This is a genomic window from Agrobacterium sp. OT33 (assembly GCF_017313365.1).
GTDB classification, from domain to species: domain Bacteria; phylum Pseudomonadota; class Alphaproteobacteria; order Rhizobiales; family Rhizobiaceae; genus Agrobacterium; species Agrobacterium rhizogenes_A.
This window is the reverse complement of record NZ_JAFLMZ010000003.1, coordinates 111071-168396: the sequence shown is the minus strand read 5'-3', so window position 1 is coordinate 168396 and position 57326 is coordinate 111071. Positions and strand designations below refer to the sequence as shown.

Below are 57326 nucleotides of genomic sequence, written 5' to 3'. Positions count from 1 at the left end.
GTCCAGTGCCGGCGTGATGATGAGGATCATCAGGGGAATCTGGAAGAACAGATAGGTGACCGTCAGGCCCCAGAAGGACAGGATGTTGAAGCCGAGGAGCCGAAGATCGATGCCAACCTGCGTCTTCAGGAAGACGGTGAGCAGGCCGACAGGGCCGAGCGTGGCGATGAAGGCGAAGGCCAGCGGCACGCCGGCAAATTGCGAGGCGACGCCCGAAAAGGTCAGAAGCGGTCCGCGAATGCGCTGCGGCAGGCCGCCCAGCACAACGGCGGCGGCCACGGCGAAACCGATCAGGCAGCCCAGAGCCGCCGAGGCAAGGCTGATCTTGATGGAAATCCAGTAGGCCGCGAGGATGGAGGAGGTGAAGAGCCCGGCGATGTTTTCCAGCGTGAAGCTGCCATCAGGACGCTGGAAAGCGCCGATCACGATCTTCATCGTCGGCATGATCAGAAACAGCAGAACAAAGACGGCGAAAGGTACGACGCCTATCCAGTGCAACGGCAACTTTCTGCCCGCGTCGGATGGTCCGCCGGTGTTGGTTGATGGCATGCCTTGTCCCCAAACGCCGTTTTTAAAACGGTCTGTGTCTTAAGGTTTAATTATAAAAGAAGCACCCCGGCTTTTTGATCGGCCGGGGTGCGTTTTCAACAGTTTACTTCACGTTTGCGCCAACGACGCTGTCCCAGCCGGCCGTGACGGCGGCCTTGTTGGCGTCAACTTCCTCGAGTGTCGGGAAGATCGCCTTTTCATAGGCTGCTGCCGGCGGCAGGCTGTCGATCAGTTCCTGCGGAACCTTGCCGGCCTTGACCATGGCGTTGAAGCGGATCGGGTGGCAATAGCCCTTCAGCCAGCCGAGCTGACCGTCGTCGGAATAGAGATGTTCCATCCACAGCTTGGCGGCGTTCGGGTGCGGCGCGTAAGCGGAGATGCCCTGAACGTAAACGCCAGCCAGAACGCCCTTCTCAGGGACGACGACTTCTGTCGGCGGGTTGTCGTTCAGCGTCTTCTTCCAGGACAGGGCGTTATAGTCCCAGGCGATGATGATCGGGGTTGCGCCCTGTGCCAGCGTGCCGGCCTTGCCGATAACCGGCAGGAAGTTACCGGCCTTGTTGAGGTCGGCGAAGTACTTCAGGCCAGCTTCACCGGCTTCCTTGCCGGATTTCGCACCGGTGGAAAGGCCAGCGGCGAGAACGCCGAGGATCGCCTGGTTGGAAGCGCGCGGATCGCCTGCGAGTGCCACCTGACCGGAATATTCCGGCTTCAGCAGGTCGGCCCAGTCCTTGGGAGCGTTGGTGACGAGGTCCTTGTTCACGAACATCGACATGACGCCGTAATAGTCGCCGTACCAGTAACCGTCGGCATCCTTGACGTTGTCAGGAATTTCGTCCCAGGTGGAAACCTTGTAGGGCTGCAGCAGGCCTTCGGCCTTCATCTGCGGGCCGAAAGCAAGGCCGACGTCGACGACGTCAGGAGCCTGCGGGCCCTTGTTGTCCTTGTTTGCCTTGATTGCTTCCACTTCGTCGGCGGAGCCGGCGTCGGGGTTCAGTTCGTTGACGGTGATTTCCGGGTACTTCGCCTTGAAGGCGGCGATGACGTCGCCGTAACCGCACCAGTCATGCGGCAGCGCAACGGTGGTCAGCATGCCTTCCTTCTTGGCGGCAGCGATCAGTTCGGCGCTCGGCTCGGCGGCAGCGATCGCGGTGGAGGCAATGACCATTGCGGTGGTCGTAGCAAGCAGTCGGCGGCAGTGAGAGATCACTTTTTTCTCCTCTTCGTGTTCTCATATTGCGGACGCTGATACGGATTCTAGATGAAGCTAATGTGACGGCTGGATTGCAATTTATTTATCCGGATTCCGCCACTTTACGCCCATTTTCCGCCATTATCAGGCTTTTGCGCCTGCAATCGCGGGATAATCCCCTCATCATCCTTGTTGGCCAGATCTGTTCCCCAGCTTGGTTACTTATCCTGTTTTATCGTGCTGGTAGCGATCACAGGTATCCAATCAGCGCGCGACATCCGCGTCAAGCAAGTTGCCGGCTATGCAATTTCATGTTCTGTCCGGCCTGCGGAACAGACGCGTCTGTTCGAACAGGCCTTCCAGCGCGTTCATGCGTTCCTTGGTTTCATCCCAGGTGCCGCTCTGAACGGCCTCAATCAGCGCCTCGACGACGAATAATGTCACGACGGAGGAATCCCACGCCGAGGGCGCCTCTATTTTTACCCGGAAGGTGTGCAGGGCGTGGCGGGCCACCGGTGATGTCCACTGATCCGTGAAGAGGATGATTTCAACACCGTTTGCCCTCGCCACTTCGGCAAGCGTCGTCATGTCATGTTCGTAACGGCGGATGTCGAAGATCACCAGCACGTCACCGGCGTTCATGTTCAGCATATATTGCGGCCAGGCGCTGGAATTCGATGACATCAGCGTCGTTTTCGGGCGGATCACCTGCATATGGGTGAAGAAATATTCGGCGATCGCCCCGGTGATGCGTCCGCCGACGAAATAGATGCTGCGCTTGCGGTCGGAAAGCAGCGCTGCGGCATTGTCGAAGACGGCGGTGTCGAGATCGCTCAGCGTATCGCGCAGATTGCCGGTAATGGCATCGGCGAAGCGGTTGAGAATGTGCAGGCCGGGCGCATTGGTCGCCCAGCGGTCGTGCTTGGCGACCGGGCCGGAGATCGTCGCCTCCAGTTCCTGATGCAGATGCGCCTGGAATTCCGGGTAGCCCTTGTAACCGAGCTTCTGCACCATGCGCGCCACCGTCGGCGTCGAAACGCCGGCATTTTCAGCGATGGTGGTGATGCTGCCGAGACCGGATACGGGGTAGTTGCCAAGCAGGCTCTCCGCCAGCCGTCTTTCCGAACGGGTCAGCGCGTCGTAATGGGCATGGATGACATCCGACACGGTCGCCGTCGTGCTGCGCAAATCTTTCCCCTTCCGGTCTTTATGCCGGTCTATCGGCTAAAATAAACATCTGCGCTAGCTATCGAGTCAATGGGAAAAATGAAGAGAAAATTTCAAAATTCCATTTGACACTCGCAATAATGTGAAGAATTCTTTTCGTCATTGGCGGGGAGCGGGGTTCCCCGGCGGGGTGCTTTCATGACGGTGCGTTCAGATTTTTTCACGCAGGCGGAAGGGCAGGCGGTCGGTGTCGAGAACGCCGCGGCGAAGGGCGACGTCCTTCTCGTCTGTGAGCATGCCTCCGCCACCATTCCGGAAAAATTCGGTACGCTCGGTCTTTCGCCCGATGTGCTTTCCAGCCATGCGGCCTGGGACCCGGGTGCCCTTGCCGTTGCGCGGCTGCTGTCGAAAAGCCTTGACGCCACGCTCGTTTACCAGCGGTTCTCGCGGCTCGTCTATGATTGCAACCGGCCGCCCGAATCGCCGTCCGCCATGCCGGTGAAAAGCGAAATCTACAATATTCCCGGCAATCTCGACCTTTCCGAAGCGGAGCGTTTTGCCCGTACTTCGGCGCTTTACGTGCCGTTTCATGATCGGGTGAGCGAAATCATCGCCGGGCGTCAGGCTGCGGGCCGCAGGGTGGTGGTGGTGACGATCCACAGTTTCACGCCGGTCTATCACGGGCAGTTCCGGCAGGTTCAGATCGGCATCCTGCATGACAGCGACAGCCGCCTGGCCGATGTGATGCTGGCGGGCGCCGAAGGGTCGGCGCTCACGGTCAAACGCAACGATCCCTATGGTCCGGAAGACGGCGTGACGCATACGCTGAGGCTGCATGCGCTGCCGGACGGGCTTTTGAACGTAATGATCGAGATCCGCAACGATCTGATCACCAATGAAGGAGAGCAGGCGGCCATCGCCGGTTTCCTCCACGAACTTATGGGGAAGGCACTCTCATCGATAGATGAGTGAGGGAGCTATGGCCGGCCGATGGTGAAAACACCGGGGCCGGCCACCAAACGAGACTGCCGACATTCAGGGAAAGCCGGAAAGGCATGAAGCGGCAAGGGAACAGCAAGTGCGTGCGGCACAGCGCGGAAACCTTCCGCAGGTGCTGAAAACTGGGGCACAATCGGCCAATAACGGCTGACTGGCTTGTTTTTTTCTTATTCAGGAGAGAAGGGCATGGACAGTTCATCGTCAGGCGTCAGCTATAAGAAGGCTGATGCATCCTATTTCGAAAAACGCGGACTTTCCCGTTATGCGGGGGTGTGGTCCCTCTGGTCGCTCGGCGTCGGTGCGGTCATATCAGGGCATTTTTCCGGATGGAATTTCGGCTTTTCCACCGGCGGCTGGGGCGGCATGCTGGTGGCGGGCATCATCATCGCCATCATGTATCTCGGGCTGACATTTTCGATCGCGGAAATGAGCCCGGCGCTTCCGCACACCGGTGCTGCCTATTCCTTCGCCCGCACGGCCATGGGCCCGTGGGGCGGCTTCGTCACCGGACTTTGCGAGAATGTCGAATATGTGTTGACGCCGGCGGTCGTCGTCACCTTCATCACCGCCTACGTGAATTCCATCCTCGGACTTGATCCCGCCTATTCACCCTTCGTGTGGATAGCCTTCTATGCGATCTTCCTTGCCCTCAACGTCTTCGGGCTGGAGCTTTCCTTCAAGGTCACCCTGATCATCACGCTGATTTCGCTCGGCGTTCTGGTGTTCTTCTGGATCAGCGCCATCCCAAATATCGATTTTTCGCGTTACGCGCTGAATATCGGCGTTGGCCCTGATGGCAAGGCGGTGGAGCTGCCGGAAGGCGGCGGTTCCTTCTTCCCCTTCGGCTTTTCAGGTGTTCTCGCCACGCTGCCTTTCGCGGTCTGGCTGTTCCTCGCCATCGAGCAATTGCCACTGGCCGCCGAAGAATCGGTCGATCCGAAACGCGACATGCCGAAGGGCATCATCCTCGGCGTCATCACGCTGATGGTATCCGCCTTCATGATCGTGCTGCTCAACCCGTCGCTGCCGGGTGTCGGCGCCTTCCATCTCGGTTCCTCGCTTGAACCGCTGCTGGATGGTTTCAAGGCTATCTATGGCGATGGCGGTGTCGTGCTGCTTGGCCTTGTCGCATTGACCGGCCTGATCGCCAGCTTCCATACGATCCTTTATGCGCAGGGCCGGCAGATCTATTCGCTGTCGCGTGCGGGGTATTTCCCGACCGTGCTGTCGATCACCCACTCGAAATACCGCACACCCTTCGTTGCCAATATCGCCGGCGCTGTCGTCGGCCTCGCGGTCATGCTCGTCATCTGGTTCTCGCTGGGTGCGGAAGAGGGCGGCAGCATCATCGGCAGCGTGCTTTTGAACATGGCCGTGTTCGGCGCCATGTTCTCCTACATCATGCAGGCGGTTTCCTTCATCCTGCTCCGCAAGAACCTGCCGCATATCGAGCGGCCGTTCCGTTCGCCCTTCGGCATTCCGGGTGCGGTGCTGACGATCATCATCGCCATCGTCACGCTGCTTTACCAGATCCAGGATCCGAACTTCACCAAGGGCGTTCTCTGGGTCGCCGTTTGGTTTGCCGTGGCGATCGCCTATTTCGCCTTTGTCGGACGCCACCGCCTCATCCTGTCGCCGGAAGAGGAATTCGCGCTGGAGCACAAGCAGGCTGCAATGGCAGCGGCGGCTGCAAAGGCCTGATGTTCAAACGAAACGGGCGGCCGTCTGCCGGCCGCCCGATCGCCACACAAAAAGGGAACGGACAAAATGACGAGCTACACATTCGACGCGCTCAAGATGGATGTCGCCGAAGGGCGCATCGACACGGTTCTGGCCTGCCTTGTCGACATGCAGGGGCGTCTGATGGGCAAGCGATTCCAGGCCGAGTTCTTCGTCGAAAGCGCCTATGAGGAAACCCATAGCTGTAATTACGTGCTTGCCACCGACATGGAGATGGAAACCGTTCCCGGCTACAAATCGTCCAGCTGGGAAAAGGGCTATGGCGACTATGTGCTGAAACCCGACCTTTCGACGCTGCGACGGGTGCCGTGGCTGGAAGGCACGGCGCTGGTGCTGTGCGATGTACTCGATCATCACACCCACGAAGAGGTGCCGCATTCGCCCCGCGCGTTGTTGAAAAAGCAGGTGGCGCGGCTGGAGGCCATGGGGCTCAAGGCCTATATGGCGACCGAACTGGAATTTTTCCTGTTCGACCAGACCTTCGATGCGGCGCGCGCCAGCGGGTACAAGGGGCTGAACCTCGCCAGCGGTTACAATGAGGATTACCATATCTTTCAGACGACCAAGGAAGAGGATGTCATGCGGGCGCTGCGCAAGGGCCTGCAGGGTGCCGGCATTCCGGTCGAAAACTCCAAGGGCGAAGCGTCCGCCGGTCAGGCGGAGATCAACGTGCGTTATGCCGATGCGCTGACCATGGCCGACCGGCACGCCATCATCAAGAACGCCACCAAGGAGATCGCCTGGTCGAAAGGCAAGGCGGTGACGTTCCTTGCCAAGTGGAACTACAATGCCGCCGGCAGTTCCTCGCATATTCACCAGTCGCTGTGGAGCCTCGATGGCAAGACACCGGCCTTCCTCGACAAGGATGCCAAGCATGGCATGTCGGAGCTGATGCGGCATTATGTTGCCGGGCTTCTGGCCCATGCCAGCGAGATCACCTATTTCCTGGCGCCCTATATCAATTCCTACAAGCGGTTCATGGCCGGCACGTTTGCGCCCACCAAGGCGATCTGGAGCCTCGACAACCGCACGGCCGGATATCGCCTGTGTGGCGAAGGCACCAAGGGCATCCGCATCGAATGCCGCGTCGGCGGCTCTGATCTCAATCCCTATCTCGCCATGGCGGCTTTGCTTGCGGCAGGCATTGACGGCATCGAAAATAAACTTGAACTTGAGCCCGCTTTTGTCGGTGACGCCTATGGCGGCAAGGATGTGCGCGAGATACCCAAGACCCTGCGTGACGCCACTGCCTTTCTGGACGGATCGAAAATGCTGCGCAACGCTTTCGGCGACGATGTGATCGATCATTACGTCCATGCCGGACGGTGGGAACAGGAAGAATACGACCGCCGTGTGACCGACTGGGAAGTGGCGCGCGGTTTCGAACGAGCCTAATCATTACGGGAAAACATCATGACCATGATCCAGAATATCTCGCCCATCGACGGCTCGGTTTATGCCGAGCGGGAGGCGATGTCGCTGGAGGCGGCGCGGGCCGCCGTTTCGAAAGCGCGCAAGGCGCAGAAAGACTGGGCTCGACGTCCACTTGAGGATCGCGTTCAGCTGGTTCTGAAGGGTGTGGCGCGCCTCAACGAAATGGTGGCGGACGTTGTGCCGGAACTGGCGCATATGATGGGCCGTCCGGTGCGTTACGGCGGCGAGTTCAAGGGCTTCAACGAGCGCTCCAATTATGTCGCGTCGATTGCGGCTGATGCGCTGGCGCCGCTCGTCATCGAGGAAAGCGGCAATTTCGAACGTCGCATCGAGCGCGAGGCGCATGGCGTGGTCTTCGTCATCGCGCCGTGGAACTATCCTTACATGACGGCGATCAACACCGTCGCGCCCGCTTTGATGGCCGGCAATACGGTGGTCATCAAACATGCGGCGCAGACGTTGCTGGTCGGCGAACGCATGGTGCGGGCTTTCGTCGAGGCTGGCGTGCCTGACGATGTCTTCATCAATGTCTTCCTCGACCATGGCACGACCTCGGCGTTGATTTCAGAGGGCCTGTTCAACTTCGTCAATTTCACCGGTTCGGTGGAAGGCGGCCGTGCCATCGAACGCGCCGCTGCCGGCACCTTCACCGGCCTCGGGCTTGAACTCGGCGGCAAGGACCCCGGTTATGTGATGGAGGATGCCGATCTCGACGCCGCCGTCGATACGCTGATGGATGGCGGCACCTATAATTCCGGGCAATGCTGCTGCGGTATCGAGCGCATCTACGTCAATGAAAACCACTATGACGAATTCGTCGAGAAGTCGGTGGCGTGGGTTTCGAACTACAAGCTCGGCAATCCGCTCGAGCAGGAAACCACGCTCGGGCCGATGGCCAACAAGCGGTTTGCCAAGGTGGTGCGGGCGCAGATTGCCGACGCCGTTGCCAAGGGCGCCAAGGCGCTGGTCGATCAGACGCTTTTCCCGGCCGATGATGGCGAGAGTGCTTATGTTGCGCCGCAGATCCTCGTCAATGTCGATCATTCCATGGAATTCATGACCGAAGAGACTTTCGGTCCCGCCATCGGCATCATGAAGGTCAAGAACGACGATGAAGCCATCGCGCTGATGAATGACAGCAAATACGGCCTCACCGCTTCGCTCTGGACGCAGGATGCGACACGGGCCGCGAGGATCGGCCGCGAAATCGAGACCGGAACCGTGTTCATGAACCGCGCCGATTATCTGGATCCGGCGCTTTGCTGGACCGGCGTGAAGGAAACCGGCCGTGGCGGTTCACTTTCTGTCCTCGGTTTCCAGAACCTGACCCGCCCGAAATCCTACCATCTGAAGAAAGTCACGAAATGAATATCGTCGCCAACTGGAGCTACCCCACCGCCGTCAAGCTTGGCCGTGGCCGGATCAAGGAACTGGCGGAAGCCTGCAAGACGCTCGGCATCAGGAAGCCGCTGCTCGTGACGGATCGCGGCCTTGCCAATATGGCGATCACCGCGCATGCGCTCGACGTGCTGGAAGAGGCAGGCCTCGGCCGGGCGATCTTCGCCGAGGTCGATCCGAACCCCAACGAGATCAACATGGAAGCCGGCGTGAAAGCCTATCGCGATGGCGGCCATGATGGCGTCGTCGCCTTCGGCGGCGGCTCTGGCCTTGATCTGGGCAAAACCATCGCCTTCATGGCCGGGCAGACCCGCCCGGTCTGGGATTTCGAGGATATCGGCGACTGGTGGACACGGGCGGACGCTTCCAAGATCGCGCCGATCGTCGCTGTGCCGACGACGGCCGGCACCGGCTCCGAAGTCGGCCGCGCCAGCGTCATCACCAATTCGCAGACCCATGTGAAGAAGATCATCTTCCATCCGAAGCTCTTGCCGGGTGTCGTCATCTGCGATCCGGAGCTGACGGTCGGCATGCCGAAGGTCATCACGGCCGGCACGGGCATGGATGCTTTCGCCCATTGCCTTGAAGCCTATTCCTCGCCCTTCTATCACCCGATGAGCGCCGGCGTGGCGCTGGAGGGCCTGCGTCTCGTCAAGGAATTCCTGCCGCGCGCCTATAGGGACGGCACGGATATCGAAGCGCGCACCAATATGATGGCGGCGGCAGCGATGGGGGCGGTGGCGTTCCAGAAGGGTCTCGGCGCCATTCACTCGCTGTCGCATCCGATCGGCGCGGTTTACAACACCCATCACGGCATGACCAATGCCGTCGTCATGCCGGCGGTGTTGCGCTTCAACCGCCCTGCCATCGAAGACAAGATTGCCCGCGCGGCCGCCTATCTCGGTATCTCCGGCGGTTTCAACGGTTTTTATGATTACGTGCTGGAACTTCGCAAGGAACTCGGCGTACCGGAAAACCTGACCGCCATGGGCATCAAGCCGGATCGTATCGACGAACTGGCGGCGGAAGCGATCAAGGATCCGAGCTGCGGTGGTAATCCAGTGCCGATGACGCTGGAAAATACCAAGGCGCTTTTTGAGGCTTGCTTTTAAGGAGCTACCTTTATTCATCAGGTTTGTGAGAGGTTGAGAGGGTGCTGCTTGTTTCTTCTCCCCGAGGGGGGGAAGAAAATAGCGGCAACGTCGTGCCCTGTATCAGAACCGAGCTACGACATGACCTCTAATCCATGAAGCCCGCGACGACCCGGTCGCGGGCTTTTCGTTGCCCTGCATAACCGTTCTTAGCCTTTTATTAACCCTGTTCGTTAAGATTATGGAAAGCACCATGAATTGCTTCGGTGCGTGAATGAGCATGAAACGGCTCTGACCAACAGGGGGTGTCATGTCAGTCATCACTTTCGCCAACACCAAGGGCGGTGCCGGAAAAACCACGGCCGTGCTGCTTCTGGCAACCGAACTGGCCCGCAGCGGTCACCGCGTGACGGTTCTGGATGCCGATCCGCAATTGTGGATTTCCCGCTGGTACGAATTATCAGGCGATATCGAAAATCTTTCGGTGATTTCGCATGTGACGATGGCATCGCTTGAGGGCCATATTCGCGAGAATAAAACCAGCACCGACTGTTTCATCATCGATCTGCCGGGAGCGAAGACCCCGCTTCTGACCATGGCTCTCGGCATTTCCGATCATGTGCTGATCCCGGTTCAGGGCTGCGCCATGGATGCGCGCGGGGCTGCCGAGGTTCTGGACCATATCGAATTTCTGAACCGCAAGATGGGCAAGGAGATTGCCCATTCCATCGTGCTGACGCGGGTCAACGCCATGGTGGCGACGCGTTCGCTGCTGCTGGTCAAGATGCTGCTGGCCGAGAAAAAGGTCTCGGTTCTCAGCACCCCGATCGTCGAGAGAGCCGCCTATCGCGATATTTTCGACCTTGGCGGCACGCTTCTCTGTCTCGATAAGACCAAGGTGAGCAATATCGACAAGGCGGTCGAGAATGCCAGAGCATTCGCGGACGAAGTGCTTGGCCTGCTGCCGAAACGCCTGTTGCGGCTCGGTACGCCACCCGCGCGCCTTTTCACCCGTAAAGCCGCCTGAAATATTGCTTTCAATTTTCGATCCGTCTGCGGCGGTCATAACCGCGGACGGATGATGCTGGCTTGGACCATTGGCGGCCGTCAGGCTTGCCGGCGTGTCAGTCGTCGCTTTTCAGCGATGGCTTCATTATTTGCTTGATTTGGAAATGATCGTTTCCTATATTCCGGCCATGAGCAATATCAGCCACAACCAGTCCGAGGAACAGCGCCATCGCGGCAGGCCGCGCGAGTTCGATATCGACCGCGCGCTCGATGGTGCGATCCGGGTTTTTTCCAGACGCGGTTATCACGCCACTTCCGTGGGTGACCTTACCGATGCGATGGAGCTGGCGCAGGGCAGTCTTTACAAGGCCTTCAAGGACAAGAAGGCCATCTTTATCGCCACGATGGAGCGCTACAGGATTGTGCAGACCGAGCGTTTCGAGGCCGCGGTGGCCGGTTACGATACCGGGAACGAGCGCCTGCGGGCAGGGCTGATGTTTTACGCGGAACGGTCGCATGGCGGTGCCGGGTCTGATGGATGTCTGGTTGTCGGTGCCGCTGCCGATCTGGCGGCGCTGGATGATGACATTGCCGTTGTGGTCGAGCGGGCCGTGAAGGCGAGGGAGCGGATCGTCGCCCGCCTCGTTGCCGAGGGGCAGAAGGATGGTTCTGTGCATTCCAAGGTTGATCCCGATGATCTTTCCCGGGCGATGCTGTGCATGATGTACGGCATGCGAGTGGTGGGAAAGACAGGGCGCAGCCTCAAGGACATGGTGGCCGTGGTGGATATCGCCATGAAGCTTGCCGAGTGATTTTATGTCTATTTAGGAAACGTTCGTTTCCATATTGGAGAAAATGATGACGACGCGTGTAATTGAAGGGGAGGATGTTGATGCAACATCCCTTTCCCTGGCTTTGACTTTTCTGCTGGCGACAGCCTGTGGGTTGATTGCCGCCAATCTTTATTATGCCCAGCCGCTTGCCGGCATCATCGGGGCGGAACTTGGTCTCTCCGCCGGCGCCACCGGGCTGATCGTGACCCTGACGCAGATCGGTTACGGTGTCGGCCTGCTGTTCGTCGTGCCGCTTGGCGATCTCGTTGAAAACCGCAAGCTGGTGGTCGGTTCCGTCTCGATGGCGGTGCTTTCCCTTGTGGCAGCGGCATTCGCGCCGCAGGCGGCCCCGTTCCTGATCGCGGCCTTTCTGGTCGGCGTCAGTTCCGTGGCGGTGCAGGTCATCGTTCCCTATGCCGCGCACATGGCGCCGCATGCCGTTCGCGGCCGGGTGGTCGGCAATGTCATGAGCGGGCTGATGGCCGGCATCATGCTGGCGCGGCCGGTCTCCAGCCTGTTGTCGGAAGTGGTTTCATGGCGCGGCGTCTTTCTGACGTCGGCGGCAGTCATGGCGCTTCTTGCCGTCGTGCTCTTCCGGCTTTTGCCGCCGCGCATGCCGGAGGCAAGGCTGGGTTACGGCTCGCTGATGGCCTCGATGGGCAGACTTGCCCTCCACACGCCGATCCTGCGGCGGCGGGCAATTTACCATGCCTTCCTGTTCGCAGCCTTCAGCCTGTTCTGGACCACGACGCCGCTTTATCTGAGCGGGCCGCATTTCAATCTGAGCCAGGGTGAGATCGCGCTGTTTGCGCTTGCCGGTGCTGCGGGCACAGTGGCTGCGCCAATTGCCGGGCGGATGGCCGATCGCGGCTGGACCCGTGCGGCGACTTTCCTCGCATTGGTGGCGGTAGCGCTCTCCTTCGTCGTCACACATCTCGCGCCCGAAGGCTCGCATCTGGCGCTCGCCATTCTGGTGGTCGCTGCCATCGTTCTGGATTTTGGCGTCACCACCAATCTGGTGCTTGGCCAGCGCGCCATCTTCACGCTCGGGGCGGAATTTCGCAGCCGTCTGAACGGCATCTATATGGCGACGTTTTTCATGGGCGGCGCAATCGGTTCCGCCGTGGGTGGCTGGGCTTATGCTGTCGGCGAATGGCAAGCCGCCTCGTGGATCGGTTTCGCCTTGCCGGTGGCCGCCCTGCTGTATTTCCTGACGGAAAAGCGCGACTGAAACGCCGCCAAATGAAAAAAGCCCGACGGACCAAACCGCCGGGCTTTTTCTCTTTTACTCCGGTCGATCTTATTCCGCGAATTCGACCACAACGCCGGGACGGACCATTTTCGCCAGTTCGGTCGCATCCCAGTTGGTCAGGCGGATACAGCCGTGGCTGTTTGTCTTGCCGATCTTCGAAGGTTCCGGCGTGCCGTGAATGCCGTAGGTCGGCTTCGACAGGGCAATCCAGACTGTGCCGACCGGGCCGTTCGGACCCGGCGGGATTTGCAGGATCTTGTCGTTCTGGCCCTGCTTGAAGTTGATCTTCGGATTATAGGTGTAGCCGGGATTGAGCGCGATGCGCTCGACCGTGTGCGTGCCGCTCGGCGAGGGCGTATCCGTGGAACCGATGGTGGCGGGATAAGCGGCGATCAGATTGCCGTCCTGGCCATAGGCGAAGACCTGCTTGATGCCCTTATGCGCGACGATGCGGGCCACCTGTCCCTTTTTCGTCTCGCCCGGATTGACCACCTTGATGATGGTGCCGGGCACCGTGAAGTCGATGCCGGGGTTCAGTTCCTTCAGATAGTTCTCATCCATATGGAAGCGCTCGGCGAGCGCCTCGGACGTGGAGGTGAAGGACAGAGCGGGCAGCTGCGACTTCTCGGCATAGTCGTCCGGAATGGAGGCGACATAGGGGCCGGCGGCATCGGCGGCGGTGATGGTGTAGTCGACGATCGGCATGCCGCCGGAAGAGCGCAGGCGTTCCAGAATGTCGTCGGAATTGTTCGGGTCCAGCTTTTCGCCGGTCATGTCCTGCCAGGCGGCAATGGCCTTGTTGACGTTGTCACCCATCTTGCCGTCGATAACGCCGGGCGAGATGCCTTCACGGTCGAGGAAAGTCTGCAGTGCGACGATCTCCTGACGGGAGCGATTGACCGGTGTCGTCACCGGTGTGTGGCGTTCGATCAGGTGATCCGGCTGCGGAACGGCGGCGGTGGTGCTTTCGCCGGGCATGGGCTGGCCGAGCGGCCCGCTTTCCACTGCGCCGGGTGCGGGAACGGAGCCGGTATAGACATTGTCGTCGGTGCCATCGCCACGATATTCGCGATAATCACGCACGCTGCCATTGTCCTGATAGCCGTAGTCGCGCTGTGGCTCACGGTACTGGCCGCCGGGGGCGGGCGGATAATAGGTGGTGTCGCGCTGCTGGCGCGCCTGCTGCCGTTGCTGCTGGTAACCGGAGGGCATTTCGGTGGCCAGCAGATTGCCGTACTGATCGTAAAACACCGTGCGACCCATGGCATCGCGGCTGATGACGATATCGCCGCGCTCCGGCATGAAGTCGAGCACGCGGCCATCCGGGGTCACCAGCATCGTCTGCTGGTCGCCATAACGCTGCTGCGCGCCAGCCTGTAGCGGGGCGAAAACCGACGCCAGCGCGACCGTCAGACCCAGAGCTGCGTTAAGAAACTGTTTCACGATTCTGCTATCCCTTGCTTGTTCACCGATAAACACACCGCAATCTTGACCCTATTGTGAAAAAGGTGAATTCGCGGTTAATGCAATCTTAATTTCCGTCACGACTAGTAGCGTTTCCGTGATTCATGCGTTTTTACCGTCACAGGGAGGTTGTCTTGCGTTCGTTTCAGGCCGGCAAATCGCCACGCATTTTCCTCGATGAAACCTCCGTTTTCGATATCGGCGCCTGCGTCGTCGATGGCATCGACATCGCGCCCGGCCGCGCCATTCCCGATGATGGCGATGCGCGCATCGACCATTCGCTGGAAGGCTTTCTCTTCACCTGCGGTCCCGATCATATCCGCCATCCCGAACCGATCGAAGGTGACGGCGAGGGGCGTCGATATCCGTTGCACGGGTCCTTTTCCTCGCATCCGGCAAAGATAGTCGCCTTCGATGTTCATGAGACCAATGCACTGACGCGCGTCGAGGTTCCCGTAAAGCTTGCCGATGACGGCACTGCGTTGCTGGAGCGGACATGGCGCATCGATGGCGAAAGCGGCGAAGTCAGCCTCGACGACCGGATCGTCAATACGTCAGACCGGCCGATGCCGGTGTTCCTGATGTATCACATGAATGTCGGTGCCCGTCTGTTTGACGATGCGGTGCGGCTGGAAGGCGCAATGCTGGATGGCGGCGGCCATGGCTGGCGTTTCGGCGAGGAGCCGGGCAATGTTTTCTGCGTTCCCGCCGGCAATGATGATTGGGCGGAATTGAAGCTCGGTCCCGTCGCGGCCATTGGCGGGAAGACGCTGACCGTGCGTTTTCGCACGGAGACGCTGCCCTATCTGCAGATGTGGCGCAACCAGCAGGAGCCGGCCAATGTGCTCGGCATCGAGCCGGTTTCGCATCGCTGGGTGGGGCGGAGCGAGCTTGAAGCTGCCGGTGAGTTCAATATTCTCCAGCCGGGTGAAAGCCGTTCCTTCGGCTTGCGTTTTTCCATCCTCTGAATGCCGTACCGAATGAGGACACCGCATCATTGACGCATGGGTTTTGAGCCCTTACATCGGATGCGGATTTCTAAGGGTGGCGAGAGCGTGCCAGCGGCGCGGATGCCGATTTCAGCGGAGGCATAAGATGGATATCAGGCGCATAGACGACGAATATTCGGTAACGGGACAGATCAGCGTCGCCGATCTGGATGAGGTCAAGGCACTCGGCTTCAAGTCGATCGTCTGCCACCGCCCGGACGGCGAAGAAGACGGCCAGCCGCTTTTCGCCGATATTGCCGAGCGCGCAGAGCAGCTCGGTATTACCATCATGCATGTGCCTGTCGGCCGTTATGGCGTCGACGCCGATGCCGTTGCCGGCATGGTGGACGCGCTGGACGAATTGCAGCGCCCGATGCTCGGCTATTGCCGTTCCGGCGCGCGCTCGACGGCAATCTACGAAAAAACCCATCACCTGCGCGGCTGATTTTTCGCGCATCATTTTGTTTTCAAATGCCAATCAACAGGAGTTCTCCATGACCATCAAGCGTATCGAGCCGGGCAAGCGCATGAGCGGCGCCGTCGTTCACGGCAACACCGTTTATCTGGCCGGCCAGGTTGGCGAAGGCACCAGCGTGACGGAACAGAGCAAGTCTGCGCTGGCTGAAGTCGACCGCCTGCTGGCCGCTGCCGGCTCCGACAAGTCGAAAATCCTGCAGACCATCATCTACCTCTCCGACATGTCCACCTTCGGCGAAATGAACGCCGTCTGGGAAGGCTGGATCGACCCGGCAAACCCGCCGGCCCGCGCCACCAGCCAAGCAGCACTGGCGACGCCGGACTACAAGGTTGAATTCATCGTCACTGCTGCTCTCTGAGCAATCATTTGATGTGTCATTAAAAAGGCCGGGTTGCGACTTGCAGCCCGGCCTTTTTGCTGCCGGAGTGTAAGTTGACCCCTGTAAGGCAAGGGCGTTAGTCTAACGTGGTCCGGATGGGCTGAATTGTGCCGCAAGGGCCGTTTCGCAGCCGTGCTGCTTGATTGCCGCGCCAAGTGCGTGTTCGTAAACTTGGCGAGCGCTCTCGATACGCGCGCGTCCGTTATCTGTCAGCACCGTGTAGACACCGCGTTTATCGTCGGGACAAAGGTCGCGAACGGTAAGTCCTGTCCGTTCCAGACGTTCGACCAATCTTGAAACAGAACTCTGGTTCAGACAAAGATGCGCAGCAAGATCCTGCATCCGCAATTCGCCGTCCGGTGAGATGAACAGCGCTTCCAGCGCACGATATTCCGAAAGCCCAAGTCCGCAAGCGGTTTGCATCGCTTTTCCGAGGTCGGATTCAACGTTGCCAACGGCCTGAGCAAGTTTCAGCCATGCATCGTGTTTCGGGGGCATATGGGCTCCGTGCTCCTGGAGGAAAGCTATCTTAGCCCATATGTATGTTCATACAATCATGTCTTCAAGTCGATGGAATTTGATCCGGCGATTGCTTTGTACTGTCAGCCAGCTTCAGCCACACGACACCGAAGATGATGATTGAAAGCCAGAATGTCTGGATGAGGTTTAAAGGCTGATCCAGCAAAAGACTGCCGCAAACCGCAGCGCCAACCGCGCCGATTCCGGCCCACACGGCGTAGCCAAGCCCGACGTCGATGGTCTTCAAGGCAACGCTCAGGAAATAAAGTGTCAGTAGAAAGAAAATCGCGGCAGCGATCGACCAACTAGGTATGGTGAAAGCCTTGCTCCCACCGACGCTTAGCGCGTAACCGATTTCGAAGCCGCCAGCAAGCAGCAGCATCAACCATGCGCGCCCGGCATTCGCTTTATCTTTCATGTCTTTATCCTTTCAGGCTTAAGTACTTGTCTTGATTGCCATGCTCGCTCTTCACGCTGCGCCGCTCAGTCGGAGGCCTATGACGCCGCCGATCACCAGAAAGATGCCGGTGATCTTCTTCCAATGCAGTCGTTGTCCGAAAAAAATCGCCCCCAGAACCACGATGCCGACGCCGGCAGCGGAGGTCCAGATGGCATAGCCGACCCCAACGCTGAAGGTGAGAAGCGCAAAACTGAGAAAAACCGTTGCGATTGCGCCGCTGATGAGAGTGGCCACGGTCCACCACGGGTGGGTGAAACCCCTGGCGTTTCCTGCTGATATGGCGACCGCGATTTCAAAGATCACTGCGGCCGCAAGATACATCCAATGCATTGTCATTCTCCGTTAGGATGGTTGTGTGCGTTGTTGGTCTAATCTCCCTCTCACCGTTATGTGGCCGATGGAGCATGCATTGCCCTCGCGCATGATCGCTCAGATCACACGTCATCTATTTAATTGCATGTACATGCATATAATTTGCGACAGCAGAGGTCAATATGTCTATGCTGAATTGGTAACGCCTGTTGTTGTGCGGGGCGGGGGAGGTGACTGCCACGCGACGGCGCGCTCCAGTGGCTGCATGGCGCCGGTTGATTGTAGGAACTCTGGAGGGAATACCGGTCGAGCCTGTTTGTCTGAGGCCCTTGGCGGGTTCACTCTGCAATCGGGGCTATGCGTTGCTCAAGTTCGTTCAATGCCGTCACCCTCTCCGCAAACCACAGCCGTGCCAGATCGCTGGCCGAGGCGAGATCGATACCATCCGGGTCGATGGAGGTGATCGTCCAGCGGCCGGCCTTTGCGCCGGCGAGAACTGCCAACCGCGACGCTTCGCCCTTGATGGCGTTGAGGCGGGTAGTTTCGCTTTCCACCACCGCCATCAGTTCCGCCGCGCCTGAGAGATCGGTGCGCAGGTCGGCCGGGGTGATGTTGCTGGCATTGCGGGCCGGGCCGCCATTGATCTGCACACCTTCCGTCCGCAGCCGGTAAAGCCTCGTGTCGGGAAGGGAGAGATAAAGTTTCGCTTTGGGGTAACGGGCAATGTAGCGCCTGATGGCGAGTTGTGTCTCATCCGGGCCGAGCTGTTCCACTTTGCCCACCAGTGTCAGCCGCCGCAGCGTCAGCGCATCGCCCTTGCCGAAGGGCGCCAGCGTCAGAGAGATGCGCGGATCGGCCTCCATGTTGCGGGCGTGCAGCGTTAGCCCGGCTGCGAAGAAGAATGGCGTGCCATCCGGCTCGATGCCGATATTGGTGGCGGTCGTATAGGGATAGCCGCTGACCGGATCGAGCGTGGCGAGCGCCGCCGTGCGGGATGTGTGCAGCACATCGCGGGCCACGCGTACCGCCTCGAAAGGTGCGCCGGCCGAGGGCTCAATCTTCGCGCCGCGTGGGGTGATGACGGGAGGGGCAACGTCCGGCATGTCTTATCCTGAGTTAGTGGATGCTGAGAGAAGCGTAAAACCTCTCCACGTCATGTTCGGGCCTGTCCCGAGCATCGGCAACCGATCGATTTAACGCGACGTGGTTGGATCCGCGGGACAAGCCCGAGGATGACGTCAAGCGAGCGTCAGGATTTACACCATGCCGGAGGCATGTCCATGCGTCATGTCAGCTTTTTGTCCTGATCTGTGTCAGCGTGCGCGTTGGCGTGATCGCTTCCGGATCCAGCTTCACCTCGATGATCGCAGGCTTGCCGCTCGCACGCGCCCGCTCGAAGGCGGCGGCGAAGTCTTGCGTTCTTTCCACTGTTTCGCCGTGGCCGCCATAGGCTTTGGCAAAAGCGTTGAAATCCGGGTTGACGAGATCGGTGCCGCTCACGCGGCCGGGATATTCCCGTTCCTGATGCATGCGGATCGTGCCATAGGTGCCGTTATTGACCAGCACGGTGATGATCGGCAGGTCGTAGCGCACGGCGGTGATGAATTCCTGTCCGTGCATCATGAAGCAGCCGTCACCGGCAAAGCAGATCACCTCCCGCTCCGGGAACAGGTGCTTTGCGGCAACCGCCGCGGGTAAGCCGTAGCCCATCGAGCCGGAGGTTGGCGCCGATTGCGTGTTGAAGCGGCGGAAGCGGTGGAAGCGGTGCACCCAGGTGGCATAATTGCCGGCGCCATTGGTGAAGATGGCGTCCTCAGGCACATTGGCTTCGATCCAGTCCATGATCGGACCCATCTGCACAGTGCCTGGGCCGGTCTGCGGTGGGGTGGACCAATTGAGGTAAGCCGCGTGTATGGCGGCCGTGCGATCGGCCCATGCGGCGTTTGCCGGCAGCGAGATGGAAGAGAGGGCGGCGACGAAATCATCCGGCGCGGCGCAGATCGCGAGATCAGGACGGTAAACGCGGCCAAGCTCTTCGGCTTCCGGATAGATATGGATGAGTTTCTGCGACGGGTAGGGGATGTCGAGCAGCGTATAACCGGAAGACGGCATTTCGGAGAGGCGGCCGCCGAGCAGGACCACGAGATCGGATTCCTTGATCTCCTTTGCCAGCGCCGGGTTGATGCCGATGCCGACATCGCCTGCATAGGAAGGGCTCAGATGATCGAACAGCATCTGGCGGCGGAAGGAACAGCCGACGGGCAGCTTGTGGTTTTCGGCAAATGCCCTGAAGCTCGCCACGCTCTCCTCGGACCAGCGCGTGCCGCCGATAATGAAGATCGGCCGTTTTGCCTCGCCGAGCATTTTCGCGAAGGCCGCGATCTGTGACGGGCCGGGATGCGCTTCGACGGGCGTGTAGGGCTTTGCCTCGGGCGCTTCTACCTCTTCCACCAGCATGTCTTCGGGCAGCGTCAGCACCACCGGGCCGGGGCGGCCGGAGGTGGCAACAGTGAAGGCGCGGGTGACAAATTCGGGGATGCGGCGAGCGTCGTCGATCTCACCCACCCATTTGGCGAATTCCGTGAAGGCGCGGCGATATTCCACTTCCTGAAAGGCTTCGCGCTCGCGGGCTTCGCGCTGCACCTGGCCGATGAACAGGATCATCGGAATGGAATCCTGCCTTGCGATGTGCAGGCCGGCCGAGGCGTTGGTGGCACCCGGACCGCGGGTCACCATGCAGATGCCGGGTTCACCCGTCAGCCGGCCCCAGGTGTCGGCCATCATGGCGGCGCCACCTTCCTGGCGGCAGACCACGGTTTCGATGCCGCTTTCATAAAGCGCGTCCAGCACCGCCAGATAGCTTTCGCCCGGAACGCAGGAAACGCGGGAGACACCATTGGCCTTCAGCGCTTCGACGATCAGTTGCCCACCGGTTCTTTTCATGGCGTCGTGGTCCTTTCGATGTTTTCCAGTTCGGCCAGCACCTGCGCCTGATGTTCGCCGAGCTTCGGGCTCGGGCGTTCATAGTGCAGCGGCGTCTGTGACATGATAATCGGTGTTCGCACACCGGGGATGACCGTGCCATCCTGAGCCTCGAGATCAACACGCAGGCCGCGTGCCTGAACCTGCGGATCGGCGAACATTTCCTCGATGGAGTTGATTGGCCCGGCCGGCACGGCGTTCTTTTCGCAGGCGGTCAGAAGATCGCGCTTCTGCCATTTCAGCGTTTCGGTGGAAATGATCTGCCGAACTTCGACCTTATGCGCCACGCGCGCCTTGTTCGTCGCGTAACGCTCGTCATCGGCAATCGCGCCTATGCCGAGGATATTGCAGAGGCGGCGGAACTGGCCGTCATTGCCGACCGCGAGGATGAGGAAACCATCGGCCGTCGGCACCACCTCATAGGGGGAAATATTCGGATGGGCATTGCCGAGCCGGACGGGCGGCTTGCCGGAGATCAGGTAATTCATGTTCTGGTTGGCGAGCACGGCCGACTGCACATCGAGAAGCGCCATGTCGATATGCTGGCCTTCGCCTGACCGTATGGCGTGGATCAGCGCGGCCTGAATGGCTGTCACGGAATAGATGCCGGTGAAGATATCGGCAACAGCCACGCCGGCCTTCATCGGCTGGCCGTCCGGTTCGCCTGTTATTGACATGAAGCCCGACATGCCCTGCACGATATAATCATAACCGGCGAAATCGGCATAAGGACCGGTCTGGCCGAAGCCGGTGATGGAGCAATAGATCAGCTTCGGATTGAGCGCCTTCAGGCTCTCGTAATCGAGGCCATATTTGGCAAGTCCGCCGCGCTTGAAGTTTTCGATGACGACATCGGCGGTGCGCACCAGCCGGCGCACCAGCTCGCAGCCCTCAGGCGTCTTCAGATCGGCAATGATGGAGCGTTTGCCGCGATTGGTGGCGTGATAATAGGCGGCGGAGAGGTTTTCGCCTTCCGCGCCTTCAACGAAGGGCGGTCCCCATGTGCGGGTGTCGTCGCCGCCTTCGGGGTTTTCCACCTTGATGACGTCAGCGCCCATATCGGCCAGCATCTGCCCCGCCCAGGGTCCGGCCAGAACACGCGCAAGCTCGATGACGCGAATGCCTGATAGTGGCGGTTTCCTGTTCGGCATGTCGGTCATCTGTCCCCCGGTCTTTTGTGCCTGCCGGTTATAGACCGCGCCTTGCCCCGCCGCATGTGATTTTATCTCATGGACTTATTCCGTTTTGGAACGGCACTAAACTGGGGCTGACACGGCAGCTTCGACATTCGTTGTGTTTTGAGAGTCCCCTAATTCCGTCATTCCGGCTCAAGGCCGGAATGACGGGGAGGGCGTTTTACTGTCATCCACGACGCGGCCGCACCAGGCGGCGAAATCCGCCGCTACCGCCTGCCAGCCGATCTCGTTCAGCGTCTCGTGCCGCATGCCCTTGTAGATGGTGTGTTCGACATGGCTGAAACCTGCCTCCCGAAACCGCTCTGCGAGCCAGACGATCTCCCTGCCGTCATTGGTCGCGGCGTCCTGATCGCCGCTGACCAGCAGAAGGGGCAATGTCTTCGGCAGACGCTCGATTAGTTTCGGGGCGCGATAGGAGAGTTCGAAAACGTCCTGCCACAGGGAAACGCTGGCCTCGAACTGGCAGAGCGGGTCTTGCACATAGGCGTCCACTGCCAGCCTGTCATGGCTCAGCCAGTCGGCATGGGTGCGCCTTTCCGGCATTTTTGCATTCCAGGCGCGAAAGGTTGCTTTCGGCAGGATGGCGCTTGGCACATCGGAGCCTTTCAGCATTTTTTCAAGCCGCAGCACCACCTGCGCGAGGCGGCCCATGACACCGGGATTGAGATTGGAATTCCAGATCGACAGGCCATCGAAGGCATCCGGATTGCTGACGGCGGTGTTGAGCGCCACGAGGCCGCCCATGGAATGGCCGAACAGGATGACCGGCAGGCCGGGATGTCTCTCGCCGATCATGATGCGCATCGCCATGACATCGGCGACGACCTTTTCCGCGCCATCCTTCCAGGCGAAGCGGCCGATCGGTGCGTCCGCCGCTTTCGTGCGGCCGTGGCCGCGATGGTCGTGGGCATAGACCTCGAAACCCTGTTTCGCCATGACACCGGCAAAACGGCGGTAGCGGCCGGCATGTTCCACCAGACCGTGGCAGATCATCAGCACGCCCCGTGCCGGTGAAACAGCCGAGGGCAGGTGGCGAAAGGCGATGGATGCGCCGGAAGGAGCCTCGAGCCTCTCGATCCGGCTGAAGGCGAAGTCATCAGTCGTCTCATTCATCGTCGCACCCAGCGTGTCATCATGTGCCTTGTCATAATCATGGGGTCATAATCGTGCCAGAGGTTGCCCCAAGGTCCTATTTACCCTACATAGCGGCAAATTTCCCGATACGTACTCTTAAAAATCCGATGTGGAGCATTCGCTACAATGGCACGTCAATTCATCTATCACATGGCTGGGCTGAACAAGTCCTATGGCGCGAAGAAGGTTCTGGAGAACGTTCATCTCTCCTTCTACCCCGATGCCAAGATCGGTATCCTCGGCCCGAACGGCGCCGGTAAGTCGACCGTTCTGAAAATCATGGCCGGTCTCGACAAGGAATATACCGGTGAAGCCTGGCTCGCCGAAGGCGCGACGCTCGGTTATCTCGAGCAGGAGCCGAAGCTCGACGAAAACAAGACCGTGATGGAAAACGTCATGGAAGGCGTGGCGCACAAGACGGCCATCGTCGACCGCTACAACGAACTGATGATGAACTACTCCGACGAAACCGCGGATGAGGGCGCAAAGCTTCAGGACATGATCGACAGCCAGAACCTGTGGGATCTGGAAAATCAGGTCGAAATGGCCATGGACGCCCTGCGTTGCCCGCCCGGCGACTCGGCCGTAACAGGTCTTTCGGGCGGTGAGCGCCGCCGTGTGGCGCTGTGCCGTCTGCTGCTTTCGCAGCCGGATCTGCTGCTGCTCGACGAACCGACCAACCATCTTGACGCGGAAACCATCGCCTGGCTGGAAAAGCATCTGCGCGACTATCCCGGCGCCGTGATGATGATCACCCACGACCGCTACTTCCTCGACAATGTGACGGGCTGGATTCTCGAGCTCGACCGTGGCCGTGGCATTCCTTACGAAGGCAACTACTCCGCTTACCTGCAGGCGAAAGCCAAGCGCATGCAGCAGGAAGCCCGCGAAGACGCCTCCCGCCAGAAGGCCATCAGTCGCGAAAGCGAGTGGATCGCCTCCAGCCCGAAGGCACGCCAGACCAAGTCCAAGGCGCGTATCAAGGCCTATGACGAGCTGGTGGAAGCCGCGGAAAACCGCCGTCCCGGCGATGCGCAGATCGTCATTCCGGTTGCCGAGCGTCTCGGCCGCGTCGTCATCGAAGCCGACAATCTGACGAAGTCCTTCGGCGATCGCGTGCTGATCGAAAACCTGTCCTTCAAGCTGCCGCCCGGCGGCATCGTCGGCGTCATCGGCCCGAACGGTGCGGGTAAGTCCACGCTGTTCAAGATGATCACCGGTCAGGAACAGCCCGATAGCGGTTCGGTGACTGTCGGTGAAACGGTGCAGCTCGGTTATGTCGACCAGAGCCGCGATACGCTGGCGGGTGACAAGACCGTGTGGGAGGAAATCTCCGGCGGCAACGATATCATCAAGCTCGGCAAGTTCGAAGTGAACTCGCGCGCCTATTGCGGCGCCTTCAACTTCAAGGGCGGCGATCAGCAGCAGAAGGTCGGCAATCTCTCCGGCGGTCAGCGCAACCGCGTTCACCTTGCCAAGATGCTGAAGGCCGGCGGCAACGTGCTGCTGCTCGACGAACCGACCAACGACCTTGATACGGAAACGCTGGCGGCGCTTGAAGAAGCGCTGGAAGCCTTTGCCGGTTGCGCCGTTATCATCAGCCACGACCGCATGTTCCTCGACCGTCTGGCCACCCACATTCTCGCTTTTGAGGGTGACAGCCACGTGGAATGGTTCGAAGGCAACTTCGAAGACTATGAAAAGGACAAGGTCCGCCGCCTCGGCCCGGAAAGCATCAAGCCCGGCCGGGTGAGCTACAAGCGCCTGACGCGCTAATCCTTTTCCACACCGCTTCAGAAAGGCCCGCCGCAAAGCGGGCCTTTTCTTGTGCAATAAATGGAGTTGATGGCGGCGCATTACAGTTTGCGCTTGCATCGAACGCCAGATCGACATAAAGATATCTTTATATCTTGATTAGCTTGCGAGGCGCGGCAGAGTGGCGTTCGGTCTGGACAAATTGGTGGATCTCCTGAAGGCGGCGGGTGAGCCGACGCGCTTCCGTTTGCTGGCGCTTCTTTCGGCCGGCGATCTGACGGTTACCGATCTTACTGAAATCCTCGGCCAGTCGCAGCCGCGCATTTCCCGTCACCTCAAGCTTTTGACGGAAGAGGGGCTGATCGAGCGTTATCAGGAAGGCGCATGGGCCTATTTCCGCTTGCGGCAGGATGGCGAGCCTGCCGGCGTTGTGCGGCAGCTGCTTGCCGCTGCATCGCCCTCCGACGCGGTTCTCCAGCGCGACAGCGAGCGGCTTGCCACCGTCAAGCGGGTGCGGGCAGAACGTGCACAGGATTATTTCAGCCGCAACGCATCCGCTTGGGACGAGTTGCGCCGTCTGCATGTCAGCGACGAAGCCGTGGAAGGCGCGTTGCTGAAGCTGGTGGGGACCACCCCGATCGATTCCCTTCTCGATCTCGGCACCGGCACCGGCCGTATCCTGCAGCTTCTGAGCGGCATCTATCGCCGTGCGATCGGTGTGGATGCCAGCCGCGATATGTTGTCGGTGGCGCGCGCCAATCTCGACAAGGCGGGCGTGGTCAATGCATCCGTCCGTCATGGTGATATTCTCAACCTGCCGCTGGAGGGACAGGATTTCGATCTGATCGTCATCCATCAGGTGCTGCATTTCCTCGACCAGCCGGAAATCGCGCTTTCCGAGGCCGCACGTATGCTGCGCCCCGGTGGGCGGCTGATCGTCATCGATCTTGCGCCGCATTCCTTCGAATATCTGCGCGATGAGCACGCGCATGTGCGGCTCGGTTTTTCGCATCCGCTGATGGAAGAATGGCTGAAGAAGGCCGGGCTTTCGCTGGAACGCGCTGTCGATCTTCATTCTGAAAAAGCGTCCGACGAAGCTCTCGACGTGACGATATGGGTTGCCCGCGACCAGCGGCTGCTGATGGCAGACGATGTGGTGCAAGAGGCCGTTTTACTTGCTGCCGGGAGGGCATGATATGTTGAGGTCGGAAACCGCGCGTCGTGATGGCGATATCCGGTTGTCTTTCGAATTTTTCCCGCCCAAGAATCCCGAGATGGAAACCCAGCTCTGGGAAACGGTTGCCGAGCTGAAGAAGTGGAATCCGGATTTCGTGTCCGTGACCTATGGCGCGGGTGGCTCCACCAAGGCGCCGACGCTGGATGCGGTGCGTCGCATGATCGGCGACAGCCATCTGCCGACCGCCGCGCATCTGACCTGCGTGGATGCCAGCCGTGACGACGTGCATCAGGTCATCGAAGAGTTTCGCAATGCCGGCGTTCGCCATTTCGTGGCGCTGCGCGGCGACCCCTCGACCGGTATCGGCACGGCTTACAAGCCGCATCCCGAAGGGTATGAGAATGCCGCCGCATTGGTGAGAGGCCTGCGCGAGATCGGCGATTTCGAAATTTCCGTTTCGGCCTATCCGGAAAAGCATCCCGAAAGCGCAAGCGAAGCTGTTGATATCGACATGCTGAAGCGCAAGGCGGACAATGGCGCGACCCGGGCGCTGACGCAGTTCTTCTTCGATAATGACGTGTTCGAGCGTTACATGGAGCGGGTGACAGCGGCGGGCATTACCATTCCGGTGGTTCCGGGCATCATGCCTATCCAGAACCTTGCCCAGCTCAAGCGTTTCGCCGGCCGCTGCGGCACCAGCGTTCCCGGTTTTCTGGATGAGCGTTTTGAGGGTTATGACGAGGATATGGAAGGGCGCGCCCGCGTGGCCGCCGAAGTTGCGGCCGAGCAGATCGCCGATCTGCAACGGCGTGGTTTCAACGAGTTCCACCTCTATACCATGAACCGTGCGCCGCTGGTCGACGCCGTGCTCGAAAATCTCGGGCTGGAGCGTCTGCGCCGCAGCGCCGCCTGATCCAGGCAACAGATTTCAGGCAGGAAAAAAGCGCAGGTCCCTAAGGATCTGCGCTTTTCAAACTCGTGTCACTACGGTTCTTCACTGCGTTTGGTCTTCACGTCTCGTCAGATGAAAAGCATCATCGCTACGAACAAAAACGCCAAACCGACTGCCAAGGCATTGAGAGATTTTGTAAGTCCCATGGGTGCCTCCTGTTGTTGACAGGGTCGATAATATGACCGTTTTGTGGCAGTTGAAAAGCGGTTTTTGTGATGCAGTGCAGCACGCTTTGGCTTGGTGTAAAAAAGAAAATTCTATAATATATTGAAAATAAAAGATTATTTTCTTATCACGCAGTGCTTCATATGTTTAAAAAAAGTAAATGACCGGGGTGTTATCCCCAGTCATCCGGTCGAGATTAACGATTTCCGCCTTGATTCCGGCTCACAGATTAAAGGCCTGGCAGCGCCGTTAAGATTGCTTAAAGCGCCTGCAGAAGCGCGGCCGACGGCCAGCCATCCGCGGGCATGCCGAGGCGCTGCTGCTCCTTCTGGATGGCGACGCGGGTGCCGGAACCGAGAATGCCATCCACCTTGCCGACATTGTGTCCGCGCGCCTCAAGCTTGGTCTGAAGCTCTTTCATGGTCGCGTCATCGAAGCCGGGCTCGGGATTGCCCTTGTTGTAGACAGGGGAGCCCATCAGGCGGGTGGCGAAATAGGCGGCCGACGTCGTGTAGATGAACGACTGGTTCCATTCCAGATAGATGTTGAAATTCGGATAGGTGATGAAGGTCGGTCCCTTGCGGCCCTGCGGCATGATGAGGGCTGCGGGCAGGGAGGCGAAGTTCCTGTTGCCGTCACGCGGGGTTACGCCCAGCGCAAACCATTCACCGGCGGTCAGCGGACCGCCGAGGCCGGATTTTTCCCAGGGCAGGTTTTCCGGCAGGGACACTTCCTGAATCCAGGGTTCGCCCTTCTTGAAGCCGAGATGCTGGATGAACTTGGCCGCCGTCAGAATGGCATCCGGGGCGCTGCTCTTGACGTTGATATGCCCGTCGCCGTCTCCATCAACGCCGAAGGCGATGATGTCCTTGGGCAGCATCTGCACCTGGCCGATTTCGCCCGCCCATGCGCCGGTATTGGTGGCGGGATCGAGGTCGCCGTGCTGGACCATTTCGATCAGCGCCAGCAGCTGCGGACGGAAAAGTTCCGGGCGACGGCAATCATGCGAGAGGGTCACCAGCGCGTTGCGGGTGTTGAAATCGCCCTGAACGGCGCCGAAATCGGTTTCCATGGCCCAGAAGGCGGCGATGACGCCGGCCGGTACACCGTATTCACTTTCGGCGCGGGCGAAGGTGGAGGAGAGTTCCTGCAGCTTCCTGCGGCCGATATCGAGGCGAGCCTGGCTGACGGTACGCTGGGAGAACTCCAGGAAGGTCTGGCGGAACACACCCTGCGCGCGGTCACGCGAGAGCACCTTCGGGTCGACCTGCGCGCCGGCGAGCGCCTTCTGGATCGCGTCGGCCGGAATGCCCTTGGCGAGCGCGTCGGCCTTTACGCCTTCAAGGAAGGCGCCGAGATCACCGCCGCAGGCAACCTGCTTGGGATCGTCAGGCGAGGCCACGGGTGGCGTGGCGAAGGCGGAGCCGGTGGAAAGAAGCGACAAAGCGGCGGCAAAAACGATGCTGCGCGACCGGAAGGTGGACATGGGAATTTCCTCAATGGGTTGTAGGCCCGCTTTACCCATATGTTTGCGACAAAAAAACGGGTCTCGCGGTCTGGCGACAGGTGAGAACGCGGTTTTTTTGAATGTGTTGCTTCTTGGCCGTGTTTATTTGGCGGAAGCGACCCATTTACGCCAGTTTTTCTCGCTGCCGGCAAAGACATTGATATCGGTCGGACCGTTCACGCCGGGCACGACGCCGGTTGCCGTATATTGCCAGAAGGCCCATTGCCGGTCTTCATAGATCTTGGTCGGATGCGCGGCGACGGAGCGCACCCAGAAATGATAGTCCTTGAACTGACCGACGAGATTGTCGCGGTGGAAATCGACCGAGGTATAGATGATCGGGCGTTTGCCATAATGCGCCTCGATTCGGTCGAGGAAACGCTGCATCTCGGCGCGAACGATGCCGGGCGCCGGGCGCATCTTGCAGGTGGGCGAGGCCGGGTTCCATTCCACGTCGAGAACCGGCGGCAGGGTGACGGCGTCCTTCGGCACGTTGCGGATGAACCAGTCGGCCTGCGCGTCGGCGGTTGAGCAGAAATAATAGAAATGATAGGGCGCGTGCAGGATATTCGCCGCTGCGGCGCTGCGCCAATGGTCACCGAATTTCGGGTCGATGCGGTCCGATCCCTCCGTCGCCTTGATGAAGACGAAGGAGACGCCAGACTTGCGCACGGTCGGCCAGTCGACATCGCCATTCCATTTGGATACGTCGATGCCATGCACCTCATGACGGTGCGGGTTGTTCATGCCGAAATCCTGCGGATCGGTGTCGGAAAATTTCGGCTTGGAAACGGATGCGGTTTCAAGCAGGTCATAACTCGTGGATGTGCAGCCGCCGATCAACAGCAAAGCCGACAAAAGTGCCGATAAACGCAGCCGCATTGGAACCCTGAAGAAAGTGTTGTCCATCCCACGGCCGCAAAAATGGCGCGCCGCATCTCCCGATTTACCCATAACATGGTAAACAAGCGGTTATGGCAAGAGGCACCACGCCTTTTTGCGCCCTGCAAGCCACTGGATTTGAAGCGATTTGCGTTTTTGTGGCGGCAATGGCCGATCAGCGCCGCAGGAAACGCCCCAAAGCCCACCGCTGCCGCTGCGCGGGCTGAGGTACTGAAATCCCTTCGAGAATCAGGCGTCGGCCAGGATGCGGCTGATTTTCGGTTGCTCCTGGGGCACGGGAAGCGTGATGACGGCTCGCCACGCATAACCGCGGGCGATCTCCTCGAATTCCAGATTGCCATCGAAACGACCGGCCATATTGGCCAGAACGTAACGAAGATTGGCGCGGGGCGTGACGTGAAAACGGGTGAGCCATGCCTGCAGAAGAGTGCGGAACCACTTCGGCAATTGCTCCTGCTGGCCGAAATCGACGATATGCAGGGAGCCGCCGGGTTTCAGGGCCGTGAGCGCCTGTTCGATCGCCTTTTCCCAGTCCGGTATCATGGACAGCGCGTAGGGGATCATGACGCGGTCGAAACCGTCGGGCTGACCGAATTCGGCGGCACGGAAGGCGGTGGCGTCGGCCACGCGCAGAAGCGGACGCTCTGCCTTGCCGGCAAAATTCTCGGATGCGGTCAGCAGCATTTCGGCGGAAATATCAAGGCCGAACAGTCTGGCCTGGGGAAATTTGCGGCTGGCCAGCAGCAAGTTGCGGCCGGTGCCGCAGCCGACTTCCAGCAGCGTGCCGCCCTTCGGCACGTCGAGACTGGAAATGGTCCTGTCGCGGCCGAGCAGGTAATATTTGCGGGTGATATCGTAGATATGCCGCTGATGGCGATACATGCGGTCCATCAGGCCCGCATGCGCGCTGTCTGCAAGGCCCACATTCTCGCCGATGGTTTTCATGCCATAGCCCTTTGATAGATATGGAAGCCGCCATAGATGGCCGAGCGGTCCATGGCGTTCAGCTCTTTCGAGCGCTCTTCGAGGTAGACCCACTGGTTGCGGATGTCGGTGGAGAGCCGGCCTTCGATGACGCTTTTTTCGGCGGCGGTGCGGAAGATGACGCGCGCGCCGGCAGCGGCGGTGCGGCTGATCTGCGACCATAATTCGTTGAGCTGCGCGTCCGTCATCCAGTCCTGCGCGTCGAGCAGGATATAGCGGTCGACGGCGCTTGCCGGTTTCTTGGAAAGAAGCTCGGTATAGGTGGCATGATGCACGGCGACGCGGGCGGTGTTGTTGCGGATCGTTTCGTAATATTCCGGCTTGAGATAGGCGGGCAGGGCACCCTCATGCGGTTCGGGATAACGGCGTGCGAAGGCCTGCCAGGCGAAATAATTGTCGCTGAGCGGGAAGTTGCAGGCAAGCTTTTCCAGCCTCTCCTTGAGCACGGCGGCAACCGTGCCGTTTGCGGACAGGCTTGCGAGCTCGTCATATTGGCGGGGCGGAATGCCGAGGCCGAACAGCGAGCTTTTGCGCTTCGTCAGCCAGCGCACCACCGGCTTGTCGAACAGCGGTGCGACCTTGCTGTCGAAGAACTGGCGCTGTTCGTCCAGTGTACGGCTGTTGGCCATTTCGGTGAGTTTTACGCCGTGCAGGCGGGCCATGAGGTGGCCGGCGCCGATGAAACGGCCGAGCAGACCGGTGCGATAGATATTCCGGTCAAACACAGAAATGCGGCGGCGGCCGGTCAGCGTGCGCTTCGACCAATAGGCCTTGGTCGTATCGTCGAGGTGGTCGGCGATGAAACGGTCATAGCCATGGCTGTTGCTGCGGGTATTGGCGCGGCCGAAGTGGCGCACGACATCCTGATGGGCGGGAAGGTGGCGGAAGGCGGCGAGCTTCAGCTTGTTGAGGGCGATGTGATGCGGGTTCAAATCCACGACATCGATGCTGGCAGGGTTGCGGGAGAGATAGGCCAGCATGTTGCAGCCGCCGGAGCCGATGGTGACGATGCGGTGACCTTCGCCAAGCTCCATCGCTTCCATGTCGATTTCCGGGTCTTCCCAGATTTGAGGGTAGACGAGACCGGAAAAAAGAACTCCGAAGAACCGTTCGGAAAGGCCGCTTTTCGAGAGTGCCTTGTGCTGGAGCAATGCGGACTTCAGTTTCGTGTTTTTGCTGAAGCCGGTCTTGGGTGCCGCACTCGTCATATGTTCACCTCTCAGTCGATTGAGAGGCCTCTACAGCCGTGACGCTACAGTTTGATGACAGGGCCTGTGGGCTGAGGCAGGAATCGAAAAGACGATGGGAAAGCGGACGGTGCCCCGGGTTGATGGCCAAGGTCCGTCATGCAAGCCATCCCCGGTTTTGAGCCGAAGAATCAAAGCCCGTTGCAATGGCAGGTTCCCGGGGCAGGCCCGAGGGTGGCGGAGGTGTTGTTTTCGAGGCTTATGGGCGGGCGTTCCGGCAGACCGCTCCTATTTGAACGGCATTCCCGGAACAGCCTGAAACCATTATTTGCGCAGAACGTGCAGCATGCCCTTGCGCTTGGCGTCGTAATAATAACCGCGCGCATAAAGGCGGACCGCGTTGTCGCGGTTGTTATCGGCGACAAGCCATGCGCCGCGCAGGTATTTGACGGCATATTTCAGGTTGGTTTCGGCATCGAACAGGCCAGACGCCGGGCCGTCGAAGCCCATGGAGCGGGCCGTGGCGTGCTTGATCTGCATCAGGCCGAAATGGCCGCCATTATAGGCGCCGGGATTATACATGCTTTCACGCTGCACCACGCGGTGTACCAGATCTTCCGGCACGTCATACATGGTGGCGTATTTGGAAATCAGCCCGCTCAGCTTCTCGCGTCCGGCTGGCGCCGATCTGAGCGGCGCCGTCATCGTTTCGTTCTGCCGGATGGCGGCAAGGGCGGCATTGGTGGGGCCGGCGGCATAGGCCAGAACCGCGCTGTCCGGCTTCGGCAGCGGAACGACCTTCCGCTCCGCCGTCAGTTCGGTGCCGATGGAGGGTGAACCGGGCGGTGGCGGCGCGGGCGGGAAGCTGCCCTTGACGGCAACCACCTGCGGCAGGTCTGCGGCGGCATTGTGGGGTGCGGACTTTGCCGCCATGTCAGCCGTTTCGATCGCGGCTGCGGCCGGAGCGGCGCCTGTCGGTGCGAGAGCCGCGGCCGTGGTCGGCGCAGATGTCATCACGGTGGCCTGCGCCATCTCGTTCTGTTGCGGTTGCATCTGGGCAGAGATGGCGGCCGCAGCGGCGATTTCGGATGCCGGCGGCAGTGCGACGCGGCCGCCCTTGACGGCGACGGCAGTCGGAAGTTCCGCAGGGTGAGAAGAGGCTTCGGCGGTCTGCGTTGCCTGTGCGGCCGGAGCGACGCCGGCCGGGGTCTCTGCCGTTGCCGACTGTGCGGCCGGCTGGCCGGAAGTGGCGGGGTGAACCGTGGCGATCTTCGGGCCGTCAGGCCCTTCCTTCGCGGTATATTCGATGCTGGTGCATCCGGCCAATGCCAGTGCCAGGCCCACGGTGGAAGACAGAAGAAGTGTCCTTCTTCCGCGGAATTTGCCCGAATTTCGCATGTTGCCGCCTTCGTTATGCCTGTCTTTCGATACCCCCGCGTCGAGCGAAGCAGGCAGTGTCCCGTCGATCCTTCATTAACCTATTGTAAGGAAAGCGGCAAGCCGGGAGTAATCTCCTGGTTTTTCAGGCCGCAATGCGCCTGTATCCGGCGCTGACGGCACGGCCGGAAATGAAGTGGGTACGGTATTTCGGCCTGATTTTTTTCTCGCCCGACATGCGGCGCACCAGCGCCAGCGTCGAGGCGGCAAACAGCGCCTGCGCCGTCAGCATGGCAAGTGCCAGCAGCAGGATTGCAGCCTGCGCCATGGCGAACGTTTCAACGGTGTTGCCGGAGGTGGAAACGAACTGTGGCAGCAGCGCCAGAAAGAATGCGAAATAGCGCGGGCGCAGCGCGGCGATGGCGTAACAATCGCTGAAAATGCCGATCCATGATTTGCCGGGTAGATTGTCGTTGTCGGCATTGGCTGCCTGGGCGGCGGGCGTGGCGAAGGTCCACAGGAAAAACAGCATGAGCCAGCCAATGCCGGCCCATTGCACGATTTCAACGAAGGCTTGCGGCAGATAGGTGAGGCCGGCCACCGGAATGGCTGAAATCGTCATGGCCGTGACGATGCCGAGGCCGCCGCCGCTGACAGAGGCGAAAATCGTCTTCCTGCCGCGAATGGCGGCATAGGAGGCAACAGAGAATACAAGGGGAGAGGGAAGTGCGAACACAACGGCACATGCTGCACAAAAAATCAGCCAGGCCTGTCCAGACATTCTCTTCCTCCTTGCCCTCCCTGTCGCCGTCTTATTTTAGACTATCGTAAAATCAGGCCGCTGTGAACGGCTGACCGACGTGTTCCATCACTTCGGTAAACCATTTTGCAGAGAGGTCGAAATGCTTTCCACCCTTGATACGCGGAAACTCGATGGTCCGCAATTTGCCTTTCTGGTCTTCGTCATGGCCGGTAACGCCGGAAACCTTGTTGAGGGCGCTTTCGACGGCGAGATCGACCATGCCCTGGATGAGGCGCAGGTCCTCGCCGTTGGCGGCGGCGGAACGGGCGAAATAGCCTGATTTCTGCACCATGGAGCGTTCGGCGCCGATGAGGCTCGCGAACTGCTTCTGGAACCAGCCACCGACATTGATGGTGTCGATCTTCACATGGCCGAAGGCATCGCGCTTGACAGCTTCGCCGGACGCTTCGCGTTCCGCGACGATGGAATCGAGGCCCGCACCTTCCGACACGAACAGGGTGACATAGCCGTTCCTGTCCATGATCTCTTTCAGACGCTCGGCTTCCGCTTCGATGTCGAAGGCCATTTCCGGCAGATAGATGCCGTCGATGTTCTTCATCTGCGTGTTCATCATCAGACCTTCGACATATTCATTGCCGCTGGTCTTCTGGATATAGGCGCGGGCGGTGGCGGCCGTCAGCCAGCCGCAATGGCGGCCCATGACTTCGTGGATGACGAAGGTCTTCGGCGCCGCACTCTGTTCGTTGCTGACATTGTCGAAGAAGGAGGCGCCGACTTCGGCAGCCGTCCAGGCGCCAAGCGACTGCTTGATCGGTACAACGTCATTGTCCACCGTCTTCGGCAGGCCGACGACGGTCAGGTCGTAACCGTTGGCGCCGAGATAGGCGGCGAGGTCGGCGGCCGTCGTGTTGGTGTCGTCACCGCCGATGGTGTGGAGAATGGTGATGCCGTCTGCGGCCAGCCGTTCGGCGGCGACGCGCAGCGGATTGTCGCCTTCCTTGACGAGGCCACGCTTGGCGCAATCGGCGGCGTTGGTGAGCTTGACGCGGCTGTTGCCGATCGGCGAGCCGCCATAGCGGTGCAGGAGATGCGCCTTCTCCCGCATGTCCGCCGTGATCTCGATACGGTCGCCGAGAAGCACGCCCTGATAGCCGGAGCGATAGGCCACGATGTCGATTTCAGGCGCGATGTCGCTATAGCGCTCGATCAGGCCGCCAACGGCCGAAGAGAGACAGGGCGCAAGGCCACCCGCGGTCAGCATTGCGACTTTCTGTTTGGCCATCATGGCTCTCCTTTTCACGTATACCCAAAGACATGTCTGGCAAATGGATGCGACAGCCGCGTGTAGGTGTAAAGTGAATTTATGAAGAAAAACGCCGATTTCTCGCGGTTTTTCAGCGGCTTGAGGAAACCCGCCGAATATAATCGTTTCAATCCGCGTCGAAGCCGCCACGCGCCCATGTCCGATTGCAGCGCCTGTGGAAAACCTCGGTTGCGCCGTTTCCCGCGCTCTTGTTCCTGAAGCAAAACTGTCGCAAAGATGAATAAAAGTTAATGCCGCTGGCCCCCTCGACATATTGCATTCGCGGCGATATCCCGTCATGCTTGTCGCCATGATGTTCGATTTCGCCTGTCTGCAAATTTCATCCCTGTGGGAACGGCTGCTCGGCGCAATCGGCGACGCGGCAGGCGGTGCGCTTGGGCGCGTTGTGGAAGCCATCCGCACCCTGTTCGAGGGTGACCCGGAAACACGCCGCAAAGTTTCCTTCTCCGTGGCGATCATCGCGCTCTCCGCAAAGATGGCGAAAGCCGACGGCGTCGTCAACGATGCCGAGGTGCGCGCCTTCCGGCAGATATTCGATTTTCCGGAAGAGGAAGCCAGGAACGTCGCCCGTCTTTATAATCTTGCCCGTCAGGATGTCGCCGGTTACGAGGCCTATGCGGAGCGGCTCGCGGGTCTGTGCGGTTCCGGCCATGACAATTGCGAGATGCTGGAAAGCGTCATCGATGGCCTGTTCCATATCGCCAAGGCCGATGGGCTGATCCACGAGCGGGAACTGGCTTTCCTTGGCCGTATCGCGGAAATCTTCCATATCACCGAAGATCACTTCGAAACGATCATGGCGCGGCACGTCCACATGGACGGGCGCGATCCCTACCGCGTACTTGGCGTTTCGCCTTCCGACGATTTCTCCGACATTCGCAAACGTTACCGTTCGCTTGTTGCCGAGCACCATCCGGACAAGCTCATCGCGCGCGGCGTTCCCATGGAATTGCATGCGGCGGCGAATGAGCGTATGGCGGCTCTTAATGCCGCCTATGCGGCCATAGAGAAAGAACGCCGCGTCGCATGAGTGAATGTCTGCCGGATTTTACCCCGGATTTCGGGGGCGCGGCCGTTGCGCCTTCGCCTAACCATGGCGAAAGGCTTGATGTGGCCGGGCCGGATATCATTCTTCTGCACTATACCGGCATGACGACCGCCGATGGCGCGCTGTCGTGGCTCTGCAATCCGGAAAGTCAGGTCTCCAGCCATTATTTCGTCTTCGAGGACGGGCGGGTTGTTCAGCTGGTTCCGGAAACCCGCCGTGCCTGGCATGCGGGCAAGAGCGTCTGGGCAGGGCATGAAGACATCAATTCCCGCTCCATCGGCATCGAAATCGCCAATAAGGGTCATCCGGGCGGTCTGCCTGAATTCCCGAGGGAGCAGGTGGCGGCCGTCATCGAATTGTGTCGCGATTGCGGCCAGCGATGGTCCATCGCGCCTGAAAGGGTGCTTGCCCATTCGGATGTGGCGCCGATCCGCAAGGTCGATCCGGGTGAGAAATTCCCGTGGGACATCCTGTCGCAGCACGGTGTCGGCCATTGGGTGGAGCCCGCGCCGATCCGCGGCGGCCGCTTTTTCCAGCGTGGTGACCATGGTCAGCCCGTCGAAGCACTTCAGTCGATGTTGTCCATTTATGGATATGGCGTTGAAATTACAGGCGCTTATTGCGAGAAAACCGAAGGCGCCGTTGCTGCCTTTCAGCGGCATTTCCGTCCGGCTCTGGTGGATGGCATCGCGGATTTTTCCACCATCGACACGTTGCACCGGCTGATTACCAGCCTTCCGAAATTTTCGGTCGCCTGAAGGCAGATTCTGGAAAAGCGTTCCCCGTTTTCCGGCTGTTCAAGTCGCTTTTTTTGTTGTGCCACAGATAATCCGCATTGAAGAAGTTTAAGAACGTCACTGCATGCGGTGACGTTCTTCAGGGGAACCTGCCGTCAATATCAATCAAGGAGACTGGACAGCGGAAAGTCGGGATCGACTTTCCGGGCGTTGAATATTTGTGTCGCTTCACTGTTACCGTCATCCGATCTGGAGACTTTTTCTACATATGAACAGGGTTGTTGTTGCTGTTGCAGCGGGTGTTGTTATGCTCGCTTCGCAGGCGGGGATTGCTTTTGCCAAAGACGAGGACGTCAAGACCAAGACCGTGACGCTGGAGACCTTCTTCCGCAAGTCCGGTTATCCCATTCCGGAAAAGAGCCTGCCTTCCTCCCTCAGGAACGATTATTCCGATCTGATCGTCAAATATGCCAAGCGTTACGGCGTTCCCACCAATCTGGCGCATGCCGTGGTTTCGGTGGAAAGCAAGTTCAACCCGAAGGCCCGCGGCAGCGCCGGCGAGGTCGGGCTGATGCAGATCAAGCCGGCAACGGCGCGCATGATGGGTTTTCGCGGTACGACAAAGGCGCTCTACGATCCCGAGACCAATATTCGCTGGGGCATGCAATATCTGGCAACTGCCCATCAGCTTGGCGGCGGCGAGGTTTGCGGCACGATCCTGCGGTATAATGCCGGCCATGGCGCCACGCGCATGAACCCGGTGTCCAAACGTTATTGCGGCAAGGTGCAGGCGCTGCTGGCCGGTTGAGACCTGCGCTTATCTTTTCCGGAAGCCTTTCCCGGAAAAGCGGCGCCGTTTTCCGTCCGGAAATGCGACCGCGCCCCATGGTTTTGCGAAAAGCGATTCCGGTTCGCGCTGGCATGCTGTAGTCAGGAGCAAATCTGATACGGAGCATGTCATGCCGGATTTCAAATATATCGTGGTCGGGGCCGGGATGATGGGGGCTGCGGCTGCGCGGCACCTTTCTGCGCAAACGGAAGGTGTGGCGCTGATCGGACCGGGCGAACCCGCCGATCGCAAGAGCCATAAGGGCGTGTTTTCAAGCCATTACGACGAAGCGCGTATCACCCGTGGGTTTGATGGCGACCCTGTATGGGCGGAACTCGCGCAGCGTTCCATCCGGCGTTACGCCGAGATCGAGGCCAAGAGCGGTATCCGCTTCTTTACCGAAGCCGGCTGCCTGTTTACCGGAAACGGCAAGGGGCTTGCGGGAGACTATGTGTCGCGGGCGCTTTCTTCGGCCGGTCGTCTCGGTCTTGGCGTGGAAACGCTCGGTGCCGATGCGCTGACTGGCCGGTTTCCGATGTTCGCGCTGCCTGCCGGTCACGGCGGCTACTTCGAGGCCCGCAATGCCGGCCACATCAATCCCCGCGCCTTGGTGAAGGCGCAGTGTTCTATTGCCGGGGCGCAGGGCGCGCATCTGGTGCGCGAAACCGCAGCGCATGTTCGCGATACCTCGCATGGCGTCGAGGTGATAACGCGGGAAGGTACTGTCCACACCGCTGAAAAGGTCATTGTGGCCGCAGGTGGTTTCACCAACATGGCTGAGCTTTTGCCTTCGCCGGTCGACATGGCGGCCACCGGTCGCACAATCGTGTTTTTCGAGTTGGATGAGGCAAGGCAGGTGATATTCGGCACCATGCCATCGACCATCGTGCTGGCGGAGACGGAGGATGACATCGTCTACATCCTGCCGCCCGTGCGGTATCCCGATGGCAAGGTCTATCTGAAGATCGGCGGCGAAAGCGAGAAGGGCAGGCTTGAGACGCTGGCCGAGGCGGTGGACTGGTTCCATTCCGACGGTACGCCGGGTGAGGTGGCATTCCTGACGAGGAAGGCCCTGTCGTTGATGCCCGAACTTGCCGGCTGCCCCGTGACTTCCGGCTCCTGTGTCGCATCCATTACCCGCAGCGGTTATCCCTATATAGGCTATACACAATCCTCCAATATCGCAGTTCTGACGGGTGGCAATTTCGTCTCCGCCAAGTCTTCGGATGAGATCGGGCGACTGGGTGCCGTGCTGCTTGCGAGCGGTCAACTGACCGAGGATGAATTCGCGGCCGAAATGTCGCCGGTTTTCGTCTGACATCCTTCTGCGAAGCGGCTACAAGGTTGCTACTGAACAGGGTGGATGAAGAGGGGCGGCATGTCGGGACATTTCAACTATATCGTCGTTGGTCGCGGCATGATGGGTGCCGCCGCCGCCCGCCATCTGGCGGAAACGGTGGATGGCGTGGCGCTGATCGGCCCCGGCGAACCTGCCGATATCAAATCACATCAGGGCGTTTTCGCCAGTCATTATGATGAGGCGCGGATTACCCGCACCATCGATGGTGATGCCGACTGGGCGCTGCTCGCCAACCGCTCGATTGCGCGTTATGCCGATATTGCCGCGAGAAGCGGCGTGGAATTTTACGCGCCGGTCGGTTGCCTGATGGTGGGGCCTCAGCGGGGCGGCGGCAATCCCTTTATCGATGATGTTCTCAAGGCAGCGACGCGGCTCGGTGTTTCGACGGAATTGCTGGATGGCGCAAACCTGAAAAGCCGGTTTCCCTATTTCTCTTTCGAGCCGGGCTGCGAAGGCGTCTTCGAAAGGGACAATGCCGGATACGTCAATCCGCGCGCGCTGGTGAAAGCACAGGCGGTTCTGGCGGAAAAGGCCGGCGTCACGCTGATCGACGATATCGTCGTCTCGACGCGGGAAGAGGATGGCCGGGCATCGGTGCGGACGGCTTCCGGTGCGGTTTATACCGCAGACCGGGTGCTGGTGGCGGCCGGCGGTTTCTCGATCACGAAAGACCTGCTGCCGCAGCCGGTCGCGCTCAATGTCTATGCGCGGACCGTCGCCTTCTTCGAGATTGATGAAGCCGATCTTGGGCAATATGCGGCCATGCCGTCGCTGATCTACGAGCCGCGCGACACCACGAAACATATCTATCTTTTGCCGCCGGTGCGTTATCCCGATGGCAAGTTCTATCTGAAAATCGGCGGTGATCCCGACGACAAGGCGGTCGGCAGCGACCCGGAAATCCGGGAATGGTTCCGGTCTGGCGGACGTGAAAGCGTGCGGGATCATCTTTCGGCCATCGTCGAAACACTGGTGCCTTCCGTCGATCTCTCGCGTGTCTCGATGGCCGCCTGTGTCGTCTCCAAAACCCGGAGTGGTTATCCCGCCATCGGTTTTACCGCCTCACCGCATATCGCGGTTCTCACCGGCGGCAATGGCACCGCGGCAAAGAGTTCCGACGAAATCGGGCGGCTGGGTGCCACGCTGCTGCGGGATGGAAAAATCGCCGATCGTGCTTTCATGACGGATTTCACGCCGGCATTTCTTTGATCCTTGATTGCGCTTTTCGGTGGCTTTCGCTCCGGAACATGGTTATGCAGCCCATGCCAGTTGGCCGGGCAGCCGCGCTTTACCAATGTCGAAAGACGGTAAGGTGAGGAAAGTCCGGGCTCCACGGAAATACGGTGCCGGATAACGTCCGGCGGGGGTGACCCCAGGGAAAGTGCCACAGAGAGCAAACCGCCATGCTTTGCATGGTAAGGGTGAAAGGGTGGGGTAAGAGCCCACCGCGCCGCTGGTGACAGTGGTGGCAAGGTAAACCCCACCGGGAGCAAGACCGAATAGGGATGACACGGGATGGGCGAAAGCCCGTTCACAGCCGGTTTCCGGGCCCGTCATCCGGGTGGGTTGCGAGAGGCGGCATGCAAATGCCGTCCCAGATGAATGGCTGCCACGTTCCGGGTCAAACCGGGGCCATACAGAACCCGGCTTACAGGCCAACTGGCGAATTTTCCTCAATATATGCAGCGGTCCTTCTGGATGCCGGGTCGCTTTGACCAATGCGCGAAGATGTATGATTAAATCATATGCCGTGATATGAAAGGCTAAGGAACGAAAGGCAGAACCATGCGCACTACCCAGGCTTTCAGCATCACTCTTCCTCTGGATATGGCCGAGATGGTCAAGGCAAAGGTAGCCTCTGGTGAATATGCGACGGAAAGCGAAGTTATTCGTGATGGCCTGCGCACCCTGGTCGCACGCGATGCAGCTGTGGAGCGTTGGCTGCAGGAAGAGGTCGCAGCCGCATACGATGCCCACAAAGCCGACCCGGACCGTGCGAAGCCGCTCAATGAAGGTATGGCTGAGGTGAAGGCGCGGATCGCCAAGGGCGAAGGGCGCACTTAGCATATTTCCACTTCATCTCCTTGTTTTTTAAATAATTCATAATGCAAAGCCGCTGCAGATTTTGCTGGAATTGCTTAAATGAAATATTACGTCGTTCGTTTGTCCCCTGAAGCGCAAACCGATCTGGTGCAAATCCACAGCAATGTTGTTCGCAAATCTGGCTCAGCTGTCACGGCGGATCGGTATATTGAGCGTGTTGGTGCTTTTCTCGCGTCGCTGAACGTATTCCCCGAGCGTGGCACGGTGCGCAATGAGGTGCGATCAGGGCTGCGCATAATCGGTTTTGAGCGAAGTGCCAGCATAGCCTTTGTCGTAGAGCACGATGATGTGGTTGTTCTCCGCGTCTTGGTCAAAGGTCAGGAGTTCGAAGGGGAGGCGCAGAGCTTGTGGCAGGGAGAGCCGGTCGCCGCTTCGCCCGATTGATTTTAGGTATTTTCGAATATTGGTGTTTGTTCTACCGCGTGGGAACGCAGAGGCGTTCAGTCACACTCTTGTTTCAAAAAAGAAAAACGTCAATTTCACCGCATTTTCATGTGCCGTGAAAGCGCATCTGTGCGCCCGAAGTAAACCATTCGTTAAACTTAACGGCTTATGAATTTCCGATGCGAAGTCGGTATCGTGCCGGCTTCTCCCATTGACGCCCATAGTGTCCCATGATATCCCAAATGCACACCACACTGGGTCGTGTTTTTGACCCGCAATCGCTGAAACGAGTGAGGAGCCTGCAAGGGGCTGCTGCAGGGCATGTTGCCCTGGCGCTTGGCGACGTGTCGTGCGTACCGGTGTTTTCTGTGGGGCGGATGGTTCGCCTGGCGGATTGCGGTTTGGGCGAGTTGAGTAATGGACCGCTTTTTATCGAACGTGACGAACAGGATCGACGCCAAGGGGCGCGTTTCGGTTCCGTCTCCGTTTCGTTCGGTGCTGGTGAGGCGCGGTATCCAGGAGCTTTATTGCCTTCAGGATTTCGCTTTCCCGGCAATCAGTATCGGCGGTCCGGATTTGCTGGAGCGCTACGAGCGGCAGATTGCGTCGATGGATGCCTTCTCGCCGGAGGCGAACGCGATGTCGCTGCTGGTTCACGGCGGCGGTGTCTTCATGAAGCTCGACCAGGAAGGTCGGTTGATGGTGACGGATTTCGTGCGGGAATTTACCGGCATATCCACCGAGGTCACCTTCGTCGGACGGGCGGATCATTTTCAGCTTTGGCAACCGCAGGCGTTTTTGGGCGCGCAGGCGGAAGCAAGAGCGGGGCGCGGTTTTTCGGCTGCTCGCCCCGCATAGGACGGGGACACGGAATGGCGGCGAATTCTGGCGGGCGATCTTCTGATGCCGATGGCGGACCTCAGCGTCACATCCCTGTCCTGCTTCGCGAAGTCATTGCCGCGCTTGAACCCGCATCCGGAAAGATCATCCTTGATGGCACTTTTGGTGCCGGCGGCTACACCCAGGCCATTCTCGATCAGGGTGCCAACGTCATCGCGCTCGACCGCGATCCGACCGCGATAGCTGGCGGTCAGGCGATGGTTGCCGCCAATGGCGGCAGGTTAAACCTCATTCAATCACAATTTTCCGATCTGGCGAAGCATGCGCCCGAGGGCGGTCTTGACGGCGTCGTACTTGATATCGGCGTTTCCTCCATGCAGATCGACGAGGCAGAGCGCGGCTTTTCCTTTCAGAAGAATGGTCCCCTCGATATGCGCATGTCCGCCTCCGGCGTTTCGGCGGCGGATGTCGTCAATCGTGCGAAAGTCGGTGATCTGATCCGCATCTTCGGTTTTCTCGGTGAGGAAAAGCAGCCGGGCCGCATTGCCCGCGCCATCGAGAAGAGGAGGGCGGAAGAGCCCTTCCGCACCACGCGTGATCTCGCCGGTCTCATCGAGATCGTCACGCCGCGCAAGGCGAAGGACAAGATCCATCCCGCGACTCGGGTGTTTCAGGCGCTTCGGGTTTTCGTCAATGATGAACTCGGCGAGTTGGCGCAGGCGCTTTTCGCTGCAGAGCGGTCCCTGAAGCCCGGCGGCCGGCTGGTCGTCGTCACGTTCCATTCGCTGGAAGACCGCATCGTCAAGAAATTCTTCTCCGACCGTTCCGGCAAGGCCGCCGGTTCCCGGCATCTGCCGATGGTCGAAGACAAGCCTGCCATTTTCGACAATATCGGCAAGCCGATGATCGCCGCCAGCGACGCGGAGGCGGAACTCAATCCGCGTGCCCGGTCAGCCAAGCTGCGGGCCGGTTTGCGCACGACCGCGCCAGCGCGCGCGGCGGATTTTTCGATCTTCGAGCTTCCCGATCTCGCCAGCCTGGAAAAGATGGGAGGCTGATATGCTGCGCACTTTCGATGTCATCTTGATGGGGGTCATGGTTGCTGCGGCCGTCGTGACCTATTCGATCAAGCACAAGGCCGATTTGAAGCTCGAAGAGGTCCGCAAGCTCGAGGCCGAAATCAAGCTCGAGAAGGATACGATCGATCTGTTGCGGGCCGACTGGGCGCTGCTGACGCAGCCGAACCGTCTGCATCGCCTCGTCAACGCCTATCAGGACGAGCTTGGCCTTTCGCCGACGCTGCCCACGCAACTGGCGCAGCCGCGTGAGTTGCCCATGCTGCGCTCGCAATTGCCGCAGCCGCCTGAGCCGGAAGGCATGAGCGTCGAGGATGTGATTGCCGCCGCCGTCAACGGTTCCAGGCCGGGCGCGACGCTTGGCGCAGCCACCAAAAAGAAATCGCCGCCGGCAGGCCAGATAGCCGCCAATGGCGCCCCGGTTCCGACGCCGAGGGCCCGCGTTTCCCGTCCCCCAGCGGCTCCGGCCGTCTCCGCCGTCGCCGGTGATGAAACCGATGACATGGATGACACGATAACAGGATCGGTGAACCGCTGATGTCTTTTCTCTCCCGCGTCATGGTTTTGAAGAGCAAGGCCCATTTTTCCGCCAGCACCACCGGCGTTTATACCGATCATGCGGCTTTCGAGGGTGCCCGCAAGAAGCGTGCTGCCCAGGCGAAAAGCCGGGTCGGTCTGATCATTTTCGGTTTCGTGGCCTTTTATGCCGTCGTGGGCGGGCGTCTCGTACAATATGGCATGGCGGAACAGGAAACCGTTTCGAGCATCGCGCCCGCAGACCGGTTGATGGCGTCGCGCCCGGACCTTCTCGACCGCAATGGCGAGGTTCTCGCCACCGACATCCGCACAGTCTCGCTGTTTGCCGAGCCGCATCGCATCGTCGATATCGACGAGGCGATCGAGAAGCTGCGCACCGTTCTGCCTGATCTCGATCAGCGTGGCACCTATCAGAAGCTCACCTCCAATTCCCGCTTCCAGTGGCTGCGCCGTCAGTTGACGCCCAAGCAGCAGAGCCAGATTCTGGCGCTCGGCATTCCCGGCATCGGCTTCCGTCCGGAAAAACGCCGGTTCTACCCGGGTGGCCCGACGGCGGCCCATGTGGTCGGCCACGTCAATATCGACAATCGCGGCGTGGCGGGCATGGAACGCTACGTTGACAGCCAGGGCCTCGCCGATCTGACGGCGCTTGGCATGACCAGCGACCAGCCGCTGGAACCGGTGAAGCTTTCGATCGATCTGCGCGTGCAGTCCATCGTGCGTGAGGTCGTGACTTCGGCCATTGCCAAGTTCCAGGCAATCGGCGCCGGCGCTGTCGTTCTGGACGTGCACACGGGTGAAGTTCTCGCCATGGCCTCGGTACCGGATTACGATCCGAACAACCCGGCCGAAGGCGCGAAGGAGGGCTGGCTCAACCGCATGTCGAACGGCACGTTCGAAATGGGCTCGACCTTCAAGTCCTTCACCATCGCCATGGGCCTCGATTCGGGCCGCGTGCGTCTGGGTGACAGTTTCGATGCCCGTTATCCGATCCGTATCGGCGGTTTCACCATCAAGGACTTCCATGGCAAGAACCGTATTTTGTCGGTGCCGGAAATCTTCCAGTTTTCGTCCAATATCGGTACGGCCAAGATCGCCGATACCGTCGGCACCGAAGGCCACAAGGAATTTCTGACAAAGCTCGGGCTTTTGACCCGCATGCAGACCGAATTGCCGGAGGTGGCGCTGCCATCGCAGCCGCGTGAATGGAAGAAGATCAACTCCATCACCATTTCCTTCGGTCACGGTGTTTCGACGACACCGCTGCAGACGGCGGTTGCCGGGGCGGCACTCGTCAATGGCGGCAAGCTGATCGAGCCGACCTTCCTGCCGCGCACCCGCGAACAGGCGGATCTGGTGGCCAAGCAGGTTCTGAAACCCACCACCAGCAAGGACATGCGTTTCCTGTTCGAATGGAACGGTGTGAACGGATCGGGCCGCAATGCGCGCGTCGACGGTTTCAACGTCGGCGGCAAGACCGGCACGGCAGACAAGGTCGTCAATGGCCGCTATGTCCGCGACAAGAACTTCAACGCCTTCCTGTCAGCTTTCCCGATCGACGACCCGCAATATGTGGTGTTGACCTTCATCGATGAACCGAAGACGGACAAAGGCAATGGCGCGGCGCTGGCCGGCACCTCCGCAGCGCCGATGGTGCGTGACATCATCGCCCGCACGGCGGCGGTGCTGGGTGTGAAGCCGAAGTTCGGCAAGGATGGCTCGGCCTTGCTCGTGTCTTATTGATTGTTAGAGCTTATGATGTTCCGGCGATTCGCGCCGGGGGGACAAGACGGACACAGTCGATGAATTTGCGAGATATATCCGGAAATGCGTTTCCGGAATTGAATGAATTGCTCCTGTCTGGAATAGGGGCGGTCGAAATCGGGGGGATAACCGCAGACAGCCGCAAGGCTCAGCCCGGCAGTCTGTTTGTGGCGGTTGCGGGCACGAAGGCGGATGGTGCGGCCTATGTGAAGGACGCGGTTGCCAAGGGCGCGGTTGCTGTCGTTTCCGGTCATGCGGTGGAGGCCGATGTGCCGGTGCTGGTCGTCTCCGACCCGCGGCTCTATCTTTCGCTCGCCGCCGCCCGTTTTTATGGAAAACAGCCGGAAATCATGGTTGCCGTCACCGGAACGGCGGGGAAAACCTCCGTCGCTTCCTTTGTGCGGCAGATATGGGCCTTTGCCGGCCATGCGGCCGCGCAGATCGGTACGACGGGTGTCATTGCGCCCGACCGCGAGGATTACGGCGCGCTGACAACGCCTGACCCGGTGACGCTGCATGCGCTTCTGGCCGAGCTTGCCTCCGAAGGCGTGACGCATGCGGCGATGGAGGCTTCGAGCCACGGCCTCGACCAGCGCCGTCTCGATGGCGTGAAGCTTGCGGCGGCCGGTTTTACCAATCTTGGCCGTGACCACATGGATTATCATCCGACTGTCGAGGACTATATGGCCGCGAAGATGCGGCTGTTCGACACGCTGATGAAAAAAGGCGCGCCAGCGGTGATTTTTGCGGACGATCCGTGGTCGGAAAAAGCAATCCAGGCGGCGCGCAAAGCGGGCCTCGATGTGCGAACCGTGGGCCGCAAGGGCGATTACCTGACGCTGAAACGGGTGGAGCATTTCCGTCATAAACAGATGATCGAAGTGCATCATGACGGCGTGATTCACGAAGTGGATATTCCGCTTGCCGGCGATTTTCAGGTGGCCAACGCGCTTGTGGCGGCCGGTCTTGCCATGTCCACCGGCGTTTCCGCCACTGTCGCGATGAAGGCGCTTGAAAAGCTGATCGGTGCGGCCGGCCGGCTGGAACTGGTGGGCCAGACGAAGAACGGCGCGCTTGCCTATGTGGATTATGCCCACAAGCCGGATGCGCTGGAAAATGTGCTCACTTCGGTCAGGCCTTTCACGTCGGGCCGTATCATCACTGTCTTCGGTTGCGGTGGCGACCGTGACAAGGGCAAACGCCCGATCATGGGTGAGGTGGCGACGCGGCTTTCCGACATCGTCATCGTCACCGATGACAATCCGCGCTCGGAAGATGCCGCAACGATCCGTTCCGAGGTCATGGCGGCGGCGCCGGGTGCACTGGAAATTGGCGACAGGTCGCAGGCGATCCACCATGCGGTATCGCTGCTTTCCAACGGCGATACGCTGATCGTCGCGGGCAAGGGGCATGAAGAAGGGCAGATCGTCGGTTCCGTGACGTTGCCGTTTTCCGATCATGAACAGGTGCGCACTGCACTGGCAGGGCTGGAAGGATCGAAGATTTGAGCTGGTTATGGACAGTCGCCGACATGATCGCCATCACGGCAGGACGCCCGGTGGGCAACCTGCCGACCGGAATCACCGGCATTTCCATCGACAGCCGGACGGTCAAGCCGGGCGAAGCGTTCTTCGCGATCAAGGGCGACCGGGTGGACGGTCATGACTATACCAGTTTCGCCGTTGCGAACGGGGCGGGTCTTCTGGTCGTGGCGGAGGGCAAGCTGCCGGCGCTCGGCCGGCTGACCGTACCGATGATCGTGGTGGAGGATGTACTTGCCGCACTCGGCAAGCTCGCCATCGCGGCGCGCGAAAGAACGTCGGCGCGCATCATCGCGGTGACGGGTTCCGTCGGCAAGACGACGACCAAGGAAATGCTGCGGCAGGCGCTTGCGCCATCCGGCCGGGTGCATGCGGCAGTCGCGTCCTTCAACAATCATTGGGGCGTGCCGCTGACGCTGGCGCGTATGCCGGCCGACACCGAATTCGGCGTTTTCGAAATCGGCATGAACCATTCCGGGGAAATCCGGCCGCTGGTGAAAATGGTTCGTCCGCACGTGGCCATCATTACCACCATTGCCCCCGCCCATCTCGGCAATTTCAAGGACATAGAAGAAATCGCCGCCGCCAAGGCGGAGATATTCGAAGGCCTGGAGGAGGGCGGCTCCGTCATTCTCAACCGCGACAATGCCCAGTTCGAGCAGCTTGAAGAGGCTGCGCAAGAGCAGGGTATCGAGCATATTCTCACATTCGGGCAGCACGCCAAGGCCGATTTCCGTCTGGCCGATTTCGAGAGCACGGTGACCGGTTCGACCATCTGGGTGATCCTGAACGGTGAAACCAGCGAATTGCAGCTGAATATTCCCGGCCGGCATATTGCCGATAACGCCATGGCGGTTCTCGGTACAGTTGCTCTCACCGGTGCCAATCTGGACCGCGCTTTCGAGGCGCTCGGCACGCTTGAGGCCGTGAAAGGGCGGGGCCAGCGCCACCATCTGGCGATCAATGGTGGGTCTTTCCTGCTGATCGATGAAAGCTACAACGCCAATCCGGCCTCCATGCGGGCGGCGATCGCCGTGCTGGCGGAGACTGAAACGCAGGGGCATGGCCGTCGCGTCGCCGTTCTCGGCGACATGCTGGAGATGGGCGAGTTTTCCGCGCAGCTGCATGAGGAGCTGGCCGGGCCGCTGCTTGCGGCCGGTATCGAACATGTCTGGCTGGCAGGCGAGGCGATGGCCGCTCTTCGCGATGCGCTGCCGGACAGCGTCACCGTCATCTGGTTCCCGACAACGGCTGAGCTTACCGATTTCGCCCTGCAATGGGTGCAACCGGGAGACGCGCTGATGGTAAAATCGTCACTTGGCCTCGGTTTCGGCAAGATTGTCGCCGCCCTGCTTGACAAGTATCCGGCATTCCCCGAGACGGAACGCCAAGTCTGAAATAGCCTTTTGAAAGGGCAAATATGCTGATCTGGCTCGTCGAACTGTCGGATAAAGTTCAAGTCTTCAACCTGTTCCGGTACATCACCTTCCGGGCGGGGGCGGCGATGTTCACCTCTGCGTTGATCGTCTTCCTATTCGGACCGGCGATCATCAACTCGCTGCGCGTGCGCCAGGGCAAGGGCCAGCCGATCCGTGCCGACGGGCCGCAGACGCATTTCAAGAAGGCCGGAACGCCGACCATGGGCGGGCTGATGATCCTTGCCGGTATTCTCGGCGGCTCGCTGCTCTGGGGTGACCTGTCGAATGTCTATGTCGTCGCCGTTCTGATGGTGACACTCGGTTTCGGCGCCATCGGTTTCTACGACGATTATCTCAAGGTCACGAAACAGAGCGACAAGGGTTTTTCCGGCAAGGCCCGTCTCGGCATCGAATTCCTGATCGCGGCGATTGCCGTGTTCTTCATGATGAAGATGGCGCTAGCCTCCGCACCGCATGGCGGCACGCTCGGCAGCTCCATCGCGTTTCCGTTCTTCAAGGAATTCGTGATCAATCTCGGCTATTTCTTTGTGCTGTTCGGCGCTTTTGTCATCGTCGGCGCGGGCAATGCGGTGAACCTGACGGATGGTCTCGACGGTCTCGCCATCGTGCCGGTCATGATCGCCGCCGCCACCTTCGGCGTGATCGCCTATCTCGCTGGCAACGCGGTTTTCGCCAATTATCTGCAGATCAATTTTGTGCCCGGCACGGGTGAGCTTGCCGTCATCGTCGGCGCAGTCATCGGCGCGGGCCTCGGCTTCCTGTGGTTCAACGCGCCACCCGCCGCCATCTTCATGGGCGACACGGGTTCGCTGGCGCTCGGCGGCCTCATTGGCTCCATCGCTGTCGCGACCAAGCACGAGATCGTCATGGTCATCGTCGGCGGTCTGTTCGTCATGGAGACGCTGTCGGTCATCATCCAGGTCTTCTGGTTCAAGCGTACCGGCAGGCGCGTCTTCCTGATGGCGCCGATCCATCACCATTTCGAGAAAAAGGGCTGGACGGAAAGCCAGGTGGTCATCCGTTTCTGGATCATCTCCGTTGGCCTCGCGCTGCTCGGCCTCGCCACCCTGAAGCTGAGGTGAGCGATGATCCCGGTCACGTCGTTCAAGGGTAAGAAGGTCGCTCTCTTCGGGCTCGGCGGTTCGGGCCTCGTCACGGCCCGGGCGCTGGTGGCCGGCGGGGCGGATGTCGTCGCTTTCGACGACAATCCCGACAGTGTCGCGAAGGCTGAGGCCGAGGGCATCGTAACGGCGGACCTTCGAACGATAGACTGGCCCTCGTTTTCTTCCTTCGTGCTGGCTCCCGGCGTACCTTTGACACATCCAAAGCCGCACTGGTCTGTGGACCTTGCGAAAGCAGCGGGCGTCGAGATCATCGGCGATATCGAGCTTTTCATCCGCGAGCGCCGCGCCCATGCGCCGGATTGCCCTTTCATTGCGATTACCGGCACCAACGGCAAATCCACGACAACGGCGTTGATCGCCCATATTCTCGGGGCATCCGGCCGCGATACGCAGCTCGGCGGCAATATCGGCACGGCGGTGCTGAGCCTCGATCCGCCGAGAGCGCAACGTTTTTACGTGGTCGAATGCTCGTCCTATCAGATCGATCTTGCACCGACGATCAATCCGACCGCCGGCATTCTGCTTAATCTGACACCTGACCATCTCGACCGTCACGGCACGATGCAGCATTATGCCGATGTCAAGGAACGGCTGGTGGCGGGCAGTCAAACGGCCATCGTCGGTGTTGATGACAGCCATTCGACACTCATTGCCGATCGCATCGAGCGCGCCGGCGTCAAGGTGGAGCGCATCTCCAAGCGCAATGTCGTTTCCGAAGGTTTTTATGCCGAAGGCAGCCGCATCCTGCGGGCACATGGCGACACGTCTTCGCTGCTCACCGATCTCGACGGTATCCAGACGCTTCGTGGCAGCCACAACGCCCAGAACGCGGCGGCGGCAATCGCTGCCTGCCTTGCGGTCGGTGTTTCCAAAGACGAGGTTCGCGCCGGTCTCAAATCCTTCCCCGGCCTCAAGCATCGCATGCAGCCGGTCGGCCGGCGCGGCAATGTCACCTTCGTCAATGACAGCAAGGCGACCAACGCCGATGCGGCAGCGCCCGCACTTTCAAGTTTCGACCGTATCTACTGGATCGCCGGCGGTCTGCCGAAGGCGGGCGGCATCGCCAGCCTTTCTCCGCTTTTCCCGCGCATCGCCAAGGCCTATCTGATCGGTGAAGCGGCGGCGGAATTTGCCGCGACGCTTGGCGAGGCGGTGCCTTACGAAATATCCGGCACGCTGGACAAGGCCGTGCAGCATGCGGCAGCCGATGCGGAAAAAGATGCGACGGCCGGCAATATCGTGATGTTATCCCCGGCTTGCGCAAGCTTCGATCAATATAAGAACTTTGAGATCAGAGGTGATTCGTTCGTCGCGCAGGTCGCGGCGCTCGATGGCATGACGATGCTGGTTGACTCTGGAAAAGGGGGCTGAAGGCCATGGTAAGCCGAGTTGATCGCGGTCCGGTCGCAGAGTGGTTCTGGACCATCGACCGTTTTTTTCTGGCGGCGTTCGTCGCGCTGATGGGCATCGGCCTGATGCTGTCCTTTGCAGCGTCGCCCGCGGTTGCCGAGCGTATCGGTCTCAACAGTTTCTTCTTCGTCGAGCGTCAGGCGATGTTCATGGTGCCGTCGCTGGCGATCATGGTCGGCCTTTCCTTCCTGTCGCCCCGTCAGGTGCGACGCGTGGCGGTCATCATGCTGATCGTCTCGCTGCTGATGATGATTTTCGCGCTGTTCTTCGGCATCGAGGTCAAGGGGGCGCGGCGCTGGATTTCCATCGGTACGTTCTCGATCCAGCCGTCGGAATTCATGAAGCCGGCCTTCGTTATCGTCTGCGCCTGGCTGTTTGCCGAACGGGCGCGCCATCCTGAAATTCCCGGCAATCTCTTCGCCATCATCACCTTCGGCATCGTGGCGGCGCTCCTGATCGCCCAGCCGGACTTCGGCCAGACGATCCTGACCTCCGTGGTCTGGGGCGGCATGTTCTTCATGGCCGGCGTACCGTGGTTCTGGATCATCATGCTCGGTGGCGTCGGCGTCGGCGGCATCATCTCCGCCTATCTGATGTTGCCGCACGTCGCCGGCCGTATCGACCGTTTCTGGACCGGCGAGGGCGATACATTCCAGGTGGATACCGCACGTGAGGCCATCATTCGCGGTGATTGGTTCGGTCGCGGACCGGGCGAGGGCATCGTCAAGCGCATCATTCCCGACAGCCATACCGACTTCATCTTCTCGGTTGCGGCGGAAGAGTTCGGCATCGTCTTCTGCATGTTCCTCGTTGCGATCTTCGCCTTCATCGTGCTGCGCGGCCTGTCGCACGCCTTCAAGGAAAAGGACGATTTCTGCCGCTTCGCCGTGGCCGGTCTGGTTCTGCAGATCGGCATGCAGTCGATGATCAATATTGGCGTCAATCTGGAGCTGATGCCCGCCAAGGGCATGACGCTGCCTTTGATTTCCTATGGCGGTTCGTCAATGATGGCGATCTGCGTGACCGCCGGTTTCCTTCTGGCGTTGACACGCCACAGACCCGAAAAGCGGGCGCAGGAGCGGAGTTTCTTCCGCGTCGGTTCCGGCGTTCCCGCGGAGTAAACGATCATGAGCAAGGGTATTGTTCTTCTTGCCGCCGGGGGAACCGGCGGCCATGTCTTTCCAGCCGAGGCTCTGGCGCATACGCTGAAGGCGCGCGGTTATCAGGTGCATCTCGTCACCGACAGCCGCGCCGAGCGTTATGCCGGCAAATTTCCGGCGGATGAAATCCATGTGGTGCCTTCCGCCACCATCGGTTCGAAGAACCCGATTTCCGTCGTGCGTTCGCTCTGGAAGCTGTGGGTGGGTCTTCGCGCGGCGCGCCGGCTGGTTGCGAAACTGAAGCCGGTCGCGGTTGTCGGCTTCGGCGGTTATCCCACCGTGCCGCCGCTGCTGGCATCGACCGGGCTTGGTGTGCCCTCCATCATCCATGAGCAGAATGCGGTGATGGGCCGCGCCAACAAGGCGCTGGCTGCCCGCGTGAAGGCGATTGCCGGCGGTTTCCTGCCGCCCGCCAACGGCCAATATTCCGACAAGACGGTGGCGACCGGCAATCCGGTGCGTCCGGCGGTGCTGGCGGCCTCGGATATCCCCTATACCCCGTCGCAGACGGGCGAGCCGTTCCAGCTCGTGGTTTTCGGCGGCAGCCAGGGCGCGCAGTTCTTTTCCAGCGCCGTGCCGGCAGCGATCTGCCTGCTGAAGGACGAGCAGCGCAAGCGTATCGTCGTGACCCAGCAGGCGCGTCCCGAAGACAAGGACAATGTGATAACGTCTTACCAGAAGCTTGGCGTCAAGGCTGACGTTTCGCCCTTCTTCGGTGACATGGCCACACGCATTGGCGAGGCCGATCTGGTCATCAGCCGTTCGGGCGCCTCGACGGTATCGGAACTCTCGGTGATCGGCCGTCCGTCGATCCTCGTGCCCTATCCGCATGCGCTCGATCACGATCAGGCCGCCAATGCGGCAGCGCTTTCGGCGGCGGGCGGGGCAAGCGTCATCAAGCAGGCGGAATTGTCGCCACAGAAGCTGTCCGGACTTCTCTCGGCGGCGCTTTCGGAGCCGGATCGGCTTTCTGCCACTGCGGCGGCGGCCAGGGCGACCGGCAAACCGCATGCGGCGGATGTGCTGGCCGATCTGGTGGAGGCGATTGCTTCCGGCCAGTCCATACAGGAATTCAAGAAGAATAATGAAGGAGTTGGGGCATGAAGATGCCGAAAGCCATAGGCCTTGTCCATTTCATCGGCATAGGCGGGATCGGCATGAGCGGCATTGCCGAAGTGCTTCATAATCTCGGCCACCGGGTTCAGGGGTCCGACCAGTCCGACAGCGCCAATGTACAGCGCCTGCGCGACAAGGGTATCGAGGTTTTCGTCGGCCATACCGCGGATAATCTCGGTGATGCGGAAGTCGTGGTCGTTTCCACCGCCATCAAGAAGAGCAATCCGGAACTCATCGCCGCGCGGGAAAAACACCTGCCGATCGTGCGCCGCGCCGAAATGCTGGCCGAGCTGATGCGTTTCCGCAATGCCATCGCCATTGGCGGCACCCATGGCAAGACCACCACGACCTCCATGGTCGCGACCCTGCTCGAAGCCGGCAATCTCGATCCGACCGTCATCAATGGCGGCATCATCAATGCCTATGGCACCAATGCCCGCATGGGCGAGGGCGAGTGGATGGTGGTGGAGGCCGACGAATCCGACGGTACCTTCCTGAAACTGCCGGCCGATGTGGCCGTTGTCACCAATATCGATCCGGAGCATCTGGATCACTACGGCAATTTCGATGCCGTGCGTGCCGCATTTCGCCAGTTTGTTGAGAACGTGCCGTTCTACGGTTTCGGCGTGATGTGCCTCGACCACCCGGAAGTGCAGGCGCTGGTCGGCCGGATCGAGGACCGCAAAGTCATCACCTATGGTGAAAACCCGCAGGCGGACGTGCGTTTTTCGAATGTGCGCATTGACGGCACGCGCTCGGTGTTTGACGTGGAAATCCGCCGTCGCCGCACCGGCAAGATATTCTCCTTCAAGGACCTCGTGCTGCCGATGCCCGGCCGCCACAACGTCTCGAATGCGACGGCGGCGATTGCCGTCGCCAACCGTCTCGGCATTTCGGAAGCCGACATCAAGAAGGGGCTTGCGTCCTTCGGCGGCGTCAAGCGGCGCTTCACGCTGACAGGCGAAGCCAACGGCGTGCAGGTCTTCGACGATTACGGTCATCATCCGGTTGAGATCAAGGCCGTGCTGGCGGCTGCGCGGGAAGCCTGCAAGGGCCGTATCATCGCCGTGCACCAGCCGCACCGTTACAGCCGTCTTTCCAGCCTGTTTGACGATTTCGCGCATTGCTTTAACGATGCCGACACGATTATCCTTGCTCCGGTCTATGCTGCGGGCGAAGATCCGATCGAAGGCGCAAGTTCGGAAGCGCTGGTTTCGGCCATCAAGGCCGCCGGCCACCGCGATGCCCGTTTTCTCGAAAAGCGGGAGGACCTTGCGTCACAGGTTGCAGCCATTGCGAATCCGGGTGATTTCGTGGTTCTCTTGGGGGCTGGGAATATCACGCAATGGGCAGCGGTGCTGCCTTCGGAATTGAAGAGCATATCAGGAAAGTCTGAATGAGACAGGTCGATGGGGTAAAATTGCTGGGGAGGCTCGGCGACGGGGTAAAGGAATTGCGGGGACGTCTGACACCGGATGCGCCCATGGACCGCGTGACGTGGTTCAGAGCCGGCGGCCTTGCGGAAGTCATGTTCCAGCCGCACGACACGGATGATCTGATTGCCTTCCTGAAAATTCTGCCGGAAGACGTGCCGCTGACGGTGGTTGGCGTCGGTTCGAACCTTCTGGTGCGCGATGGTGGCATTCCGGGCGTTGTCGTCCGTCTGTCCGCCAAGGGTTTCGGCCAGGTGGAGCTCGCCGGCGAAAACCGCATCAAGGCCGGTGCGATCTGCCCCGACAAGCATATTGCGGCCATGGCCATGGATAACGGCATTGGCGGTTTCCATTTCTATTACGGCATTCCCGGCTCCATCGGCGGCGCGCTGCGCATGAATGCGGGCGCAAACGGCGGCGAGACGCGCGAGCGGGTGGTGGAAGTCCATGCGGTTGACCGTCAGGGCAATCAGCATGTGTTGTCCAATGCGGACATGGGTTACAGCTACCGCCATTCCGGCGCCGATGCCGGCTTGATCTTCACCGGTGCATTGTTCGAAGGTTATCCCGAAGACAAGGCGAAGATCCGCGCCGATATGGACGCCGTGCGCCACCATCGCGAGACCGTTCAGCCGATCCGCGAACAGACCGGCGGTTCGACCTTCAAGAATCCCGAAGGTCATTCGGCCTGGGAACTGATCGACGAGGCGGGTGGCCGCGGTCTCGTCATTGGCGGCGCGCAGATGTCGTCGCTGCACTGCAATTTCATGATCAATACCGGCCACGCGACGGGTTATGATCTGGAATATCTGGGTGAGACGATCCGCAAGCGTGTGTTCGAAAAGTCGGGCATTCGGCTTGAATGGGAAATCAAGCGCCTTGGCCTCTTTATGCCGGGCCGCGAAGTGGAGCCGTTCCTCGGGGCATAAGCCCCGACGAATGCCTTGTACTGCAAGAAAATCCTGCTGTTGAACCGGCCGTTTCGTGTATCGTAACGGTCGATCAACGGTTTTTGCCATATTGTTTTCAGGAAATACGTGAGCGGATGAGATAAAGTCTCGCCCCTCCAATAATTAAATGCTTTTTTATTTCGAAATACCAACGACATTACGCGACTGGGCACTTTTGAACATGATGTTGGGTCTTTGGAAAAAAACGATCGAAATGATAAGTTTTTCGGTCGCCACGCCGGAGGGCCGCCGCCGGCTTGAGCCGCTGGAATTCTCCATTCGTATTGCGTGCCTCGTGACGCTCATCGTTATCCTGATGTGCACGGGTGGTCTGGTGTTTCTGGCGCAGTTCGGGCTGGTAACCGATCTCTTCAACGGGATCATGCTGAGCGTGACGCTCGGCGGGGCCGTTGCGTTTACGGTGACGTTGCTGGTCTGCTGGCTGAATGCCAGGGAGGTGCAAATTCTCGTGCAATCCCATGAGCGCTTCCTGCATCTGAGCCATACGGATGCCCTGACCGGCCTGAGCAACCGGCTCGGCCTTTATGCGGCATGCGCCAAACTCGGCAGCGATTATTGTGTCGCCTTTCTCGATATCGATCATTTCAAGCTGGTGAATGACAGATACAGCCATCTTGTCGGTGATCTCGTCATCTCAAGCGTTGCCCGCAGGATAAGGGAGCATTTTGATCCTTCTGCGCATGTCGCCCGTCTGGGGGGTGAGGAATTTGTCGTCGTGCAGGAAACCAGCCCGCTTGCCTTTTTGCAGATGTGCGAAAGGGTTCGCGCGGTCATCGAGACCACGCCGGTGGAGCATCAGGATCAGCGGATCACGGTGACGATTTCGATTGGCGTGGCCTTTCGCGGCGACGCCGACATTTTCGACAAGGTCATGCACAATGCCGATCTGGCGCTCTATCGGGCGAAAGGGGGAGGGCGCAATCGCGTGTGCGTGACCGGTCATGTGGAGCGGCGCCAGGCCGTGGCGTAAGCGTCGAAGCAGGCAAACAAAAGCCCGCGAAACGAAGGTTTCGCGGGCTTTTCAATGTCTGGCAGTCCGTTCGGATCAGACTTCGTCCTTGCGGGAAAGAAGAATGCAGGCGAGCGTGATGAGGGCGGATACGCAGAGGTAATAACCGACATATCCCATGCCGTAATTCACCTGCAGCCATGTGGCGATGTAAGGCGCCAGCGATGCGCCGAAGATGCCGGCCATGTTGAAGGTGATGGACGAGCCGGTGTAGCGCACGCGGGTCGGGAAAGGCGCGGCGAGTGCCGTGCCGATCAGGCCGTAGGTCATGCCCATCAGCATCATGGCAAGAGCCGCGAAGACGAAGATCGAACCTTCGCTGCCGGTCATCAGGGTAGGCAGCAGGAAGGAGAACAGGCCGATCAGCACTGTCGTCAGGATCAGGATTTCACGACGGCCGAATTTCTCGGCGAGCTTGCCGGCGATCGGAATGAAGATGCCGAAGACGATTGAGCCGAGGATCTGCACTTCCAGCGCGTCGAGGAACGGGATTTTCAGGACCTTGACGTTGTAGGACAGAAGATAGGCGGTGCCGATGTAGAACAGCACGAAAGTGGCCAGCGCCACGAAGGTGCCGAGCACGAGGCTGCGCTTGTGGTTGCGGAACAGTTCCGCGACCGGCACGGCCACACGCTCTTCCTTTTCGATTGCCTTCTGGAAGTCGGGCGTTTCGGTGATCGACAGGCGAACCCACATGCCGACCGCGATCAGGATGATCGAGGCGACGAAGGGAATGCGCCAGCCCCAGCTGAGCAGGGCTTCCTGCGACATGAAG

The 57326-nt window shown here is 59.9% G+C and carries 53 protein-coding genes and 1 other RNA gene (2 of these 54 running past the window's edge); 35 read left to right on the top strand and 19 right to left on the bottom strand.

The window, feature by feature from the left end:
- From JZX88_RS08370 to JZX88_RS08360, 3 genes are all read right to left on the bottom strand, one after another.
- Positions 1 to 549, bottom strand: partial view of an ABC transporter permease subunit gene (locus JZX88_RS08370; RefSeq protein WP_110760154.1) — the 5' portion only. 336 nt of this gene lie to the left of the window's left edge; only the first 549 of its 885 coding nucleotides appear in the window; the start codon lies at positions 547 to 549; its stop codon lies off the left edge, out of view.
- A gap of 103 nt (positions 550 to 652) precedes the next feature.
- Positions 653 to 1759: an ABC transporter substrate-binding protein gene (locus JZX88_RS08365; protein WP_065113802.1), complete on the bottom strand. Its 1107-nt coding sequence runs from the start codon at positions 1757 to 1759 to the stop codon at positions 653 to 655.
- Positions 1760 to 2050: 291 nt separating this feature from the next.
- Entirely contained in the window at positions 2051 to 2929 is an 879-nt protein-coding gene (locus JZX88_RS08360; RefSeq protein WP_065113801.1) for a MurR/RpiR family transcriptional regulator, read from the bottom strand.
- 177 nt (positions 2930 to 3106) lie between these two features.
- Here JZX88_RS08360 and JZX88_RS08355 point away from each other — a divergent pair, with 177 nt between their 5' ends.
- The 8 genes from JZX88_RS08355 (at position 3107) to JZX88_RS08320 (ending at position 12642) form a co-directional block, all read left to right on the top strand.
- Positions 3107 to 3880, top strand: coding sequence for an N-formylglutamate amidohydrolase (locus JZX88_RS08355; protein ID WP_206913258.1), 774 nt, complete (start codon positions 3107 to 3109; stop codon positions 3878 to 3880).
- A gap of 213 nt (positions 3881 to 4093) precedes the next feature.
- Positions 4094 to 5608: an amino acid permease gene (locus JZX88_RS08350; protein WP_065113799.1), complete on the top strand. Its 1515-nt coding sequence runs from the start codon at positions 4094 to 4096 to the stop codon at positions 5606 to 5608.
- Positions 5609 to 5674: 66 nt separating this feature from the next.
- Positions 5675 to 7042, top strand: coding sequence for a glutamine synthetase family protein (locus JZX88_RS08345; protein WP_065113798.1), 1368 nt, complete (start codon positions 5675 to 5677; stop codon positions 7040 to 7042).
- A gap of 18 nt (positions 7043 to 7060) precedes the next feature.
- Complete coding sequence (locus JZX88_RS08340) at positions 7061 to 8449, top strand: aldehyde dehydrogenase family protein (protein ID WP_206913256.1); 1389 nt, start codon at positions 7061 to 7063, stop codon at positions 8447 to 8449.
- Positions 8446 to 9591, top strand: a complete 1146-nt coding sequence (locus JZX88_RS08335) for an iron-containing alcohol dehydrogenase (RefSeq protein ID WP_206913254.1) — start codon at positions 8446 to 8448, stop codon at positions 9589 to 9591. The genes JZX88_RS08340 and JZX88_RS08335 overlap by 4 nt, the downstream gene beginning before the upstream one ends.
- Before the next feature lie 289 nt (positions 9592 to 9880).
- A complete protein-coding gene (locus tag JZX88_RS08330) occupies positions 9881 to 10597 on the top strand; it encodes a ParA family protein (protein WP_206913253.1) in 717 nt (238 codons plus the stop codon).
- A 145-nt stretch (positions 10598 to 10742) separates the two neighbouring features.
- Complete coding sequence (locus JZX88_RS08325) at positions 10743 to 11390, top strand: TetR/AcrR family transcriptional regulator (protein ID WP_206913252.1); 648 nt, start codon at positions 10743 to 10745, stop codon at positions 11388 to 11390.
- Between the two features lie 46 nt (positions 11391 to 11436).
- On the top strand, positions 11437 to 12642 hold the full coding sequence (locus JZX88_RS08320) for an MFS transporter (RefSeq protein ID WP_206913251.1): 1206 nt from the start codon (positions 11437 to 11439) through the stop codon (positions 12640 to 12642).
- A gap of 69 nt (positions 12643 to 12711) precedes the next feature.
- On the opposite strand, the gene JZX88_RS08315 is transcribed toward JZX88_RS08320, so the two are convergent.
- Positions 12712 to 14106: a L,D-transpeptidase gene (locus JZX88_RS08315; protein ID WP_206913250.1), complete on the bottom strand. Its 1395-nt coding sequence runs from the start codon at positions 14104 to 14106 to the stop codon at positions 12712 to 12714.
- 155 nt (positions 14107 to 14261) lie between these two features.
- Here JZX88_RS08315 and JZX88_RS08310 point away from each other — a divergent pair, with 155 nt between their 5' ends.
- The 3 genes from JZX88_RS08310 (at position 14262) to JZX88_RS08300 (ending at position 15952) form a co-directional block, all read left to right on the top strand.
- The gene (locus tag JZX88_RS08310) at positions 14262 to 15095 is read left to right on the top strand and encodes an aldose 1-epimerase family protein (RefSeq protein WP_206913249.1); all 834 of its coding nucleotides are present in this window, start codon (positions 14262 to 14264) and stop codon (positions 15093 to 15095) included.
- Between the two features lie 127 nt (positions 15096 to 15222).
- Positions 15223 to 15561, top strand: a complete 339-nt coding sequence (locus JZX88_RS08305; protein WP_065113791.1) for a TIGR01244 family sulfur transferase — start codon at positions 15223 to 15225, stop codon at positions 15559 to 15561.
- A 49-nt stretch (positions 15562 to 15610) separates the two neighbouring features.
- Positions 15611 to 15952 (top strand): RidA family protein, encoded by a 342-nt coding sequence (locus JZX88_RS08300; protein ID WP_206913248.1) that lies wholly within the window; start codon positions 15611 to 15613, stop codon positions 15950 to 15952.
- A 102-nt stretch (positions 15953 to 16054) separates the two neighbouring features.
- On the opposite strand, the gene JZX88_RS08295 is transcribed toward JZX88_RS08300, so the two are convergent.
- The 7 genes from JZX88_RS08295 to JZX88_RS08265 form a co-directional block, all read right to left on the bottom strand.
- A complete protein-coding gene (locus JZX88_RS08295; RefSeq protein WP_110760163.1) occupies positions 16055 to 16471 on the bottom strand; it encodes a MarR family winged helix-turn-helix transcriptional regulator in 417 nt (138 codons plus the stop codon).
- 64 nt (positions 16472 to 16535) lie between these two features.
- Positions 16536 to 16910 carry a multidrug efflux SMR transporter gene (locus tag JZX88_RS08290; RefSeq protein WP_206913247.1) on the bottom strand — a complete coding sequence of 125 codons (375 nt, stop codon included), beginning with the start codon at positions 16908 to 16910 and terminating at the stop codon, positions 16536 to 16538.
- Between the two features lie 51 nt (positions 16911 to 16961).
- Positions 16962 to 17282, bottom strand: coding sequence for a multidrug efflux SMR transporter (locus tag JZX88_RS08285; protein ID WP_110760243.1), 321 nt, complete (start codon positions 17280 to 17282; stop codon positions 16962 to 16964).
- 320 nt (positions 17283 to 17602) lie between these two features.
- Entirely contained in the window at positions 17603 to 18367 is a 765-nt protein-coding gene (locus JZX88_RS08280; protein WP_206913246.1) for a HugZ family protein, read from the bottom strand.
- Between the two features lie 187 nt (positions 18368 to 18554).
- Positions 18555 to 20207, bottom strand: a complete 1653-nt coding sequence (locus JZX88_RS08275; protein WP_206913245.1) for a thiamine pyrophosphate-binding protein — start codon at positions 20205 to 20207, stop codon at positions 18555 to 18557.
- The gene (locus JZX88_RS08270; protein ID WP_206913244.1) at positions 20204 to 21406 is read right to left on the bottom strand and encodes a CaiB/BaiF CoA-transferase family protein; all 1203 of its coding nucleotides are present in this window, start codon (positions 21404 to 21406) and stop codon (positions 20204 to 20206) included. Before JZX88_RS08270 ends, JZX88_RS08275 begins: the two co-directional genes overlap by 4 nt.
- Positions 21407 to 21574: 168 nt before the next feature.
- Complete coding sequence (locus tag JZX88_RS08265; protein ID WP_206913242.1) at positions 21575 to 22555, bottom strand: alpha/beta fold hydrolase; 981 nt, start codon at positions 22553 to 22555, stop codon at positions 21575 to 21577.
- A gap of 147 nt (positions 22556 to 22702) precedes the next feature.
- On the opposite strand from JZX88_RS08265, the gene ettA reads away from it, so the two are divergent.
- From ettA to metF, 3 genes are all read left to right on the top strand, one after another.
- Complete coding sequence (ettA, locus tag JZX88_RS08260; protein ID WP_065113786.1) at positions 22703 to 24352, top strand: energy-dependent translational throttle protein EttA; 1650 nt, start codon at positions 22703 to 22705, stop codon at positions 24350 to 24352.
- Positions 24353 to 24512: 160 nt separating this feature from the next.
- Positions 24513 to 25526: a metalloregulator ArsR/SmtB family transcription factor gene (locus JZX88_RS08255; RefSeq protein WP_065113785.1), complete on the top strand. Its 1014-nt coding sequence runs from the start codon at positions 24513 to 24515 to the stop codon at positions 25524 to 25526.
- Position 25527: 1 nt separating this feature from the next.
- Entirely contained in the window at positions 25528 to 26421 is an 894-nt protein-coding gene (gene metF, locus JZX88_RS08250) for a methylenetetrahydrofolate reductase [NAD(P)H] (protein WP_206913241.1), read from the top strand.
- A 463-nt stretch (positions 26422 to 26884) separates the two neighbouring features.
- Here the strand turns inward: metF and JZX88_RS08245 are convergent, their stop codons facing one another.
- The 7 genes from JZX88_RS08245 to JZX88_RS08215 all read right to left on the bottom strand — a co-directional run bounded on the left by JZX88_RS08245 (position 26885) and on the right by JZX88_RS08215 (position 34628).
- Positions 26885 to 28111, bottom strand: a complete 1227-nt coding sequence (locus JZX88_RS08245; RefSeq protein ID WP_110760169.1) for a lytic murein transglycosylase — start codon at positions 28109 to 28111, stop codon at positions 26885 to 26887.
- A gap of 123 nt (positions 28112 to 28234) precedes the next feature.
- Positions 28235 to 29014, bottom strand: coding sequence for a GH25 family lysozyme (locus JZX88_RS08240; protein WP_206913240.1), 780 nt, complete (start codon positions 29012 to 29014; stop codon positions 28235 to 28237).
- Positions 29015 to 29263: 249 nt separating this feature from the next.
- A complete protein-coding gene (locus tag JZX88_RS08235) occupies positions 29264 to 29980 on the bottom strand; it encodes a class I SAM-dependent methyltransferase (protein ID WP_161991708.1) in 717 nt (238 codons plus the stop codon).
- Positions 29977 to 31227, bottom strand: a complete 1251-nt coding sequence (locus JZX88_RS08230; RefSeq protein ID WP_065113781.1) for a DUF3419 family protein — start codon at positions 31225 to 31227, stop codon at positions 29977 to 29979. Before JZX88_RS08230 ends, JZX88_RS08235 begins: the two co-directional genes overlap by 4 nt.
- A gap of 303 nt (positions 31228 to 31530) precedes the next feature.
- Positions 31531 to 32604: a lytic transglycosylase domain-containing protein gene (locus tag JZX88_RS08225; RefSeq protein ID WP_206913239.1), complete on the bottom strand. Its 1074-nt coding sequence runs from the start codon at positions 32602 to 32604 to the stop codon at positions 31531 to 31533.
- A gap of 124 nt (positions 32605 to 32728) precedes the next feature.
- Positions 32729 to 33364: a LysE family translocator gene (locus JZX88_RS08220; RefSeq protein WP_206913238.1), complete on the bottom strand. Its 636-nt coding sequence runs from the start codon at positions 33362 to 33364 to the stop codon at positions 32729 to 32731.
- A 52-nt stretch (positions 33365 to 33416) separates the two neighbouring features.
- Positions 33417 to 34628: a pyrophosphate--fructose-6-phosphate 1-phosphotransferase gene (locus tag JZX88_RS08215; protein ID WP_110760246.1), complete on the bottom strand. Its 1212-nt coding sequence runs from the start codon at positions 34626 to 34628 to the stop codon at positions 33417 to 33419.
- Positions 34629 to 34959: 331 nt separating this feature from the next.
- Here JZX88_RS08215 and JZX88_RS08210 point away from each other — a divergent pair, with 331 nt between their 5' ends.
- The 21 genes from JZX88_RS08210 (at position 34960) to JZX88_RS08110 (ending at position 56512) form a co-directional block, all read left to right on the top strand.
- Positions 34960 to 35700 (top strand): DnaJ family molecular chaperone, encoded by a 741-nt coding sequence (locus JZX88_RS08210; protein WP_065116014.1) that lies wholly within the window; start codon positions 34960 to 34962, stop codon positions 35698 to 35700.
- The gene (locus JZX88_RS08205) at positions 35697 to 36476 is read left to right on the top strand and encodes an N-acetylmuramoyl-L-alanine amidase (RefSeq protein WP_065113777.1); all 780 of its coding nucleotides are present in this window, start codon (positions 35697 to 35699) and stop codon (positions 36474 to 36476) included. Before JZX88_RS08210 ends, JZX88_RS08205 begins: the two co-directional genes overlap by 4 nt.
- Before the next feature lie 247 nt (positions 36477 to 36723).
- Complete coding sequence (locus tag JZX88_RS08200; protein WP_206913237.1) at positions 36724 to 37263, top strand: lytic transglycosylase domain-containing protein; 540 nt, start codon at positions 36724 to 36726, stop codon at positions 37261 to 37263.
- A 151-nt stretch (positions 37264 to 37414) separates the two neighbouring features.
- A complete protein-coding gene (locus JZX88_RS08195) occupies positions 37415 to 38602 on the top strand; it encodes an FAD-dependent oxidoreductase (protein ID WP_206913236.1) in 1188 nt (395 codons plus the stop codon).
- 60 nt (positions 38603 to 38662) lie between these two features.
- Entirely contained in the window at positions 38663 to 39853 is a 1191-nt protein-coding gene (locus tag JZX88_RS08190) for an FAD-binding oxidoreductase (protein WP_206913234.1), read from the top strand.
- Between the two features lie 56 nt (positions 39854 to 39909).
- Positions 39910 to 40311, top strand: an RNA gene (rnpB, locus tag JZX88_RS08185) — RNase P RNA component class A.
- A gap of 118 nt (positions 40312 to 40429) precedes the next feature.
- On the top strand, positions 40430 to 40708 hold the full coding sequence (locus JZX88_RS08180) for a type II toxin-antitoxin system ParD family antitoxin (RefSeq protein WP_065113773.1): 279 nt from the start codon (positions 40430 to 40432) through the stop codon (positions 40706 to 40708).
- 78 nt (positions 40709 to 40786) lie between these two features.
- Positions 40787 to 41131, top strand: a complete 345-nt coding sequence (locus tag JZX88_RS08175; RefSeq protein WP_142857009.1) for a type II toxin-antitoxin system RelE/ParE family toxin — start codon at positions 40787 to 40789, stop codon at positions 41129 to 41131.
- 417 nt (positions 41132 to 41548) lie between these two features.
- Entirely contained in the window at positions 41549 to 41989 is a 441-nt protein-coding gene (gene mraZ, locus JZX88_RS08170; protein WP_110760178.1) for a division/cell wall cluster transcriptional repressor MraZ, read from the top strand.
- Positions 41990 to 42003: 14 nt separating this feature from the next.
- On the top strand, positions 42004 to 43029 hold the full coding sequence (gene rsmH / locus JZX88_RS08165) for a 16S rRNA (cytosine(1402)-N(4))-methyltransferase RsmH (RefSeq protein WP_110760179.1): 1026 nt from the start codon (positions 42004 to 42006) through the stop codon (positions 43027 to 43029).
- Position 43030: 1 nt separating this feature from the next.
- Positions 43031 to 43585, top strand: coding sequence for a hypothetical protein (locus tag JZX88_RS08160; RefSeq protein WP_206913232.1), 555 nt, complete (start codon positions 43031 to 43033; stop codon positions 43583 to 43585).
- Entirely contained in the window at positions 43585 to 45327 is a 1743-nt protein-coding gene (locus JZX88_RS08155; protein ID WP_065113768.1) for a penicillin-binding protein 2, read from the top strand. Before JZX88_RS08160 ends, JZX88_RS08155 begins: the two co-directional genes overlap by 1 nt.
- A 59-nt stretch (positions 45328 to 45386) precedes the next feature.
- On the top strand, positions 45387 to 46856 hold the full coding sequence (locus JZX88_RS08150; RefSeq protein ID WP_206913231.1) for a UDP-N-acetylmuramoyl-L-alanyl-D-glutamate--2,6-diaminopimelate ligase: 1470 nt from the start codon (positions 45387 to 45389) through the stop codon (positions 46854 to 46856).
- Positions 46853 to 48286: a UDP-N-acetylmuramoylalanyl-D-glutamyl-2,6-diaminopimelate--D-alanyl-D-alanine ligase gene (locus tag JZX88_RS08145; protein ID WP_206913230.1), complete on the top strand. Its 1434-nt coding sequence runs from the start codon at positions 46853 to 46855 to the stop codon at positions 48284 to 48286. The genes JZX88_RS08150 and JZX88_RS08145 overlap by 4 nt, the downstream gene beginning before the upstream one ends.
- Before the next feature lie 23 nt (positions 48287 to 48309).
- Positions 48310 to 49410 (top strand): phospho-N-acetylmuramoyl-pentapeptide-transferase, encoded by a 1101-nt coding sequence (gene mraY / locus JZX88_RS08140; RefSeq protein ID WP_003494882.1) that lies wholly within the window; start codon positions 48310 to 48312, stop codon positions 49408 to 49410.
- A 3-nt stretch (positions 49411 to 49413) separates the two neighbouring features.
- Entirely contained in the window at positions 49414 to 50823 is a 1410-nt protein-coding gene (gene murD, locus JZX88_RS08135) for a UDP-N-acetylmuramoyl-L-alanine--D-glutamate ligase (protein ID WP_206913229.1), read from the top strand.
- A 5-nt stretch (positions 50824 to 50828) separates the two neighbouring features.
- On the top strand, positions 50829 to 51983 hold the full coding sequence (ftsW, locus tag JZX88_RS08130) for a putative lipid II flippase FtsW (protein ID WP_065113764.1): 1155 nt from the start codon (positions 50829 to 50831) through the stop codon (positions 51981 to 51983).
- A gap of 6 nt (positions 51984 to 51989) precedes the next feature.
- Positions 51990 to 53126 carry an undecaprenyldiphospho-muramoylpentapeptide beta-N-acetylglucosaminyltransferase gene (murG, locus tag JZX88_RS08125; protein ID WP_110760182.1) on the top strand — a complete coding sequence of 379 codons (1137 nt, stop codon included), beginning with the start codon at positions 51990 to 51992 and terminating at the stop codon, positions 53124 to 53126.
- Positions 53123 to 54538, top strand: coding sequence for a UDP-N-acetylmuramate--L-alanine ligase (gene murC, locus JZX88_RS08120; protein ID WP_065113762.1), 1416 nt, complete (start codon positions 53123 to 53125; stop codon positions 54536 to 54538). The genes murG and murC overlap by 4 nt, the downstream gene beginning before the upstream one ends.
- Positions 54535 to 55500, top strand: coding sequence for a UDP-N-acetylmuramate dehydrogenase (gene murB / locus JZX88_RS08115; RefSeq protein WP_142856999.1), 966 nt, complete (start codon positions 54535 to 54537; stop codon positions 55498 to 55500). The genes murC and murB overlap by 4 nt, the downstream gene beginning before the upstream one ends.
- Before the next feature lie 202 nt (positions 55501 to 55702).
- On the top strand, positions 55703 to 56512 hold the full coding sequence (locus JZX88_RS08110) for a GGDEF domain-containing protein (protein ID WP_206913228.1): 810 nt from the start codon (positions 55703 to 55705) through the stop codon (positions 56510 to 56512).
- A 75-nt stretch (positions 56513 to 56587) separates the two neighbouring features.
- Here the strand turns inward: JZX88_RS08110 and JZX88_RS08105 are convergent, their stop codons facing one another.
- Positions 56588 to 57326, bottom strand: the 3' portion of a protein-coding gene (locus JZX88_RS08105; RefSeq protein WP_065113760.1) for an MFS transporter. It continues 566 nt past the right edge of the window; the window shows 739 of its 1305 coding nt (coding positions 567-1305); its start codon lies off the right edge, out of view; the stop codon is at positions 56588 to 56590.

Bases quoted from the DNA above. Each gene is read 5' to 3' on its own strand.
- mraZ (WP_110760178.1), top strand. From the start codon at position 41,549: ATGGACCGCTTTTTATCGAACGTGACGAACAGGATCGACGCCAAGGGG.
- metF (WP_206913241.1), top strand. From the start codon at position 25,528: ATGTTGAGGTCGGAAACCGCGCGTCGTGATGGCGATATCCGGTTGTCT.
- JZX88_RS08265 (WP_206913242.1), bottom strand. From the start codon at position 22,555: ATGAATGAGACGACTGATGACTTCGCCTTCAGCCGGATCGAGAGGCTC.
- JZX88_RS08285 (WP_110760243.1), bottom strand. From the start codon at position 17,282: ATGCATTGGATGTATCTTGCGGCCGCAGTGATCTTTGAAATCGCGGTC.
- murG (WP_110760182.1), top strand. From the start codon at position 51,990: ATGAGCAAGGGTATTGTTCTTCTTGCCGCCGGGGGAACCGGCGGCCAT.
- JZX88_RS08235 (WP_161991708.1), bottom strand. From the start codon at position 29,980: ATGAAAACCATCGGCGAGAATGTGGGCCTTGCAGACAGCGCGCATGCG.
- JZX88_RS08340 (WP_206913256.1), top strand. From the start codon at position 7,061: ATGACCATGATCCAGAATATCTCGCCCATCGACGGCTCGGTTTATGCC.
- JZX88_RS08215 (WP_110760246.1), bottom strand. From the start codon at position 34,628: ATGGCCAAACAGAAAGTCGCAATGCTGACCGCGGGTGGCCTTGCGCCC.
- JZX88_RS08295 (WP_110760163.1), bottom strand. From the start codon at position 16,471: ATGCCCCCGAAACACGATGCATGGCTGAAACTTGCTCAGGCCGTTGGC.
- JZX88_RS08160 (WP_206913232.1), top strand. From the start codon at position 43,031: ATGCTGCGCACTTTCGATGTCATCTTGATGGGGGTCATGGTTGCTGCG.
- JZX88_RS08350 (WP_065113799.1), top strand. From the start codon at position 4,094: ATGGACAGTTCATCGTCAGGCGTCAGCTATAAGAAGGCTGATGCATCC.
- JZX88_RS08305 (WP_065113791.1), top strand. From the start codon at position 15,223: ATGGATATCAGGCGCATAGACGACGAATATTCGGTAACGGGACAGATC.
- JZX88_RS08345 (WP_065113798.1), top strand. From the start codon at position 5,675: ATGACGAGCTACACATTCGACGCGCTCAAGATGGATGTCGCCGAAGGG.
- JZX88_RS08230 (WP_065113781.1), bottom strand. From the start codon at position 31,227: ATGACGAGTGCGGCACCCAAGACCGGCTTCAGCAAAAACACGAAACTG.
- rsmH (WP_110760179.1), top strand. From the start codon at position 42,004: ATGGCGGCGAATTCTGGCGGGCGATCTTCTGATGCCGATGGCGGACCT.
- JZX88_RS08210 (WP_065116014.1), top strand. From the start codon at position 34,960: ATGATGTTCGATTTCGCCTGTCTGCAAATTTCATCCCTGTGGGAACGG.
- ettA (WP_065113786.1), top strand. From the start codon at position 22,703: ATGGCACGTCAATTCATCTATCACATGGCTGGGCTGAACAAGTCCTAT.
- JZX88_RS08205 (WP_065113777.1), top strand. From the start codon at position 35,697: ATGAGTGAATGTCTGCCGGATTTTACCCCGGATTTCGGGGGCGCGGCC.
- murC (WP_065113762.1), top strand. From the start codon at position 53,123: ATGAAGATGCCGAAAGCCATAGGCCTTGTCCATTTCATCGGCATAGGC.
- JZX88_RS08245 (WP_110760169.1), bottom strand. From the start codon at position 28,111: ATGTCCACCTTCCGGTCGCGCAGCATCGTTTTTGCCGCCGCTTTGTCG.
- JZX88_RS08325 (WP_206913252.1), top strand. From the start codon at position 10,743: ATGATCGTTTCCTATATTCCGGCCATGAGCAATATCAGCCACAACCAG.
- JZX88_RS08180 (WP_065113773.1), top strand. From the start codon at position 40,430: ATGCGCACTACCCAGGCTTTCAGCATCACTCTTCCTCTGGATATGGCC.
- JZX88_RS08280 (WP_206913246.1), bottom strand. From the start codon at position 18,367: ATGCCGGACGTTGCCCCTCCCGTCATCACCCCACGCGGCGCGAAGATT.
- JZX88_RS08175 (WP_142857009.1), top strand. From the start codon at position 40,787: ATGAAATATTACGTCGTTCGTTTGTCCCCTGAAGCGCAAACCGATCTG.
- JZX88_RS08275 (WP_206913245.1), bottom strand. From the start codon at position 20,207: ATGAAAAGAACCGGTGGGCAACTGATCGTCGAAGCGCTGAAGGCCAAT.
- JZX88_RS08225 (WP_206913239.1), bottom strand. From the start codon at position 32,604: ATGCGAAATTCGGGCAAATTCCGCGGAAGAAGGACACTTCTTCTGTCT.
- JZX88_RS08240 (WP_206913240.1), bottom strand. From the start codon at position 29,014: ATGCGGCTGCGTTTATCGGCACTTTTGTCGGCTTTGCTGTTGATCGGC.
- JZX88_RS08335 (WP_206913254.1), top strand. From the start codon at position 8,446: ATGAATATCGTCGCCAACTGGAGCTACCCCACCGCCGTCAAGCTTGGC.
- JZX88_RS08195 (WP_206913236.1), top strand. From the start codon at position 37,415: ATGCCGGATTTCAAATATATCGTGGTCGGGGCCGGGATGATGGGGGCT.
- murB (WP_142856999.1), top strand. From the start codon at position 54,535: ATGAGACAGGTCGATGGGGTAAAATTGCTGGGGAGGCTCGGCGACGGG.
- JZX88_RS08200 (WP_206913237.1), top strand. From the start codon at position 36,724: ATGAACAGGGTTGTTGTTGCTGTTGCAGCGGGTGTTGTTATGCTCGCT.
- JZX88_RS08270 (WP_206913244.1), bottom strand. From the start codon at position 21,406: ATGACCGACATGCCGAACAGGAAACCGCCACTATCAGGCATTCGCGTC.
- JZX88_RS08300 (WP_206913248.1), top strand. From the start codon at position 15,611: ATGACCATCAAGCGTATCGAGCCGGGCAAGCGCATGAGCGGCGCCGTC.
- JZX88_RS08110 (WP_206913228.1), top strand. From the start codon at position 55,703: ATGATGTTGGGTCTTTGGAAAAAAACGATCGAAATGATAAGTTTTTCG.
- JZX88_RS08190 (WP_206913234.1), top strand. From the start codon at position 38,663: ATGTCGGGACATTTCAACTATATCGTCGTTGGTCGCGGCATGATGGGT.
- murD (WP_206913229.1), top strand. From the start codon at position 49,414: ATGATCCCGGTCACGTCGTTCAAGGGTAAGAAGGTCGCTCTCTTCGGG.
- JZX88_RS08330 (WP_206913253.1), top strand. From the start codon at position 9,881: ATGTCAGTCATCACTTTCGCCAACACCAAGGGCGGTGCCGGAAAAACC.
- JZX88_RS08355 (WP_206913258.1), top strand. From the start codon at position 3,107: ATGACGGTGCGTTCAGATTTTTTCACGCAGGCGGAAGGGCAGGCGGTC.
- ftsW (WP_065113764.1), top strand. From the start codon at position 50,829: ATGGTAAGCCGAGTTGATCGCGGTCCGGTCGCAGAGTGGTTCTGGACC.
- JZX88_RS08220 (WP_206913238.1), bottom strand. From the start codon at position 33,364: ATGTCTGGACAGGCCTGGCTGATTTTTTGTGCAGCATGTGCCGTTGTG.
- JZX88_RS08290 (WP_206913247.1), bottom strand. From the start codon at position 16,910: ATGAAAGATAAAGCGAATGCCGGGCGCGCATGGTTGATGCTGCTGCTT.
- JZX88_RS08150 (WP_206913231.1), top strand. From the start codon at position 45,387: ATGAATTTGCGAGATATATCCGGAAATGCGTTTCCGGAATTGAATGAA.
- mraY (WP_003494882.1), top strand. From the start codon at position 48,310: ATGCTGATCTGGCTCGTCGAACTGTCGGATAAAGTTCAAGTCTTCAAC.
- JZX88_RS08155 (WP_065113768.1), top strand. From the start codon at position 43,585: ATGTCTTTTCTCTCCCGCGTCATGGTTTTGAAGAGCAAGGCCCATTTT.
- JZX88_RS08320 (WP_206913251.1), top strand. From the start codon at position 11,437: ATGACGACGCGTGTAATTGAAGGGGAGGATGTTGATGCAACATCCCTT.